Genomic DNA, 57,671 nt, shown 5'->3' on the forward strand with positions numbered 1-57,671 from the left:
GCCCCTCCCCGTCCCACCTCCCCGAAATGATCACGTTCAGCAGGATCTCCCGTGCATCACCAGGCTTGTAAGCATGGTGCGACACGAAATTTCGTGCTGAACGTGATCATTCCCAAGCGGGGGGGGTGAAGGGCTAGGCGACGTGGACGTCCACCTCGGTGATGCCGAGCTGGGCGACGACGGGGCGGTCGACCGGCTGCGCGCCCGGTGCGAGCGTCCGCAGCGTCCACGAGCCCGGTGCGGCGAAGAACCGGAACTGGCCCGTCGCGCTGGTCGGCACCTCGGCGGTGAACTCGCCGGTGGCGTCGAGCAGCCGGACGTAGGCACCGGCGAGCGGCGCGTCGTCACGGTGCACGATGCCCTGGATCACGGTCTGCTTGGAGACGTCGACGCCGTCGAGCGACACGCCGCCGGTGGTTGCTCCGCACATCGGGCTCAGACCGTCCCGGGCTCGTCGCCGGTGGCCACCGGCACGCCGACCAGCGAGCCGTACTCGGTCCACGAGCCGTCGTAATTCTTCACGTTCTGCACGCCGAGGATCTCGCGCAGCACGAACCAGGTATGCGAGGAGCGCTCACCGATGCGGCAATAGGCGATGGTGTCCTTGCCGAAGTCGACGCCGACCTCGCCGTAGAGCTGGCGCAGCTCGTCGTCGGAACGGAACGTGCCGTCGTCATTGGCCGCTTTGCTCCACGGGACGTTCGCCGCGGTCGGGATGTGCCCGGCGACCTGCGAGACCTCCTGCGGCAGGTGGGCCGGTGCGAGCAGCCGGCCGGCGTACTCGTCGGGTGAGCGGACGTCCACCAGGTTCTGCGCGCCGATGGCGGCGATGACCTCGTCGCGGAAGGCGCGGATGGAGTTGTCCGGGTCCTTCGCACTGTAGGTGGTTGCCTGCCGCGTCGGGACGGCGTCGACGAGCTGGCGGCTCTCCAGCTCCCAGATCTTGCGCCCACCGTCGAGCAGGCGGACGTCCTCGTGGCCGTAGACCTTGAAGTACCAGTAGGCGTAGGCGGCGAACCAGTTGTTGTTGCCGCCGTAGAGGACGACCGTGTCGTCGTTCGAGATGCCCAGGCCGCTCAGGAGGGCTTCGAACTGCCCCTTGTCGACGAAGTCACGACGCACCGGGTCACGCAGGTCGCTGGACCAGTTGACCTTCACAGCGCCGCGGATGTGGTTCTTGTCGTAAGCGGCGGTGTCCTCGTCGACCTCGACGAGCACCACCTTCGGGTTGTCGAGGTTCTGCTCGACCCAATCGGCCGAGACGAGGCTGGACTCGCGGCTCATGGCGCGACCTCCGTGGGGTTGGGTTGGGATGGGAACAGACGCCGGTAGGCGAGGTAGATCTCACAGCCGAGGCAAAAGCCGAAGGCGGCGTTCAGGAACGCCGCGGCCAGGGCGGCCCCGGCGGCGACGTAGGCGAGGGCGGTCAGCCCGGAGGCGAACCCGATGACGCCGACGACGGCGAACGCCAGGCCCACGGCCTGGGCGAACCGCGGTGGCACGGCGTCTTCCAGCTCACGTGGCGGCCCGAGCCGGGGCCGGACCACACGGGCGTAGAACAGTCCGTACGGCGAGCGTGCCGGCCCGGCGAACGCGCCGGCCGCGAATACGGCGCCTTGCACCGCTAGCAGCCAGCCGCTGCCGGTGACCAGGACGATCGCGAGGACGAACGTGGTGACGGCGGCGGCGAAGCGCTGGCCGCGCGGGTCGATGCTGCTCAGCATGGTCCTCCTGACGTGGACGAGGCGGGGGGATGTGCGTCAGGAACGGAGTGTCTGAATGGGCGCCGCGGGAACGCGGGCGCGCGCCGTTCCTCGTCAGGACATGCGACAGAGCATCGACGCGGCGCGACCGAAGTCGATGGCGCGGCGCTTCCAGAGCTCTGTGCGGAACATACGGACGAGCGTAGGGCCAACCTGGGCCGACGTCACTCCGTGGATCGAATCGTGAGACGGTCCGTCTCACGCTGCGACCATTTGGCCCGATTCTAGGTCGGCAGCGCCGCCCGGACATCGGCGAGCCGCGGCGCTCCGCTGGCCCGCCGCACCACCCGGCCGTGCGCGTCGAGGATCAGCGTGGTCGGGGTCCGCAGGATGTTGAGCCGGCGAACCAGGTCGAGGTGGTGCTCGGCGTCGATCTCCACGTGCACCACGCCGTCGGTGTCACGAGCGACGTGGGCCAACGTGGCCCGCGCGGCCCGGCACGGCTGACAGAACGCCGTGGAGAACTGCACGAGGGTGGCACGCGACCCCAGGTCGGTACCGAGCTCGGCCGGCCCGAGACGCTCGTCGTTCACCGTCGCCTCCACCACCCGCCCGTCGCGTCGCTGCCACCACAGCCCGAACAATGAGGCCGCGACGAGCACGCCGACAACGATCAACACCTCGGTCACGTCCTGCTCAACGCCCCGCCCGGCGCCCGCGATTCCCGCGGCGCCCGGCCGTGGTCAGCTGACGAAGATGCGGCCGAGCACGTAAGCGGCCGGCGCGGCCGCGACGAACGGCACGCTGATCCGCAGCGGGAGGAAGACACCCGCACCGCGGCGCGGTCCATCGCCGGCCGGGCCGTCCACCGGCGGGTCGTCGCCCAGCCCGTCGTCGCCGGCGCGGTGGGCACCGCTCGCGTGGACCCCACTGGAATGCGCTCCGGCCGCATGCACTCCGGCCGCGTGCGACCCAGCCGCATGTGCCGCGGCGGGGTGCAGCCCCGCGCCCCGGTCCGCCGCGCCCGCCGGTGGTTCGGGCTCGTCGAGGTCGATCTGCCCCGGCTCCGCGGTGAACTCCTCGGCCAGCCGGTCGACCGCGGCGAAGGCGACCGCCGCCATCAGCCCGGCGAACGTCGCGACGACGACGGCGCTCACCGCCGGTACCGCCTCGTCGACCCAGCCCGTCGTGAGCACCAGCGCACCGGTGACGACCGCGGCGAGCAGCACACCGAGCAGCCGGCGCACCGCGCGCGAGATGGGCACCGTCTCCGTCACCCCGACGACGCCGACACCGAGCAGCGCGAGGCCGACCGCGTACGGGCCGTCCGGCGACTCGCGCAGGGCCAGCCAGCACACCGGGAGCACCGCGAGCACGCAGGCGCTGACGGAGTAGGCCAGCGAGGCGGTGAGCCGCGCCCGGCCGTCCTGGCCGAAGAGCTGGACGACGACCGACGCCAGCAGCGTCGGGCCGAGGACGGCGGCGATGGGGGTCAGGTCGGAGGTCTCCTCACCGTACGTCCAGGCCAGCGCAGCGCCGCCGGCGGCGAGCGAGACGGCGGCGGACCAGCGGGCGGCGCGGACTCGCGCGGCCGACACCGCGCCCAGGGTGAAGATCAGGACGACGAGCGCGATGCCGCCGGCCAGCAGGGTGCGCCCCGATGCCGACGCCAGGCCGAGCACGCCCGCGAGGGCAGCGACGGCCAGCGAGGCTTGGACGGAGGGCACATCTGAATGCTCGCAGACGCTCACGGCACACCAGGGCCGAAATGACAACAACTCGACAACAGTCCGGCCGCCCCCTGGGAACGGCGTGATCTCGATCTCGCCCACCGGACGCAGGGCCCGCGCCCTACGGTATATGGCACATCGTTTTACGTGACCGGGCACATCGCGCAGGTCGTTCGAAAGGATCTACGGGACATGACGAACATTCGCGCCCGCGTCGCGGCTATCCTGGCCGTCGCCGCGGTCGCCCTGGCTGGATGCGGCGACGACTCGGAGCCGTCCGCCGACGAGACCAGCACCGAGGCGCCCAGTGAGGCACCGTCGGACGAACCATCCACCCCTGAAGAGACGACGCCGCAGTTCAGCTGCCCGCCAGAGCTGAGCGACACACTGCCCGAGAGCCTGGACCCGGACGCCTGCTGGTCGCATCCGGACCTGGAACGCCCGGCACTGATCGACGGCACGGTGTTCGCCCTCGAGCCGGATGCCTCCGACCCCACGACGGCACGCCACATCCTCGCGCTGGACGCCGAGACCGGCGAGCGGCTGTGGAAGTCCGAGGTGCTGCCCGGCGCGGTGTCGGCGCTGCGGGCCACCGAGGTCGACGGCGCGCCGGGCGTAGCCGTCCTGGTCACCGAGAACGACGCCGGCGACGCGCTGACCGAGGCGTCGACGGCGTGGGGTTACCTGGCCTGGCCGGCCGACGCGGGCGGCGGCGACGGGGGCGACGCCGGCAGCGAGGACCCAGCGTTCCAGCCCGAGGTGCACATCACCGTGCCGCAGGGCGAGAACCCGCACACCGACGTCTACTGGACCGACCAGGGCGTGCTGGCCGGCGACCAGTTCCTCGCGACGGACGCCACCGAGTTCACCCCGGTGAACCGTGACCCGGAGCCGATGGTCGTGGGCCAGTACGACCTGGACGAGTACTTCGCGGGCGTCTCCGGTGACCTGGTGCTCTCCTACGTCCGCGGCATCGCCTACACCGACGACGGCTCGGAGAACGGCGACACCTACTTCGGCTGGCTGGCCCGCACGTTCGACGGCGCCGAGGCCTGGAACACCGTCGCCTCGACGCCGAACGAGGAGGACCTCCTGTTCGCCGAGGGGCCGACCCAGATGACGATGGTGGTCGGCCCGTACCTGCTGACCATCACCGCGACGGACGAGAACGCCACCGCGTTCGAGGTCGCCTGGCTGGACGCCGCCACACACGAGCCGGCCACGCCGTCGGCCGCCGACCTTGCCGGCGTGCAGCCGATCGCGGCCGACTCCGGCATCATGGCCAGCACCGGCGCGCTGCTCTCGCCTGACGGCGGCCACCTGTTCGTGGCGTGGTCGACGCTGGCCGTCATCGTGGACGTCGAAGGCGGCACGGTCACCCGGGTCCCGACGGACTTCGAGATCCACGCGACCACGGCCGACGACTCGACGGTCTACGGCAGCACCCAGAACGGCACGCTGACCGTCGACCTCGCCAGCGCGGAGGCGACGGCGATCGAGCCGCCGCACGAGAGCTTCGACCTCGTCGACAGCGAGTTCGGCGTGGCCCTCCTGGAAGGGGGCGTCGGCGAGACGTCCTACCTGGTCGGCGGCCGCCGTACCGACGCCGGCTGAGCATCAAGGCTCGGCGATGTCACGGGGAGTTCTCGTTCAAGGCTCTGCGACCCGATCCGCCGGTCGAGTCGGGCTATAAGGCCAGGGCTCGGGCCGGCCGGTGGTCGGGTCGTGGTGGTCGCCGTCGCCTGACGGGGCGAGTCCGGGCACACCGCAGACCCCGCAGCCGTCGTCTCGGCCCACCGTCGCTCGTTACGGCGTTCGGCCACTGAGAACGGTGGTCGTCGGCGGTCTGCTGCCGCTCTGGTGGCACCACTTCGGCCTTGATCATGGTTCTCGCGTCGCCTCACCTGGCGTGGCCGGTCGTTGGTGGTCAATGCGGCGACCTACAGGTGAGAAAGACCCACCGATCGGGTCGACGAACCACATTCGACTCGACGACGTGCGGTCAGTGACCGCCGCCCGCGAACGGCGGGAGCAGCTCGACCGCCGACCCCTCGTGGAGGACGACGGTGGCGGGGTCGCGCGACCCGGCCGGGGTCCCGTCGACGACGACGGAGCAGATGTCGAGGACGGCGCCGAAGCGCGGGCTGCCTGCGTGCGCGGCCCGGACCGCCGCCAACGCCTGGGCGAGCGTGTCCGCCTCCACCACCTGCGACGAGGTGCCCGCGGCCGCCCGCAACGCCGCCCAGTACCGCAACCGCACCTGCGCCACGGCGAACCTCACACCTCGACGACGGCGGCCTGGCGGGTCTGCTGGTCCAGCCACGCGCCGATGCGCGACACCAGAGACTCCGTGGCGCCGGCCTCGGCGTGGCCGAACCCGCGCTCCAGCCAGAGGTCGCCCGCTCCGGCGGCGCTGTGCACCTGCCACGCGTGGTGCAGCGGGAAGTAGTCGTCCTCGTCGCCGTGGACCACGAGCAGCGGGACGTCGAGCTCGGCGGCGGCCGCCCGCGGGTCGATGGGGTCCGGCGTGGACCAGCCGGCCGGCGAGACCCGGGTGCGGCGGGTCAGCCGCAGCAGCCCCCGTCCGGCGCGGGTCAGGATGAGCCGGTGCAGGGTGCGCATGGCGGCGGTGCCGCGGTAGTGCCACTCACCGGGAACGCTGACCGCGGCGACGGCGCCTACACCGCGGTGCAGTGCGGCGTGGCGGATGGCGACCGCGGACCCGAGCGAGAATCCGAGCGTGGCGACCCGCCGGTAGCCCAGCGCGTGCGCCCAGTCGACCGCGGCGTCCATGTCGAGCACCTCGCGCCACCCCAGCGTGGAGTGGCCGCGGGAGCGGCCGTGCCCGCGCAGGTCGAGCAGGACGACGCCGGCGTGCTCGCTCAGCCAGGCCGCGATGCGCCTCATCTGCGGGCTGCGCGAGCTCTGCGTGAACCCGTGCGCGACGACGACGGCGAGGTCGCCCGGGTACCCGTCGCGGCGGCGGAGATGGTGCGCGTGCAAGATCGTTCCGTCGGCGGCGAGCAGCCGGCGGGCCACCGACGGGCGTGCGTAGTCAGCACCCGGACGCGGGTCGTCGGGGGTGCGGCGGCGGGAACGGCCCAGCATGTCCGCTATTCTTCCCTACGAGGGACCTGGGCGACGAAGCCGGCAGGTCCCTTGCGCGTTCGTGGGACCCTTGAGCCACCGGGAGGTCGCACCATGGCAACCATCGTCCTGCTGACCAACTCGCTGCAGCCGTCGGTCGAGGTGCTGCCGGCCCTTGGCTTCCTCCTGCACGACGTCCGGGTGCTTCCAGCCGAGGCCTCCGCGCTGGTGGACGCGCCCACCGGTGACGTCGTCGCCGTGGACGCGCGCCGCGACCTGTCGCAGGCCCGCGGCCTGACTCGGCTCATCCGCACCACCGGCATCGACGTGCCGCTGATGGCAGTGGTCACCGAGGGCGGGCTGGCCGCCGTCACCGCCGAGTGGGGCGTCGACGACGTCCTGCTCGACTCCGCCGGGCCGGCCGAGGTCGAGGCGCGGCTGCGGCTGGCGCAGGGCCGGCTGGCCGCGGCCGGCGACGACGCGCCTGACGAGATCCGTTCCGGCGACCTCGTCATCGACGAGGCCACGTACACCGCCAAGGTGGCCCGGCGCACGCTCGACCTGACGTACAAGGAGTTCGAGCTCCTCAAGTTCCTCGCTCAGCATCCCGGTCGCGTCTTCACCCGCGCTCAGCTCCTTCAAGAAGTGTGGGGCTACGACTACTTCGGTGGTACCCGAACGGTCGACGTCCATGTCCGGCGCCTGCGGGCCAAGCTCGGCGCCGACCACGAGGCGCTGATCGGCACCGTCCGCAACGTCGGCTACCGGTTCGTCCCGCCGCAGCAGGGCCGCGGCGGACGCTCGACCGCCGGCGTCGCCCTGCCGGAGCCGGAGAACACCGACGACGACACCGCGGAGCGCGTCCGCGCGACTCTCCTGCGTGACTGACTGGTGGAGGGAGGGCAAGACCGCTGACCACAGGGGGCCGAAGGCCTCCTCGAGCTGCCGGTACGAGACGCAGGTCACGGTGACCGTGCATGGGGCTTGCCTGAACTCATCAATTGGTCGTCGCCGCCGCACCGCCGGCCGGTCCTTCCCGCTAAGGTCGCGTGAACGCGAACGACGGGGAAGGGACGTGGCGCAATGGCTGAATACGTGCAGGTGGGTGCGGTCCGGACGTGGTACGACGTCCACGGCGACGGCGACCCGTTCGTGCTCCTGCACGGCGGCATGGTCGACGCCCGGTGGTTCGAGCCCAACCTTGGCGCGCTGGCCGAGCGGTTCCGGGTCTACACGCCGGACCTGCGGTCCCATGGTCATACACCCGATGTCGAGGGCCCCATCACGTTCCACCTGATGGCCGACGACACCATCGGCTTCATCGAGCGGGTCGTCGGCGGACCCACCGATCTCGGCGGGCACAGCGTCGGCGCGTTCGTGTCGCTGCTGGTGGCCATGCGGCGCCCGGACCTGGTCAAGCGCCTGGTGCTGATGAGCTGCGGGTTCAGCAAGGAGGGCGAGACCGTCCCGGACGCGCCGTGGGACGTCGACATGATCGTGCAGTACCTCGGCCCGGCCTACGCGGAGGTGTCGCCGGACGGCGCGGAGCACTTCCGGGTGGTGGCTACCAAGATCGGCGAGCTGGCGGCCAAGGAGCCGCACCTGACCCCGGCCGAGCTGGCGAGGGTCGCGCACCGGACACTGCTCATGGTCGCCGACGACGACATCGTCACGCTGCCGCACCTGGTCCAGATGTACGGCGCGATGCCGAACGCGGAGCTGGCCGTCGTGCCGGGAACGTCCCACTTCATGACGCAGGAGAAGCCGGAGCTGGTCAACGCCCTCCTGCTCGACTTCCTCGGCCGGGACCCGGTGCCGACGGTGGCGCCGATCAGGCGGGCCCAACCGGACGGTGAGGACTGACGGCGTGGAGCTCGTCCGCACCGGCACGTTCGACGCGGCGGCGGTCGACGGTCTCGCCGCGCTGGCCGACCGCGCCCGGGCCGCCGACGGCGTCGCGCCGTTCGCCGACGACCTGTGGCCCGCGGTACCCGGCGGCACGACGACGGTGGCCCTGACGGCGTCGTCGGGCGGTTCGCTCGTAGGAGCGGCGTACGCGGCCCAGCAGGGAGACCGGCTGGCCGCCGAGCTCGTCGTCGATCCTGACCGCCGTGGGCGTGGCATCGGCGGGCGGCTGCTGGCCGAGCTGCTCGGTGCCGCACCGGGCGAGCTGTGGATCTGGTCGCACGGCGACCACCCCGCGGCCGCCGCGCTGGCCCGCCGGCACGGCTTGGAGCGCGCCCGCGAGCTGCTCCAGCTGCGCCGCGCGGTGGGCCCGCGGGCCGAGCCGCTACCGGACCGGCCGCTGCCCGACGGCGTCCGGCTGCGGCCGTTCGTGGTCGGCCAGGACGAGGCGGCCTGGCTCGCCGTCAACAACGCCGCGTTCGCGTGGCACCCGGAGCAGGGCGGGCAGACGCTGGACGACATCCGAGCCGCGGAGGCCGAGCCAGGCTTCGACCCGGCCGGCTTCCTGATGGCCGTCGACGATGCCGGCGAGCTGCTCGGCTTCCACTGGACGAAGGTCCACGAGCACGACCCGAACCCCGGCGTCCACGGCAGCACCGGCGAGCCCATCGGCGAGGTGTATGTGCTGGGCGTCGCGCCAGCGGCCCACGGCCGGGGCTTCGGTACCGCTCTCACCGTCGCCGGTCTGCGCTACCTGGCCGACGTCGCCGGCGTGCACACCGTGACGCTCTACGTCGAAGGCGACAACACGCCCGCCGTCGGCCTCTACGAGCGCCTCGGCTTTCACCGCCACGCCGTCGACGTCGCCTACCACCGCGCGGAGCTCACTCGCGTAGGCCGATCGCGTCGACGGGGCGCAGCCTCATCGCCGCCCGCGCCAGCAGGCCGATGGCCGGGAACCCCAGCACCGCGGTGACGAGGGCGATGCCGAGGAGCCCGGTGAGCGAGATCGACGGCAGCGGCCGTCGACGGTCTGCCGGCCGGCCGCGGCCGCCGCACCGGAGCGGCCAGCAGTCCGGCGGCCGAACCCAGCACCCGCGGGCCGAGCAGTGCCACGCCGATCGACAGCAGGAGCGACCCACCCGCCGCGGCGGCCACGCCCACCGAGGCGGGCATCAGCAGCGCCGGTCGCCTGGCCGCCACCCAGCCCGTCAGGCGCGCCGTGACCAGGCACAGCACGATCGCCGCGAGCCCCGGCAACGGACTCATGGCGGCCCGGAAGTCGGCCGGCAGCAGCCCGGACCCAGCGAACGCCCGGCCCAGCCCGATGGCCGCCAGGTACCCGGGCACCGCGCCGAGTACCGCGGCTGTGGTGGCCAGCAGCATGACCTCGGCACCGACCAGCCGCCGGACCTGCCCTCGCTTCGCCGACCGCTCGCAGCAGCGCGAACTCGCGCCGTCGCTGCTGGATCGACAGCGCATCCGGTCCGCACACTAACTCCGCAACTCCGCGCGAGCGCGAGGTGCTGGCGCTGATGGCCGAGGGCCTCGCCAACCCCGACACCGCCGGGCGGCTCGTGGTCACGGAGACCGCGGTCAGCAAGCACATCCGCAGTATCTTCGCCAAGCTCGGCCTCGCGCCGGGCGACGCCGGGCACCGCCGCGTCCTCGCGGTGCTGGCCTACCTGAACTCATGACGGCCGCGCCACGGTCGATGGCTGGACACCCACGTGCTTCTGTGGGCGGCACGCGACGACGAGCGCGTCGCCACGGCTGCGAGAATTTCTGATCGACGAGGAGAACGAACTGATCTTCAGCATCGTCTCCATCTGGGAGATCGTCGTCAAGACCGCCCCCCGACGGGCGGACTTCAACGTGGACGCCTTCAACGTGGACGCCGGTCACCCCTCGATCAGGCCCTCCTGCGTTACGGCGACCCGGTCGCGGCAGCGACGTAGGCGGAGTCGGTCATGGCCCGAGCTACCCTCCGTTAACCCGGACGTGTCAGCATTTGTCTCATGGCCGAGCCGATCAAGCCGGAGGAGCGGTACCTCGACCGGGAGTTGTCCTGGCTCGCCTTCAACACCAGGGTGCTGGAGCTGGCCGAGGATCCCGACATCCCGTTGCTTGAACGCGCGCGCTTCCTCGCGATCTTCTCCAGCAACCTCGACGAGTTCTACATGATCCGGGTGGCCGGCCTGAAACGCCGTATCGCCGCCGGTGTGGCCATCCCGTCGGCCAGCGGGATGATGCCGCGCGAGGTGCTGGAACGCACTCTCGACCGCACCCGCGAGCTGATGGCCCGGCAGACCAAGTGCTTTCGCAGCGACGTGCTGCCCTCGCTGGTCAAAGAGGGCATCGACATCGCCCGCTGGGACGACCTCGACGACGCCGACCACGCTCGGCTGCGCCGACTGTTCAGCGAGCGGATCTTCCCGGTGCTGACACCGCTGGCGGTCGACCCGGCGCACCCGTTCCCGTACATCTCGGGGCTGTCGCTCAACCTGGCCGTCGTCGTGCGGAACCCGCGCAACGACACCGAGCACTTCGCCCGGGTCAAGGTGCCGCCCAACTTCCCCCGCTTCCTGCCGGTGGCCGGGCAGCGGTTCGTGCCGCTCGAGGACGTCATCGCCGCGCACCTGTCGCAGCTGTTCCCGGGCATGGCGGTGCTGCAGCACCACACGTTCCGCGTCACCCGCAACGAGGACGTCGAGGTCGAGGAGGACGACGCCGAGAACCTGCTCACCGCCATGGAGCGGGAGCTGATGCGGCGGCGGTTCGGACCGGCGGTGCGGCTGGAGGTCGAGGAGACGGTCGACCCGCACGTGCTCGACCTGCTCCAGCGCGAGCTCGGCGTCAACGACGGCGAGACGTTCGCGCTGCCCGGCCCGCTGGACCTCACCGGCCTGCACGACATCGCCGACCTCGACCGCGCCGAGCTCCGCTACCGGCCTTTCCTGCCGGCCACCCACCGCGACCTCCGCGACGTCGAGTCGGCCTCGCCGGCGGACATGTTTGCCGCCATCTCCAAGAGCGACGTGCTGGTACACCACCCGTACGACTCGTTCTCCACGAGCGTGCAGCGCTTCATCGAGCAGGCGGCCGCCGACCCGAGGGTGCTGGGCATCAAGCAGACCCTCTACCGGACCAGCGGCGACTCCCCCATCGTCGACGCCCTGATCGACGCTGCCGAGGCCGGCAAGCAGGTGCTCGCCGTCGTCGAGATCAAGGCACGCTTCGACGAGCAGGCCAACATCACCTGGGCGCGCAAGCTCGAGCAGGCCGGCGTGCACGTCGTCTACGGGCTGGTCGGTCTCAAGACGCACTGCAAGCTCTGCCTGGTGGTGCGCGACGAGGCCGGCGACACCATCCGCCGGTACAGCCACATCGGCACCGGCAACTACCACCCGCGCACCGCCCGGCTGTACGAGGACCTCGGCCTGCTCACCGCCGACCCCGAAGTGGCGGAGGACCTCAACCACCTGTTCAACACCCTGTCCGGCTACTCGCTGGAGTCGGCGTACCAGCGGCTGCTGGTGGCGCCGCACTCGCTGCGCACCGGCATCGTCGAGCGCATCCAGCGTGAGATCGAGCACCACCGTGCCGGCCGGCCGGCACGCGTGCGGTTCAAGCTCAACAGCCTGGTCGACGAGACCATCATCGACGCGCTGTACGAGGCGTCGGCGGCCGGCGTCCCGGTCGACATCTGGGTGCGCGGCATCTGCAGCATCCGCGCCGGCGTCCCCGGTCTGTCCGAGAACATCCGCGTCCGCAGCATCCTGGGCCGCTTCCTCGAGCATTCACGCATCTTCGCCTTCGAGAACGGCGGCGACGTCGAGCACTGGATCGGCTCGGCCGACCTCATGCACCGCAACCTCGACCGCCGGGTCGAGGCGCTGGTGAGGCTGCGCCGGGCAGAGCACCTGCAGGAGATCGACGGCCAGTTCGACCTCGCCTTCGACCCCGGTACGGCGTCCTGGCACCTCCTGCCCGACGGCACCTGGCAGCGCTCCCACCTCAACGCGGACGGCGAGCCGTTGGCCGACCTCCAAAAGGTCCTCATCGGACGCAAGCAGCGGCGGAAGGCCACCACGTGAGCGGTGCGGAGCGAGCCGCCCGGCCACACACCGTCCGTGAGGTCGAGCAGAAGTTCCGTGTGCACGGCCTGTTCCGCATCCCCGACGTGTCCGAGCTGGCAGGAGTCTCCGCGGTCGACGACCTCGGCGTCATCGAGATGGAGTCGGCCTACTACGACACGCCCGACCTGAGGCTGGCCCGGGAGGGCATCACCCTGCGCCGGCGCGTCGCCCGCGGCAACGGCGACGACGAAGGGTGGCACCTGAAGCTGCCCGTGGACGCCGACCGGCCCGGAGCTCGTGACGAGATCCGGCTTCCGCTCGACGCCCCGGGTGACCCGCCCGCCGAGCTGGCCGCCATCGTCAGGGTCATCGTCAGGGACGCTCGACTGAAGCTGGTGTCCACGCTGCGCACCACCCGCGCGCGGCAGGTGATCAGGTCCGCCGACGGCGACGTTGCCGAGCTGGTCGACGACACCGTCCACGTCGTAGGCGCCGACGGCACGGTCGCGGCCCGCTTCCGCGAACTGGAGCTGGAGGAGCTGGGGGGCGGCCCCGTCGTCCACACCGTCGCCGAGGCGCTCACCGGCGCTGGCGCCGTCGGCGGGGAGTTCGTCGCCAAGGCCGTGCGAGCGCTGGGCCCGAACGCCGCCGCGCCGCCGGAGGTGCCCGCGCCGGACGCGCCGCGGCCGAAGGATCCGGCCCTGGACACGCTTGTCGCGTACCTCGCCACGCACGTGCGGGCGCTGCGCGCCGCGGACATGGCGTTCCGCCGCGATCCCGACGACGCCGAGGCGGTCCACCAGCTGAGGGTGGCGGCGCGGCGGCTGCGCAGCGGGCTGCGGACGTTCCGCAAGCTGCTCGACAAGCCGTGGGCCGAGCAGCTGCGCTCGGAGCTGGCGTGGTTCGCCCGCAGCCTCGGCGCCCTGCGCGAAGGCGACGTGCTGCGCGAACGCCTGGAACGGCACAGCGACGACCTGCCGCCGGACCTCCCCGCGAGCGAGGTCCGGCTGGTGCTGGTCGAGGTGCTGGGCGGCAAGGTCGCCGGCGCCCGGGCGCACGTCGGCGAGCTGCTCGATTCCGAGCGGTACCTGACCCTGCACGACCACCTGGTGCGAGCCGCCACCCGGCCGCTGGTCCGGGCCGACGCCGAACGCCCGGCCCGCGACATCCTGCCACCGCTGGTCGACCTGGCTTGGAAGCGCCTGGACGACGCCTGCGCTGATCTCACCGACGATGCTCCGGACGAGCTGTGGCACGCCGCACGGCTGGCGGCCAAGCGGGCCCGGTACGCGGCGGAGTCGGTCGCGCCGACGCTGGGCAGCGACGCGAAGGCGTTCGCCAAGCAGCTGAAGAAAGTCACGGACATCCTCGGTGAGCACCAGGACGCCGCCCAGGCGGCCGCGACCGCCCGCGAGCTGGCCAACTCCGACCAGGCGTCCTCCGACGCCGCCTTCGCCCTCGGTGTACTGGCCTCGCTGGAGCGGGCGCATGTGCACGCCGCCCGGGCACGGTTCGCGCAGGTGTGGCCGCAGGTGCGCCGCGCCAAGTGGCGCCGGTGGCTCGCCTCGTGAGCCCTCGCCGCGGCCCGGTCATCGCGGCCGGAGCGGTGGTGTGGCGAGCGACCAGCCGGGGTGACCTCGAGATCTGCCTCGTCCACCGGCCCAGGTACGACGACTGGTCGCTGCCCAAGGGCAAGCTCGACCGCGGTGAGCACCCGATGGTCGCCGCCGTGCGGGAGGTGTGGGAGGAGACCGGCCACCAGGTCCGGCTCGGCCGGAAGCTGCCGACGCAGCGCTACGAGGTCGCCGGCCGGCCCAAGGTCGTCCACTACTGGCTGGCCGAGGCCGACGACACCGCCGGCCCGCGCGAACCGGACGACGAGGTCGACGCCGTCGCCTTCCGGCCGGCGGAGGATGCGCTCGAACGCCTGACCTACGAGCGCGACGCCGAGCTCGTCCGGGCGGCACTCGACGGACCGGTCCGGACGACCCCACTGGTGCTCCTGCGGCACGCCGCCGCGCTCTCGCGAGAGTCCTGGCCCGGCCCGGACATCGAGCGGCGGCTTTCGACACCCGGGATCCGCCAGGCCGAGGCGCTGATCGCGGTACTCGCCGCGCTGAGCCCGCGGCGGGTGCTCTCCAGCGACTCGGTGCGGTGCGTCGACACGGTGCGTCCGTTCGCCGAGCGGTTCCGGCTCATGCTGGAGCTCGACCCGTCGCTGTCCGAGGAGGGCCTGCGCGCGGGCCCCAACCCGCACCGGGCCGGCGACGTGGTCCGCTCGCTGCTGTCCGACGGACCGGCCGTGGTGTGCTCGCATCGCCCGGTGCTGCCGCTGCTCTTCGAGGCCGCCGGCACCGATCCGGGACCGACGCTGGAGCCCGGCGAGTTCGCCGTGCTGCACCACCACGAAGGTCGCGTCGTCAGCGTCGACCGGCAGTCCGCCGGCGTCGCGTGATCGACCCGTGACCGCTCTCAGCGGCGGCTCGTGACCTCATCGCAACCGGACACTCGGCCCGTTCACGTGACGGCCATCACAACGTCAGCGTCATGTCGCCTTCTCTGCGCAATCCGTTCATTCCTCGTTCACTCGGGGCGGGCCACGGTGTCACCTCGGAAACCTACGTTTCTAGCGATACGCAAGGACGAATAGGTCCAGGAAGGACACCAGACGTGAACCTCAGCATTGCGCGCCGCCGGCTGGCGCCGGTCGCCGTGGTCGGTGCGGCCGCACTCGTGCTGGCCGCTTGCGGTTCGGATCCCGACACCGACAACGGCGACGACGCCGACAGCACTGAGACCGAGGGTTCGGGTGGCGACGGCGGCAGCGGTGAGACCGAGAGCGATCTCTCCGGCTCGCTCAACGGCGCCGGCGCGAGCTCGCAGGAGTCGGCCATGCAGGCATGGATCGCCGGCTTCCAGGGGGAGAACCCCGACGTCACCGTCAACTACGCGCCGGATGGCTCCGGCGCCGGTCGCGAGCAGTTCACCTCCGGCGCGGTCGCGTTCGCCGGTTCCGACGCCGCCCTCGACGAGGAGGAGCTGGCCGCCGCCGAGACGGCGTGCGGCGCCCCGGCCGTCGACCTGCCGCTGTTCATCGACCCGATCGCCATCGCCTACAACCTCCCGGGCGTCGACAACCTCCAGCTCGGCCCGGAGACGCTGGCCAACATCTTCAACGGCACCATCACCACCTGGAACGACCCGGCCATCGCCGCGGACAACCCGGAGGCGACGCTGCCGGACACGGCCATCACGCCGGTGCACCGCTCCGACGAGTCCGGCACCACCGAGAACTTCGTCGAGTACCTGGCCGCGGCCGCGCCGTCGGTCTGGACCCACGAGATCAGCGGTGACTGGCCGGCCGGTCTCCCCGGTGAGGCCGGCGCCCAGACGCCGGGCGTACTCCAGGCTGTCGACGCCGCCGAGGGCACCATCGGCTACGCCAGCGCCGCCGCCGTCGGCGACCGCACCACCGCCGCCATCGGGGTCGGCGAGGAGTTCGTCGAGTACTCCGCCGAGGCCGCCGCCGCCGTCGTCGACGCCTCGCCGCGGGCCGAGGGCCGCGCCGAGAACGACATCGCCATCGAGCTGGCTCGCGACACCACCGAGTCCGGTGCCTACCCGATCGTGCTGATCTCCTACACGATCGTCTGCACCGCGTACGCGGACGCGAACACCGGCGACCTGGTGAAGGGCTTCGTCGGCTACATGGCCAGCGACGAGGGCCAGCAGGCCGCCGCCGACGCCGCCGGCTCGGCGCCGATCTCGCCGGACCTGCAGGCCGAGGTCCAAGCCGTCGTCGAGTCCATCGAGGTCGGCTGAGACCCTGTCCGTGCCCGAACGGAGCCTGACGCGCCGGGCGGTCCGTCCCCAGCCGGGGCGGACCGCCCGGCGCGGCGGTGCTTCCGGATGACCCGAGAGTCCTTCCCGACCCGGAGCTGAACCACGTGACCACCACCGCGAACCCGCCGCCACGGCAGGCGACTCCCGCGCCACGCGCGAAGGCCCGCCCCGGCGACCGGATCTTCAGCTGGTCCACCCGCACCGCCGGCGTGCTGATCCTCGTCGTGCTCGCCGGCGTCGCGGCGTTCCTGATCGTCGAGGCGCTGCCGACGTTCCAGGCCGACCCGGCCGAGATCGACGGCGGCGAGGGCTTCTTCTCCTACGTCTGGCCGCTGGTCTTCGGCACCCTGGCCGCGGCCGTCATCGCGCTGATCATCGCCACTCCGCTGGCGCTGGGCATCGCGCTGTTCATCTCGCACTACGCACCCCGTCGGATGGCGCAGGGCCTCGGCTACGTCGTCGACCTGCTGGCCGCGATCCCCAGCGTCGTCTACGGGCTCTGGGGCATCCAGTGGTTGGCGCCGCGGGTCCAGGGCGCCTGGGCGTGGCTGGCCGACAACCTCGGCTTCATCCCGATCTTCACCGGCCCGGCCTCGGCAACCGGCCGGACCATGCTCACCGCGGGCGTCGTTCTTGCGGTGATGATCCTGCCGATCATCACCGCCATCTCGCGCGAGGTGTTCCTGCAGACGCCGACGCTGCACGAGGAGGCCGCGCTGGCGCTGGGCGCCACCAGGTGGGAGATGATCCGCATGGCGGTGATCCCGTTCGGCCGCCCGGGCATCATCAGCGGCATCATGCTGGGCCTGGGCCGGGCGCTCGGTGAGACCATGGCCGTCGCCATGGTGCTTTCGACCGGCGGCTTCACCTGGTCCATGGTCACCAGCGGCAACAACACCATCGCCGCCGAGATCGCGCTGGACTTCCCCGAGTCGTCCGGGCTCAAGACGAACACGCTCATCGCCGCCGGTCTGGTGCTGTTCGCTATCACGCTGGCGGTCAACATGTTCGCGCGCTGGGTCGTGTCGCGGCGCAAGGAATTCTCGGGGGCCAACTGATGACCGTCGACACCCGGATCCCCGCCGTCAGCTCGCTGGCGCAGAACCAGCTTCCCCGCGCGACCACACCGGTCCTGCTGGTCCTCTCGCTCGCCGCGGGGGCGGGCCTGTCCGCCGCCCTCGGCTTCTCCTGGGCGTGGTTCGCCGTGTTCTTCATCGTCCTGTTCGCCGTGGTCAACACCACGGTGTCCGGCGTCGTGGAGGGCCGCCGCAAGGCCACGGACAAGCTGGTCACCACGCTCGTCTACACCGCATTCGGGCTGGCGCTGATCCCGCTGATCTCGGTCTCGTGGTCGGTCGTCGACAACGGCCTGGAGCGCTTCGGCGCCGACTTCCTCACCACGTCGATGCGCAACGTCACCGGCCTGAACGACCAGCAGGCCGTCGACGGCGAGGCGGAGTTCATCGGCGGCGCCTACCACGCGCTACTGGGCACCTTCCTCATCACCGGCCTGGCCACCCTAATCTCGGTGCCCATCGGCCTGCTGACCTCGATCTACCTGGTGGAGTACGGCCGCGGCCGGCTGGCCCGGGCCATCACGTTCTTCGTCGACGTCATGACCGGCATCCCCTCCATCGTGGCCGGCCTGTTCGCCGCCGCGCTGTTCGCGGTGCTGTTCGGCGTCGGCACTCGCAACGGCTTCGCCGGCGCCGTCGCGCTGTCGGTGCTGATGATCCCCGTCGTGGTGCGATCCAGCGAGGAGATGCTGCGCATCGTGCCCAACGAGCTGCGCGAGGCCGCGTACGCGCTGGGCGTGCCCAAATGGCGCACCATCGTCAGGGTGGTCGTGCCGACCGCGATCTCCGGCATCGCCAGCGGCGTCACCCTCGCCATCGCTCGCGTCGTCGGCGAGACCGCGCCCCTGATCGTCACCGCCGGCTTCACGTCGTCGATCAACAGCAACCCGTTCTCCGAGTGGATGATGTCGCTGCCCGCCTACGTCTACAGCCAGGCGATGCGGCCGCTGTCCGGCTCGGTACCGGAGCCGAGCTTCGACCGGGCCTGGGCGGCTGCGCTCACACTCGTACTGATCGTGATGCTGCTCAACCTCATCGCGCGGCTGATCGCCCGCCTGTTCTCCCCGAAGACCGGACGCTAGAGCAAGGGAATCCCGAAATGTCCAAGCGCATCGACGTCGGCGACCTCAACGTCTACTACGGCAGCTTCCTGGCGGTCGAGGGAGTGTCGATGGCGATCGAGGCCCGCTCCGTCACCGCCTTCATCGGGCCGTCCGGCTGCGGCAAGTCGACGTTCATCCGAACCCTGAACCGGATGCACGAGGTCATCCCGGGCGCCCGGGTCGAGGGCAAGGTCATGCTCGACGGCGAGGACCTCTACGCCGCGAACGTCGATCCGGTCACCGTCCGCCGCCAGGTCGGCATGGTGTTCCAGCGGCCCAACCCCTTCCCCACCATGTCTATCCGCGACAACGTGCTGGCCGGCATGAAGCTCAACAGCAAGCGGATGCGCAAGGCCGAGGCCGACGACGTCGTCGAGCAGTCGCTGAAGGGCGCCAACCTCTGGAACGAGGTGAAGGACCGCCTCGACAAGCCCGGCTCCGGCCTCTCCGGCGGCCAGCAGCAGCGCCTGTGCATCGCCCGCGCGATCGCCGTCCAGCCGGAGGTGCTGCTCATGGACGAGCCGTGCTCGGCGCTGGACCCGATCTCGACGCTGGCCATCGAGGACCTCATCGGCGAGCTGAAGCAGAACTACACGATCGTCATCGTGACCCACAACATGCAGCAGGCCGCCCGGGTCAGCGACCGCACTGCGTTCTTCAACATCGCCGGCACCGGCAAGCCGGGCAAGCTCATCGAGATGGACGACACCACGAAGATCTTCACCAACCCGAGCGTGAAGGCCACCGAGGACTACGTCTCCGGCCGCTTCGGCTGACACATCTCCCCTGCGCCGTCGGGAATGATCACGTTCAGCAGGATCACCCGCGCCTCACCATGATCGCGAGCATGGTGCGACACGAGATAACGTGCTGAACGTGATCATCTGGGAGTCCCTCAGAGGGAGCTCAGGCCGGGGAGGATGTGCAGCACCCGGTAGCAGCCGGCGGCGACGAGCCCGGCCATCGGGATGGTGAGCACCCAGGCGGTGACGATGTTGCCGGCCACGCCCCAGCGCACCGCCGACAGCCGCCGGGTCGCGCCGACGCCCATGACGGCGGAGGTGATGGTGTGCGTCGTGGAGATCGGCGCGTGAAAGGCGAAGGCCGTCGTGTACAGGACGCTGGCGGCGACGGACTCCGCGGCGAAGCCCATCGGCGGGTCGAGGTGGACGATGCGCCGGCCCAGGGTGCGCATGATGCGCCAGCCGCCGGCGTACGTGCCGAGGGCAAGTGCCGAGGCGGCCACGACGATGACCCACCACTGGACGTCGAAGCCGCTCTGGTAGCCGCCGACCACCAGGGCGAGGGTGATGACGCCCATCGTCTTCTGCGCGTCCTGCAGGCCGTGGCCGAGCGCCATGGCCGCGGCGCTGAAGGTCTGCGCCATCCGGAAGCCACGGTTGACCCGGCCGGGATGCGCCCGCCGGAAGATCCATTGGATGGCGGTCATGACGAGGAACGCCAGGGCGAACCCGACCAGTGGCGAGGCCACCATCGGGATGACCACCTTCTCGACGATGCCGTCCCACTTCACGACGTTCATCGACGCCAGCGCTGCGCCGACCAGGCCACCGATCAGGGCGTGCGATGACGACGACGGCAGCCCGAGCCACCAGGTGATGAGGTTCCATGTGATGGCGCCGAGCAACGCCGCGAGCACCACGAGCAGCCCGTTGTCACCCGCGGGGGCCTCGATGATCCCGGCACCGACGGTCTGCGCGACACCGGTGCCGAGAAACGCGCCGATCAGGTTCATGCTGGCGGCCATGATGAGCGCGGCCCGCGGGGTCAGCGCCCGGGTGGAGACGGAGGTGGCGATGGCGTTCGCGGCGTCGTGGAAACCGTTGGTGTAGTCGAAGGAGAGCGCGACGACGATGACGGTGACGATGAGCGCGAGCTCCACAGGCTCACGACTCCTTGATGGCTATCTGCTCGACGATGTTGGCGACGGTCTCGAAGCCGTCGACCGCCGACTCCATGGTGTCGACCACGTCCTTGAGCTTGTGCACCGTCAGCGCGTCATACTCGCCGGAGAAGATGCGCGCCAGCAGCCGCCGGTAGTCCTGGTCGGCCTGGTTCTCCAGCCGGTTCACCTCGATCCAGTAGTCGCTGAGCTCGCTGGCGGTGCGCAGCCGGGGCATGGCCTCGGCGGTCAGGTCGGCGGCCCGGTCGAGGACGTCGGCGAGGTCACCCACCCCGGACGGGAGGTCACCGACCCGGTACAGGACCATCAGGTCCAGTGCGGCCTCGACGTCGTCGAGCACGTCGTCGAGCCCGCCGGCCAGCCGGTAGATGTCCTCGCGGTCGAACGGCGTGACGAACGTGGAGTTCACCCGGCGGATGATCTCGTGGGTGTGTTCGTCACCCTGGTGCTCGACCTCCTTGAGCCGGACGGCGATGGCGGGCCGGTCGGCGTCGGAGGCCAGCGCTTCGGAGAGCAACTGGACGCCGTCTCGCACGTTGCGCGCCGAGGCGGCGAACAGGTCGAAGAAGGCGTTGTCTCGCGGAGATAGGCGCACGAAACTCCTCTGCCGGACGTGAACGAACGGTCGAATGCTAGACGGTGAACATTGCGTGACGCCCGACACCCACCAGGTCGAACATGTGGATCATTAGCTGAACCACCCCTCGGCGAACCCTGGCGGGCCGTCCGCCGGCCACCACACCGTGCCGAGGGACTCCCATGTCAGTATCACGCCGCAGACGGCGAGCGCGAGCACTCCGAGGACGGCCCACGCGGTGCGCGGCGCGCGGTCCATCGGGGCGAAGACCGCCGTCAGCCCGTGCCGTGAGCGGACCGTACCCGGCCCCCACCACACCAGGAGCGCGCCGACGACGCCACCGACCAGGTAGGGCGTGCGCAGCCCGCCGACATCACCCAAACCGAGCAGGCCGCCGACGGCGACCGCGCCGGCCGCCGCGACCAGCACCTGGCCGACACACGGGGCGACAGAGGCGAGCAGGTCCCACGGCAGGGCCAGCGCGGCGACGAACGGGTCGCCGCGGTGCTGCCCGCGCAGCTCGCGCCGCTCGAACAGACGCCTTCGGATGCGCCACGTGACCCGGCCGAGCAACAGGACACCGAGGGCGACGACGGCGCCGGCGTACGGCGCCCAGGCGGCGACAAGTGCCAGCACCAGCCCCGCCAACGCCAGCGCGGTCCGGGACCGCCACACGCCGGGGTCGCGGTGCGGTGCGGGCGCCGGTGGCTGCGGTGGCGCCGGCGCGGGGCGCGGGGACGGCGTCGGTGCCGACGAAGGAGCCGGCGGGAACGCCGTCGCCGTCGCGGCATCGCGCAGGTCGGCCGGGGTCACCACCGCGGTCTCGTCGGTGGTGGCGAGCGAGGGATCGACGAGCGGCGCGGCGGCGCCGACCGGCGGCATGTCGGTGGTGTCCGCGGCGTCCGGTCCGGCGAGCATCCGCAGCGCGGTGTCGACGCCGGGCCGCCGGGCCGGGTCGACCTGCAGCGCCGCGCCGAGCACCGCGGCCAGGCCGGGCTCGACACCGTGGAGGTCGTGCTCACCGCGGCGGATCCGGTCGAGGACCGCGATGTCCGGGCCGTACCCGTAAGGTGGCCGCCCGGTGGCGGCGTAAGTGACGGTGGCCGCCCAGCCGTGGACGTCGGTGGCGGGTGTGGGGTCCTGGCCGATGACGGTCTCCGGCGCCAGGTAGCCGGGGGTGCCGGAGATGAACCCGGTGGCGGTGAGCCGGGTGTCGTCGGCGGCGTGCGCGATCCCGAAGTCGATGAGCACCGGGCCGTCGGCCGTCACCAGGACGTTGCCCGGCTTGACGTCGCGGTGGACCACCCCTGCGGCGTGCACCGAAGCCAGCGCCTCCAGCAGCCCGACGGCGACCTGCTGCAGGTCAGCGCCGCTCAACGGCTCATGCTCGGCCACCATCCGGGTGAGTGGGACGCCGTCGACGTAACGCGTCACGACGTAGGGCGGGTCGGCGGCGACGTCGGCGTCGAGCACCTCGGCCACCCGCGATCCGCGCACCCGCACCAGCGTGGAGACCTCGCGCTCGAAGCGCCGCCGGCCGTCGGTGCCGCCCACGAGCCACGGCCGCAGCGTCTTGACCGCGACCGGCCGGCCGTCGGGAGCCGTCCCGAGGTACACCACGCCCATGCCGCCTTCGCCGATCTGACGGCGGATCCGGTAGGGGCCGATCTGGGTGAGTTCGGTCGGCCTTGCGTTCACAGGTAGACGGTAACCGACGACGTGGATTCACACCTGTTTCGAGGCGCGCCGACGCATAGCCCCACGTCGTGGCCGTTCGTCTGCTTTGCTATGTACATCGGTATCGATCATGGTGGTTCGGCCGTGCCGGTCCCGGTGCGGTCATGGAAGGACGACCCGATGGGGAGCCAGGGCCAGGCGACGGCTCAGCAGGACGACGCGGTCGGCACGACGGCGCGGGTGCCGCGCCCGCGCCGGCCCGGGTTGCCACCGTCCACACAGGTCTCCGACGCGCTGGGGCGGGCGATCAACCGGTCCAGCCGCCTCGACACGCTCACCCAGGAGCTGCGCGACGCGGGCGGCCGGGGTCGCACGTCGTCCTGGCTGGCCGAACGGCTCGGCGTATCCGCCCGTACCATCAAGCGCGACGTCATGGCGCTGCAGCAGGCCGGCGTCCCGATCCGGGCCACCAGCGGGCCGCAGGGCGGCTACGTCATCGACCCGACCGGGCAGCGGCCGCTCACCCTCACCGCCGACGAAGCGCTGGCCGCCGTTGTGGGGCTGCAGGCCGTGCCCGACCAGCCGTTCGCGTCGGCCCGGTCCAGCGCCGTCGCCAAGATCCTGCGTTCGGTGGCGCCAGAGCGGCGGGCCGAGGTGGCGCAGCTGGCCGACCGGGTCTGGATCCGTCCCGGTGAGCCGCCGGCCCACGAGGACGGCTCCGTCCGGCAGATCCTCACCGACGCCCTGCGCGATCGCCGGGTGGTGCTGATCGACTACGAGCCGGCGGACTCGCCGGACACCGTCACCGAGCAGGTCGAGCCCCTGGGCTTCGCGCACTCGCGCGGGCTGTGGTTCGCGCTGGCGTGGTCCCGCGACCACGACGCCGGCCGGTGGTTCCAGCTCGACCACATCCGGGCGGCGCAGTCCACCCACGAGAAGTTCGACCCGCGGGACGTCCGCGAGGTCTTCTCGACACCGTCCTGACGGTCACGTCATCCCGTCCCCTGGTCACGGGGCGGGGCGAACGGCCACTCCTCGAACGCGCGGCAGCGGCCGTCGTCGCCGAACCGGGCGATCCAGAGGTCGCGCCACTCCTCGGTGAGCGGATCGCCGTAGCGGACCTCGGCCCGCACGACCGCGACGTCGTCGTCGACGGCGACGATCTCGGTGTGGAGCTCGAACTCCTCGTCCGGGCCGTCCCGCTCGGCCTCCCACATCCGCTCGACGGCGGGCAGGCCCATCACCGGCCGGCGGTACGGGCCCTGCAGGTAACTCACGGCGTCGGTGAAGATCTCACCGAGCGCCGTCACGCCCGGGCTGCGCCACGCCCGCTCGTAGGCCTCGATCCACTCCGCGACCTGTGCCCTGTCCATCGGCCCAGACTGCCACGGGCAGCCCGTCGTCACGCGACGCCGGTCGGGACCTCTCCCGCGGTGAGCTCGGCGACGGTGCGGATGGTGGCGAAGCGGCCGGCCAGGGCATACTCCGTGCGAGCCAGGATCTCCGCGACCGGAAGCGTGCGCGGGTCGGCGAGAATCTCCTCGTTGCTCCGGCCGGCCGGCGCGTCGCGGTGCTCGATCGGGTTGGTGGCGGTGGCGTCGATGACGAACGTGACGGTGTAGCCGAGGTCGCTGGCCAGCCGGGCCGTGGTCTCGCAGCACTGCTCGGTCCGGATGCCGCAGACCACCACCTCGCCGATGCCGCGTTCGGTCAGGAGCTGCTGCAGGTTGGTGGTGGTGAACGCGTTGTGCGAGGTCTTGGTGAGCACGGGCTCGCCGGATCGCGGCTCCAATCCCGGCAGCAGCCGGACGTGCCCGAGGGCGGGGTCGAAGACGGTGCCGCTGCCGGGCTCGGTGTGCAGGACCCACACCACCTGGTCTCCGGTCGCCCTCGCCGCGTCGACCAGCCGGCCGACCTTGCCCGCGATCTCGGGATCGGAGATCAGCTGCCAGCTGTCGCGCTGGCGGAACGACTCCTGGACGTCGATGACGACGAGTGCTCGGTACATGCCGTCGATGGTCGCTTCCGCGGCCCCGGGCTGACCAGCGGGAATCGTGCCGTGCTGCCGACACATCCGGTCATCCGTAGGATTCAGGACGTGCCCCCCACTCCCTCGACGCCCCAGGCTGCCCCCGACGTGGCCGCCGAGGCGGCGCGTCGTCGCACGTTCGCCGTCATCAGCCACCCCGACGCGGGCAAGTCCACCCTCACCGAGGCGCTGGCACTGCACGCCCGGGTCATCGGCGAGGCCGGCGCCGTCCACGGCAAGTCCGGGCGGCGGGCCGTCATCTCCGACTGGATGGAGATGGAGCAGGCCCGCGGCATCTCCGTCACGTCGGCGGCGCTGCAGTTCGAGTACGCCGGGCACGTCGTCAACCTCCTCGACACCCCGGGCCACGCCGACTTCTCCGAGGACACCTACCGCGTGCTGGCCGCGGTCGACTGCGCGGTCATGCTCCTCGACGCCGCGAAGGGCCTGGAGCCGCAGACGCTCAAGCTGTTCGACGTCTGCCGGCACCGAGGGGTGCCGGTGGTGACGTTCATCAACAAGTGGGACCGGCCCGGCATGCACCCGCTCGACCTCGTCGACGAGCTCGAGCAGCGCATCGGGCTGCGCGCCACCCCGGTCAACTGGCCGGTCGGCGAGGCCGGCGTCTTCCACGGCTTGCTGGACCGCAACGACGAGACGCTGACGACGTTCGAGCGGGCGCCCGGCGGCGCCCGCATCGCCGTGGAGGCGACGCTGGCGGCGGCGGAGGCGAAGGAACGGCACCCCGACGAGTGGGACACCGCCCTGGACGAGGTCGCGCTGCTCGACGACGTCGATACCGAGTCGTTCCTGGCCGGCCAGACCACCCCGCTGCTGTTCGGCGCCGGCGTCGTCAACGTCGGCGTCCGCCAGCTCCTCGACACCCTCGTGTCGCTGGCCCCGGCACCGGAGGCCCGCCCGGACGCCGACGGCAGACCGCGGCCGGTCGACGCGCCGTTCTCCGGGCTGGTCTTCAAGGTCCAGGCCGGTATGGACAAGGCCCACCGCGACCGGCTCGCGTTCGTCCGCGTGTGCTCCGGGCGCTTCGAGCGCGGCGCCGTCGTCACCCACGCCGCCACCGGCAGGCCGTTCGCCACCAAGTACGCACGCACCATGCTCGGCCGCGAGCGCGAGACCATCGACATCGCCTACCCGGGCGACATCGTCGGCCTGGTCAACGCCAACGCCCTCACGGTCGGCGACACCCTGTACGCCGACGGCGCGCCGGTCAGCTTCCCGCCCATGCCGTCCTTCGCGCCCGAGCACTTCGTCACCGCCCGAACCACCGACACCGGCAAGGCCAAGCAGTTCCGCCGCGGGATCGAGCAGCTCGCCGAGGAGGGCGTGGTGCAGATCCTGCAGTCGGCCCGGCGCGGCGACGGCGCCCCGATCCTCGCCGCGGTCGGCCCGCTGCAGTTCGAGGTCGCGACCACCCGGCTGAGCCAGGAGTTCGGCGTGCCGGTGGCCCTGGACAACCTGCCGTATGGGCTGGCCCGGCGCACCGACCCCGACGCCGTCGCCGTCCTCGACGCCGAGGCCGGGGTCGAGGTGGCCGAGCGCCGCGACGGCGCACTGCTGGCGCTGTTCCCGGACACGTGGCGGCTCGCGTCGGTCCGACGTCGTCACCCGGACATCCGGTTGGCACCTTTGGTCGCCGGGGCCGACTGAACCGCCGGCCGCTAGGGTTTCCGGCATGACTGCCCGACCCCTGCACGAGCTGGTCGACCCGGGCTGGGCCCGGGCGCTGGAACCGGTGGCTCCACGAATCGCGGCGATGGGCGACTTCCTCCGTGCCGAGCTGGCCGCCGGGCGCACCTACCTGCCGCCGGGGCCGAACGTGCTGCGCGCGTTCGCCCAGCCCTTCGACGACGTCCGCGTGCTCATCGTGGGCCAGGACCCCTACCCGACCCCGGGCCACGCGGTGGGCCTGAGCTTCTCGGTGGCGCCCGACGTGCGGCCGCTGCCCCCGAGCCTGGTCAACATCTTCCAGGAGTACATGGCCGACCTCGGCCATCCTGCCCCGAGCAACGGCGACCTCTCGCGGTGGGCCGAGCACGGAGTTCTCCTGCTCAACCGCGCTCTCACGGTGGCGCCGCGAAATCCGGGAGCGCACCGAGGAAAGGGATGGGAAGAAGTCACCGAGCAGGCGATCCGTGCGCTCGTGACACGCGGAACACCATTCGTGGCCATCCTCTGGGGACGCGATGCGAGAAATCTTCGGCCACTACTTGGTAACGTTCCATGCATTGAATCGGCCCACCCGAGCCCCATGTCCGCACGCAACGGATTCTTCGGATCAAGGCCGTTCAGTAGGGCGAATGAGCTTCTGCAGGGCCTCGGAACACCCCCCGTGGACTGGAAGCTTCCCTGATACGGAACGTTCACAAAGTGGGACACACACTTGTGCGACTAGCGTTCGATCATCGTATGCTTCCCGGCGCGGGCCCAAGGTGGTACTGTTTCCGCGGTTGCAGTAACAGTTCCTCGCACGTCCTTGAACGCCCGTGGGATGTTATCGCGGGCGTTTTTCGCTTCTCTGTGCCCAGCACTGTGGTAGCGGGAGACGGCGGCAGCAACCCGGAGGTCGCACGGTGCGGCCTCCGTCACCGTCCCGTAGGAGGACACGGCACATGGCACAGGGAACCGTCAAGTGGTTCAACGCTGAGAAGGGCTTCGGCTTCATCGCACAGGACAACGGCGAGCCGGATGTCTTCGTGCACTACTCGGCGATTCAGTCCGACGGCTACCGCACGCTGGACGAGAATCAGCGGGTGGAGTTCGAGATCACCCAGGGCCCCAAGGGCCCGCAGGCTGACGCGGTTCGTCCGGTCTGATCAACCTGTCATCCCGCTGCTCCCGCGCCGATAGGTGCGGGGGCAGCGGTGTCTCCGGGACCGGTCAGCCCGCCTCGGCCGGCTGCCACTCCCGGTCGCCGAAATCCGGCCGCACCCGCTGATAGAACCCCGAGAGCAGCGGTGACGAGATCATCAGATCCGCGCTGGTGACGTTGCAGGCAACCCCGATGTTCCACACGGCCGCCAGGCGCAGCAGCGCACGCACGTCGGGGTCGTGCGGCTGCGGCTCCAGCGGGTCCCAGAAGAAAACCAGCACGTCGATGACACCTTCGGCGATCTTGGCGCCGATCTGCTGGTCACCGCCGACCGGCCCGGAGAGGAACCGGGTGACCGGCAGGCCGAGCTCGTAGGCGAGCATGGTCCCCGTGGTGCCGGTCGCGTACAACTGGTGCCGAGCCAGCGTGCCGCGGTTGAACGCGGCCCACTGGAGCAGCTCGACCTTCTTGTTGTCATGGGCCACGAGGGCGATGTGACGGCGCGGGCTCACCCACCCAGTCTCGGCCGGGCGGGTGACGCGGTGGTTACATTCGCCGGCACGGCAGGTCACCTCCCGGTGCCGAGGCCGATGCTTCGCATCCACCGCAGCAGCGCCGCGCGCCGCTCGTCGTCGCCGATGATCGGGCAGGTGACGCAGTAGTCGGCGCCCTCCCGGTAGACGAAGCAGCAGCCGCCGCGGACCAGCCAGCTCGCGGCGAGGTCGTCGTCTACGACGCGGAACCGCCGCGGCCGGGCGGTCAGCTCGGGCGCGCGCTCCGCCAGTGCGTCGACGATGGCTCCGGCGCCGAGCCAGGCGCCATCGAGCGCGGCGCCGAGGCCCGGTCCGCTGTCGGTGCCGCGCGGCAGACCGGCGCTGAGCATGATCTGGTGAACGGAGTCCGACACCGCCGCCCACAGCACGCGCTGGCCGACCCGGGTCAGCTGGTGCACCTGGTCGAAGACCGGCTTGAGGATCGCCACCGCCGGCTCGGCCAGCCGTCGTTCGAAGCCATCGGTCGCCGGCAGGACGACGACCTGGCGCAGCGCCAGCCGTTCGCAGAAGCCCTGGGCACCGAAGCCGAACCACACCCCGTCCGGGTCGAGGTCGACGACCAGCCCTGCGCCGTACGCACCGGCGGCCGACGGCCCGACCAGCGTATACGCGAGCCCTTGCGCCAACGCGACCGTGTCACCGATGACACTGCCCGCCGGGCTGGCGCCGCGCGCCGCCGCCAGCAGGGACGACAGCACAGACCGGTCCGCGAGCTCGCCCGCACCCACCCATCGCACGCCGCGAGCGCCGGGCGCGGACTCGGGCACCGGAACCCCGGGCACCACTCGGCAGGCGGCCTCGAACTCCATGACGCGCATTCTCTCTCTCCCGCGACGAGAGGCTGGTACTGACCACTCGGGTGGCCGTGGATCCGCCTCGCCGGCGGCGTTTCGGCAGTTCATCCGGGCACTCTCCGGGGCGGCCAGGCAGCCGCCGGAGGAGATAGACGGACCTTTCTGTCCCAAGGCACTTGATAACGAGAACGTAACGTGCTTCCGTAGATCCAACGTGGTCAAGCAACCGCCACAGCCCTTCGATTCTGGAGAGGTGTCGGCATGCAGACCCAGGTTTTCTCGTCCACTGACGAACGTACGCAACACCACCGCCAGAACACTGACCGGCCTGACCGCAACGAAATCACGAACGACCTGCTCAGGAAGGCCGCGCAGACCAAGGGTGCCGAGCGCCAGCGGCTGATCGACGAGGTCGTCGTCTTGCATCTTCGCCTGGCGGAGTCCATCGCCCGGCGCTACACCAACCGCGGTATCGAGCGCGACGACCTCGTCCAGGTCGCCAACCTCGGGCTGGTCAACGCCGCCCAGCGGTTCGATCCCGACCTCGGCAAGGACTTCGTCTCGTTCGCCGTGCCCACCATCACCGGTGAGGTCAAGCGGTACTTCCGCGACCACGGTTGGACGGTCCGGCCGCCGCGCCGGGTCCAGGAGCTGCACGCGGCCATCTCGGCGGCGTCGGCGGAGATGTCGCAGGCGCTGGGCACGGCCCCCAGTCCGACCGACCTCGCAGAGCACCTCGGCGTGGAGGTGGAGGACGTGCTCGAGGCCAGCGCATCGCACGAGTGCTTCACGGTTGCCTCGATCGACTACCGCGGCAACGACGGCGACGAGACGCCGTTGGCGGACTCGCTCGGCGAGGTGGAGAACGGCTTCGCCCGCGCGGAGGCTGTGGTCGCCCTGGCGCCGCTCTGTCGTGAGCTGCGCCCTCGCGACCGCCGCATTCTCTACCTGCGCTTCTTCCGCGGCTGGACCCAGCAGGAGATCGCGCAGGAGCTGGGCGTCACCCAGATGCAGGTGTCGCGGCTGCTGGCGCGCATCCTCACGCAGCTGCGGTCCGGCCTGGGCGTGCCCGAGCCGACGGCGGTCACCCGCCGCTCGACGGGAACCCAGCGCTCGGCGGAGTCTCAGCGCTCGGCGGGGTCTCAGCGCTCGGCGGGGTCTCAGCGGTCGGCAGCCTGACCCCGAGCAGACCGAGCAGGCGGTCGACGGCCGCGCTGCGCCGCTCCACGGCGGGCAGCGCGGCCGACACCGTCCACGACGGTACGGCGTCGGCGATCGTCAGCACGTCGAGCTCCACGGCGGCCTGCTTGCGCCGGACGTGCTCAGGCACCAGAGCGACACCGAGGCCGTGCCGGACCAGGTCGAGCAGTGTGTGGACGTCGTTGACCTCCATCATCACCTGGCGCTCGATACCGGCCGCCGCGAACGCGCGGTCGGCGACCTGACGGGCTCCCCAGTCCTCCTGGAAGTCGACGAACGCACAGCCGCGCAGTTCGTCGAGCTTGATGGTGCCGCTGCCGGCGAGCCGGTGGTCGGGCCGGCAGAGAACGACGACCGCCTCCGCGCCCAGTGGGATCAGCTCGATGTCCTCCGGCGCCGGACCGACGACCGGAACGAAGGCGACGTCCAGCCGTGCGGTGCGGACGTCGTCGAGCAGGCGGGCCGAGCCGCCCTGGTCCAGCAGCACGTCCACGCCGGCGTGCGCGGCCCGGAACCGGGCGAGCAGGCCGGGCACGTCGACGGCGCCGAGGCACTGCTCGGTGCCGACCCGCAGGGTCCCCCGTAGCAGTCCGTTCACCGCGGCGACGGCTTCGCGGGCCGCCTCGACGCTGGCCACGGCTCGGCGTGACTCGGCCAGCAGCGCCCGGCCGGACTCGGTGAGGCTGACCTGCCGGGTGCTGCGGTGGAAGAGCGCCACGCCCAGCTCGCGTTCCAGCGCGCGGATGGACGCGGACAACCCGGACTGGCTGATCAGCAGGCGCTGGGCGGCCCGGGTGAAATGGCCTTCCTCGGCGACCGCGATGAAGTGCTCCAAATGCCGCAGTTCCACGATCCAGAATTGTAGCTTCTCAATCCGTTCGATCTTTCCTGTTGGACATGCCAGCAGGGCGCGCCGAGACTGAAACCGTTCCCCGACAATCGCACGGAGGTTCCATTCATGCAGTACCGCCGCATCGGCGACGTCCAGGTGAGCGCCATCGGGCTGGGCGGCATGCCCATGTCGATCGAGGGCCGGCCGGACGAGACCCGCTCGGTCGCCACCATTCACGCGGCACTCGATGCCGGTATCACACTCATCGACACCGCCGACGCCTACCAAGTGCACGCCGACGAGGTCGGACACAACGAGCTGCTGATCGCCCGGGCCCTGGCCAGCTACGGCGGCGACACGTCCGACGTCATCGTCGCGACAAAGGGCGGGCACCTGCGACCCGGCGACGGATCGTGGCAGCGCGACGGCTCCCCCGAGCACCTCCGGCAGGCCTGCGAGGCATCGCTGAAGCGGCTGGGCGTTGACGCCATCGGCCTGTACCAGTTCCACCGGCCCGATCCGACCGTGCCTTACGAGGACTCCGTCGGCGCCCTACGCGACCTGCTCGACGAAGGCAAGATCCGGATGGCCGGCATCTCCAACGCCAACCCGGAACAGATCCGGCTGGCTGACTCCGTCCTGGGTGGCCGGCTGGTGTCGGTGCAGAACCAGTACTCGCCGCGGTTCCGCAGCAGCGAGCCGGAGCTGGTCCTCTGCGACGAGCTCGATATCGCGTTCCTGCCCTGGAGCCCGCTTGGCGGCATCTCCAGCGCCGCCGAGCTGGGTTCGAGGCACCAGGTGTTCGGCCGCATCGCGGCCGCGCACGGTGTCAGCCCGCAGCAGGTCTGCCTGTCCTGGATGCTGGCCAAGAGCGAGCGCGTCGTGCCGATCCCCGGCTCCAGCCGCCCGGAGACCATCCGCGACTCCGCGGAAGCGGTGAACCTGGTGCTCGACGAGGCCGAGCTGGCCGAGCTGGGCTGACGCCGTCGCTGACCCTCAGGGCCGGCGCCGTCAGCTGACGGCGTCGGCCCAGCGGCTGCTCAGCGAGGCCTGCCGAGCCGCCATGGACGCCTCGAGGGCGTCGCCGATCTCGTCGTAGAACCGCGGTGTCGAGCCACTGGCTGCCTCCTGGACCTGCGATCGGACGCCGATCTCGCGGGTCACGATGCAGACTCCGCCGCCACGTGCCTGAATACGGTGGTGCAGGTCGACCAGCGCGGACACCGCCGACGGGTGCACCGCGGACGCCTTGCCCAGGTCGAGGACCACGTGCTGGCTGTCGGCGGCCGCCGCCGCGCCGTGAATCTCGTTCACCCGGCTGGCGTCGACATCGCCGGGAACGGTGAGGATCGTGCAGCCGCCGAAATCGCGGCACTGCACGGTGACGTCGTTGCTCACGGACGCTTCACCACCATCTGTCTGCGTAGGCGAGGGACTCCGCCTTCCCTGCCCGTGCCCTTGCGATCGGACCGGGGGCGCGACGCTGTCGCACCGGTCCGCTTCCATCCGACGCCTACCATTACTGAGCGTCGCATCTTGTGTCAAGACCGTTCGGGATCATGATGCGGACGTCACTGTGGCACGTCGCGCCGCCGGAATCAAGATCCTTTGCGCAAGACGGGCCGGAGGGTGCACAGCGCGGCGGCACGGTGCGCCGGAGCGCTGGAAAACTCATCGCGATCGCGTGCAACCGGCGTGGGCGCCTGTGCGTCATGGAAGTGACGAGGGCGCCGAGCAGCGACGGCGCCCTGGTCACGGGGGTGCCCGCGCCGCAAGGCGCAGCGGGTGGCCGGGCCCACGCAGCGACGTGGGCCCGGAGCCCCTCTCAGCTGGTCTCTTCGCTCACCCACGACAGATAGGCGGCGCTGCCGCCGGCCACCTGCACCACCACGATCTCCGGCACGTCGTAGCCGTGCATCGCCGCCAGGTACTCGATCAGCGCATCGGCCCGGCCGGCCACGGTCTTGATCTCGAGCCGCCACTCCGGCTCGGTGCGCACCACACCCTCCCACCGGTAGACACTGGTGATCGGGATGATCTGAGCGCACGCGCCGAGCCGGCCCGCGACGACACCGGCGGCCAGCTCGCGCGCGGCCGCCTCGCTGTCCGTGGTCGTGATGACGACGACGTGCTCTGCATCCACGCCAGCCAGGCTAGTGCCGCGACCGGAATCGTTGCGTCGTTCGACGGTTGTCGGCGCGACCGCGGCCCTGTCGACAACTTGGTATGGTGCCCAGGTCGCACCGCTCGGAGGGTACGGGAGCGCGCGAGGGGAGAGGACCAGGCGACGATGCAGGCGTCAGAGGTCCCGCGTGCGGTGGCTGCGGCCAGGTCGATCGCCTCGTCACTCGACCTTGCAGCCGACGACGCGATCGTTCTCCATGACTCGAACAAGCTCACTCTGCGCCTGCTGCCCTGTGACGTCCTGGCCCGGGTAGCACCTGTAGCGCATCAGGTCGCGCACTTCGAAGTCGAGCTTGCTCAAGGCCTCGCCGAGTCCGGGAGCCCGGTGGCTGCTCTCGAGCGTCGAGTGGAGCCACGCGTGTACGAGCGTGATGGCTTCGTCGTCACGCTGTGGACCTACTACGAACCCGCGACGCCTCGAGAGGTCTCACCAGCCGACTACGCCGATGCTCTCGAGCGGCTGCATGCCGGTATGCGCAAGCTCGATGTCCCTGCGCCGCACTTCACGGACCGAGTCGAGCAGGCCCAACGACTCGTGGCAAGCCGCGACCACACGCCGGCGCTCGCCGATGCGGACCGGGAGCTCCTCGGCAACACGTTACGAAGCCTGAGACGAGTGATCGGCGAGCGTGGCGGCGCCGAGCAGCTACTGCACGGCGAGCCGCACCCAGGCAACCTGCTGACCACGAAGAACGGGCTGCTGTTCATCGACCTCGAGACGTGTTGCCGTGGCCCGGTCGAATTCGACCTCGCCCATGCGCCCGAAGAAGTCGCCGAGCACTATCCGCGCGTCGATCAAGATTTGCTCCGCGAGTGCCGGATCCTCGTGCTGGCGGTGGTCACGACGTGGCGCTGGGATCGAGGCGACCAACTCCCAAACGGACGCCAGCTCGGTACGGAGTGGCTCGGCCAGATCCGCGCAGCGCTCGATCGCGGCGGGCTGGATACTCGCGGTTGACCCGGGCCTTCGAGGTCGCCGGCCGTGCTGAACGGCTACCTGCCCGGACGCAGCGGCCGGGTCGGACCGCCTTCACCGTCGGCCAGCCCGGTCAGCAGCTCGGTCAGGGCCTCCCGACCGGTGAACGCCGGGCGCCAGCCCAGTTCGCGCCGGGCCCGCCCACTGTCCAAGGTCGGCAGGCTGAGCAGCAGTGACAGCAGCTGCTCATCGGCGGGCACCAGGCGCAGCCGCCACCCGGCGCCGACGACGGCACGGGCGACCCCGGGTGGGACGGTGACGGTGCGGGCCTGGAAGACCTCGCCGAGCCCCGCGGCGTCGATCACATCGTCGGTAGCGAGGTTGAACGCACCGGACGCCGTCGCGCGCACGGCCAGCCGGACGGCCGCCCCGACGTCGTCGGCGTGGACGGCCTGGAAGCGGAGGCCGGCCGGAACCGCGAGCAGCGGCAGCCGGCCTGGCCGCACCAGCCTGCGCGGCAGCAGCGGGCCGGCGAAGATCCTGCCCTGTGAGCTGGCCGAGGCCCGCTGGAACGCGAAGGAGGGACGCAGCCGCACCACCCGGATGTCAGAATGGCGCAGCTCGAAGGCGTCGAGGAAGCGTTCCAGGTAGGCCTTCTCGCGCCCGTAAGCGACCGTGGGGATGCTGTGCGTGGGCCAGGTCTCGTCCACTCGCCGGCCGGCACCGGGCGAGTACGCGCCCACCGACGACACGTAGACCAGCGTGCGAGCGCCGGCGGCGGCCGCCGCCTCGAACGTCGCGATCCCACCGCGGACGTTCACGTCCCAGGTGGCCAGCGGGTCGTGGGTCGGCTGGAAGGCCCAGGCGAGGTGGACGACGGCGTCGGCGCCCGACAGGTGCTCGGCCAGGCGGGGCGAGCGGACGTCGGCTTCGACGAACTCGGTGCGCGGGGGCCGCCAGGCGGGCCGGCGCCGCGCGATCCCGGTGACCTCGACGTCGTTGTCGCTGGTCAGCGCGGTCACCGCGCTGGTGCCGAGGTTGCCCGTGGCGCCGGTCACCACGATGTGCATGGAACCTCCTACGCGGCTGTCTCGATGCCGAAAACCCGCTCGACGGCGCGCACCCGCAGTGCCTCCACGAGCGAGGCCTGCCGCACCGCCCGGTCGATAAGCTCGTCCACCCGGGAGGGGTCCGGGCGGCCGTGCTCGGCGCCGATCGTGCGCAGCGTCCGCCAGCCGTTGGCCTGCCCCTCGATCCCCAGCCGCAGCATCTCCAGCTCGACGATCGTGCTCAGCGGCGAACGGGTCAGCAGGTGACCGTTGAACTTCAGTCGGCCGGCCAGCTCGGCGGCGGCCGCCGTGTAGAGCTTGTAGCGGCGCACCGGTACCCCGAGCTCGCCCATGAACTGGGTCAACGCGGTGCGGTCCCGCGCGAGGTCGTCGGCCAGGTCCGACAGCTGCTCCCCCGCGGCCGCCCCTTCCAGGCGGCGAGCCAGCCGTCGCCCCAGCTGGGCGGTCGCCGCGGCACCGGCCAGATGGTCGTTGAGGTAGATGCCGAGCAGGCCGGGCTCGGGCCCGATGGTGTGGTTGCTGGCAGGGGTGGGCACCGCGTCTCCTTCCGCCTGGGTTGCCGTACGCATTCGACGGTCAGCTGCTCTTCGGTGGGCGGTCACGCGGGCGGTTCTCGTCCGGCTGAGCGTCCGGGTTCATCCCGCCGGCGCCCCCTCGGCCGGTCGGCGACTCCGGCTCGGGCACGCCCTCGGGGCCGCCGGGCATCTCGTCGGCGAAGGTCGTCGAGGAGTGTTCGTCGGCGAAGTCGGCGTCCTCATGGTCGTGACGGTTCATCGTGCACCTCCGGAGTACGGTTCTGATGCCCCGTACCCAGGGTGCGCGAGCGTCACGCGGCGCGGCCGCGGACGGGCGACGAGAAGAAGGGGGTTGCGACCCCGGCCTCCGCAGCGAACCGGGGCCGCAACCCGTGCCCGACGTCACCGTGGATTCGTACGTCGGGCGTCTTGGGGCCCTACCGTTTCGGACCGGTAGGGCGGTTCTCCTGACCGGAGCCCTGCTGGCCCTCGGCGTGGTCTGATGAGCCGGAGTCGTCGGGGTTGCCCGGCTCGTCGGGCTTGCCGGGCGGCTCCTCGGGCTTGTCGGGCTTGCCGGGGTCGTCGGGTTTACCCGGCGGGCCCTCCGGCTTGCCCGGCGGGCTCTCCGGCTTGCCCGGCGGAGTCGCAGGCTTGCCGGGAGGCTCCGGCTCCTCGGGAATTCCCGGGTCCTCCGGTTTGCCTGGTGGTGTTTCCGGCTTGCCCGTTTGGTCAGGCCGGTCGTTGGAGGTACCGGACGAGGTTTCCCGGCCGGTGTCGTCCCCTCGGGTCGGCGACTCGTCGACGACATCGACGAGATCGGGCTCGGCGTCGCGTTCGAAGCTGATGGGCGTGACCGACTCGATCAACGTCTGCATCCGGGCCTGGGCGCCTTCGGGCATCGCGCCGGCGGCCGTCGCCGCCGTCAGCCCGGTGAACAGTACCGCCGCGCCGGCGACGGCGCGGGCCCGCGGGCTGGACGCGGCGAGCCAGGTGCGCAGCCGGCGGGCGGGGCGCTGTGGCGCCGGGGCGGGTTCGACGCCGTCGAAGTCGCCGCTGGCGATCCGGACGGCGAGTGCCCGCGAAGGCTGGACCGGCCGGCTCGAGGCAGCACGTATCCCCCGAACCAGGCCGGCCAGCGGCTCCAGCTCGGGCGCGACCGCGCGGCCCGCGATCAGGGCCTCGATGGTCGCGTCGTCGAGCACGTGGAGTGGAAGCATCTCGTCTACGTAATCGCCGGCGGGCGCCGGAGGGGTACGGCCTCTAGCGGAGTTTTTTCCGCAGCGCGTCGAAACCGCGGCGCTGCAGCGCCTTCACCGCGCCCGGCGACTTGCCGACCACCTCGGCGACCTGCTCGACGGTGAGGTCGGCGACGACGCGGAGGACCACCACCTCACGCTGGTCGTCCGACAGCGTCGCACACAGCTCGAGCACCCGCCGCAGGCCGAGTGCGTCGATCGCGTCCGCCTCGGCGTCGCCGCCCGGACGGTCGAGCACCTTCGGATCGTCCGTCGGCGTGGCTGGGCGCCGGGCCGTACGTCGTCGTTCGTCGATCAGCCGCCGGTGGGCGATGGTGAAGACCCACGACCGGAACTGGGCCTCAGTGCCTTCGAACCCGGCCAGGCCAGCGAAGATGCCCAGGAACACCTCGCTGGTCAGGTCGTCCGGTTCGGCCGAGCCCTGGAGCCGCAGGTAGCCGGCGACGGTGGGGGCGAGTGAGGAGTAGAGCCGCTCGAACGCCCACGGCGCGCCGGAGCGCGCCGCGGCGAGTATGCCGTCGAAGTCGTCGCCGATGACCGCTCGCCTCCCGCCCCACCTCGCCTCGCCGTGGTGAACTCGTAGGCCAGAAGGTTACGGGCAGCTCAGGGGATTCCGGAACGTGCCCGGACAATGGTTCCGTGGACAGTGAGATCATCCAGCTGCGCACCGGGACCGACCTGGTGACGGACGTGACCGCCGAGGTGCACCGATTCTGCCGGGGCCGCGGCGACGGCCTCTGCCACCTGTTCGTGCCGCATGCCACGGCCGGACTGGCACTGATCGAGACCGGTTCCGGCACCGAACCCGACCTCGCCGAGGCCGTCGACCGCCTGCTGCCGCGACAGGACATCTACCGCCACCGGCACGGCAGCACCGGCCACGGCCGCGACCACGTGCTGCCCGCGTTCGTGTCGCCATCGCTGGTGCTGCCGGTGCTCGACGGCCAGCCGGCGCTCGGCACCTGGCAGAGCGTGGTGGTCGTCGACTCCAATGTCGACAACCCCGAGCGCCGGCTGCGCCTGTCGTTCGTCGCGGCCTGACCCCGCGTCACCCCTGACTCAGGAGAGCGCGTAGGCGCGGTCGATCGTCTGGGTGGTGCGGTTGCCCTCGTCGTCCCAGGCCTCGACGCGCAGGCTGGCGAACCCGCTGGTGTCGGCGAGCTTCGGGTGGTTGGTCCGTACCATGAACTCGCCGTCGCGCGGTCGCGGGATGACCCGCGCGGGCTCCCACGTGGCGCCGTCGTCGTACGAGACGTCCACGGTCATCCCGGTCACCTCCGCCGATCCGGAGTACCCGACCGCACGGTCGGTGCTCACGGTGAACCCGAACCCGCGGTCTGCCGGCGCCCGGTTGAACAGGTCCAGCGGCACCTCGTAGCCGAGCATGATCACCGGTAGCGCCGCGCACACGTTGGCGCCGGGCAGGATCTCGCCGCACCCGTCGATCTCCAGCTCGGTCGGCGCCGACGACACGAACGTCCAGGCCGTGTGCGTGGTCGCGGCCAGCTGGTGCTCCGGGCCGACCTCGGCCTGTCCGACCTGCTCGATCCGGTAGGTGGCCGGCGCTTCGACCAGGAACGCCGCCGGGTCGTCGATCGGCTCGCCGTCGCGGTACAGCGTCGTCGTGGTCCAGGTGCGGCCGCTGCCGTAGTGGCTCGGGTCGGAGTCGCCGCGGGTCCACGGCGCGAAGGCCCAGATGTTCTCGGTCCGGCACATGACGCACGGCAGCTCGGTGTAGCCCTTCGGATGACCGGGCGCCTCGTGCCAGCTCACCGGGTAGGTCCTCCCCGGCTGATAGGCCTGGACCGTGCCGCGGAGGTTCACCGAGTTGAACCCCCACACCGAGTGCACCTGCTGGCGCTGGCGCATCTGCGGCCCGGCACTGACGTAGTCGGTGCGCCGCACCGGTTGGATGAGCTGGTCGAAGTACCGGAAGGACCCGCCCTCCCACGCGGCGTAGACCTCCATGACCTCGCTGCCGCGCAGCCCCTCCAGCTCCGCGTGGTACGAGTTGTCGACGGCGGCCAGCTCGGAGCGCCGGGTGGTGTGGGTGAGCTCATCGGGGATCCGTCCGGTGTCCTCGGCCCACAGCTGGTAGGTGAAGCTCGCCTCGACGACCCCGGTGAGCGTGATCTCGACCGGGCCGGCGGCCAGGCCCTCGCGCAGCCGCTCCCCCTCGTCCAGGGGCGCCGCCAGCACCGGCAGCGTGTTGTCGCTGCCGACGGCGACCTGCAGCGCACCCGGCCGTTCGCGCGTCACCAGCAGGGCGATCGCGCCGTGAGCCGCGGCCCGCTGCGCGAAGTCCTCCGCCCACGACGGGTCGCCCGCCACCAATGCGACGGCGCCTTCGACGTCGGCGGCGGCGAACTCGGCTTCCGTCCCGGCTCCCACGTCGACCAGTGGCGCGGTCCGTTCTCCGTCGAACCGCCCGGTGTAGCGCGGCGTCACCGTCGCAACCGGCTGCGAGCCCACGGTCGCGCGGATGATCGGCTCGCGCAGCGTGGTGACCGCGGTCATGCTGAAGTCACCGACCGCCGGCTCGGCCGAGGGGATCGCGCCCTGCCTGGTCGTCACGTCGGATCGGTCGGCCAGAGCGGTCAGCACGGTCGTCGTGCCGTCGGCCAGGGTCCGGTAGAGCGTCGGTGTGATCTGGGTTGGTTCGTTCGGCCGCGGGTCGTCGGCGACCTCGAATTCGAAGTCGACCGCCTCACGGGCGTCCACCTCGACCCGGCTGTCGCCGGCGACGTCGACTCCGGGCAGGAGGAACAGGTCGTTGCTGTACGGGGTGAGCTGGCCGCCGGGGTCGTCGGTCACGATGCGTCCGTAGACGCTGTAATCGCCGGCGGGCACCTGGAAGACCACCTCGCCGCTGTCGGACACCGCCTGCTGGCTGTAGTAGAGGGCCGGGTTGGTCTCGTTGACCACGACGACGGAGGTCTGGGCCGGGACCGCGCCGCCGCGCGCGGTGGCGGAGACGGTGAGCTCGTGCGTCTCGGGCTCGACGTCGAAGGCGACCGCGGTGATCGCGACGGCGGTGCCCGGCCCGGTGGCGACCAGGTGTCCGGTGAAGCGGCCGCCCGAGTTGCCGCTCGGGTCCAGGGTGACGTCCACGCTGGCGCTGCCGCCGGCTGGGACGGTCACCGCCGGCGCCGAGAGCGTCAGGCCGGCCGCCGCGGTGCCGTCGACGTTCGTCACGTCCAGGTCCAGCTCCAACGCCAGGTCGGTGTCGCCGGTGTTGGTGTAGGTCACGGGGACGGTGCGCGGTTCGACGCCGTCGCGCGGGAACGGGTGCATGCCCAGCTCCACCTTGCCGGTCGCCGTCACCGGCGACGAGGTGGCTGCCGCCGCGTCGACCCGGCCGCTGCCCTGCGCGTACAGGTCGTGGCCCAGATCCACCGACGTGCTCATGAGCGCGTCCTTGAGCTGCGTCGCGGTCCAGTCCGGATGGCGCTGCGCGACCATCGCGGCGACGCCGGCCACGTGCGGGCTGGCCATGGAGGTGCCGCCGTTGGCTAGGTAGTACTCGCCGACCGGGACGCCCCCGTCGGTGCCGGCGGAGCGGGCGGCCACGATCGCCGCGCCGGGCGCGCTGATCTCCGGCTTGATGGCGCCGTCGCCCACCCGCGGGCCGCGGCTGGAGAAGTCGCCCATCCGGTCCTCGCTGTCGACGGCACCGACGGCAAGTGCCGCGTCGGCGGCCGCCGGCGACGTCACCCGCAGGGCGCTCGGGCCGTAGTTGCCGGCGGCCACGACGAACAGCGCACCGGACTCCGTGCTGAGCTGGTTCAGCGCCTGGCTCTGCGGGTCCTGGCCGTTGCTCGGGAACGAGCCGAGGCTGAGGTTGACGATGTCGGCGCCCTGCTCGACGGCCCATTCCATGCCGTCGATCACCTCGGAACCGTAGCTGTAGCCCTCGTTGTCCAGGACCTTCCCGATGAGCAGCTCCGCGCCCGGCGCGACGCCGCTGTACCGCCCGTCGGACGCGGCGCCGGTGCCGGCGACGGTGGAGGCCACGTGGGTGCCGTGGCCGTGCCCGTCGTGGACGGTCTCGCCCGCGATGAAGCTGCGCGACCTGACCACCTGCCCGGCCAGGTCCGGGTGGTTGGTGTCGTAGCCGGTGTCGAGGACGGCGACCCGGACGCCGGAGCCGTCGTAGCCGCTCTCCCACGCTTGCGGCACCCCGATCTGGGGCCGGCTGTCGTCCAGGCTGGCCTCCACTCGCGCGTCCAGCCACACCTTCTCGATGGCGCTGGAGCTGAGTGTGCGCGCACCGGTGACGTGCTCCCAGAAGTCGCCGGTCGACGCCTTGTCGACGTCCACGGCGGTGGCGTCGATGCTGGTGAGCTGCGTGACGTCGGAGCTGGCCGGCAGCGCGGCGGCGCGCTGGGCGAGCCGGGCGCCGTCGGCGTAGGTGACGATCAACGGGATGCTGTCGATCTCGGCGTCGGTGTAGCCGTTCTCGGCCAGGTACCGCACGTCGAACAGCCGCTCGTCCAGCACGCCGGCGGAGATCAGCGGCTGCGCCTGGTCGGGCACCACGAGCACGGCACCGTCCGGGCCGATCGTCATCTCCATGCTGCTGGTGCCGCTGTCCGGTGCCGGCTCGACGCTGACGTTCGGGCGGGCACCGCCGGTGTCGGTGTAGACGACCGTGTCTCCGGTGATCAGCGTGATCTCCACCGGCGCGCCGGCCGCGGCGTCGGCGACGTCGACGAGCCCGGCGGCGGCGTCCGGCCGGGTCGCCGGTGCTGCTGCCGGCGTTGCCGCAGCGGCTGCGCCGGCGGTCAGGGCGACAGTGGCGACGCTGGCGATGACACCTCTCACGACGTCCTCCTGTTCGTGCGCAAGTGCGCAGTGGCGGTGATCTCGGCCGGCGGGTAGGGACCGGCCTCGATCTCCAGCTCCAGGCGGTACCGCCGGTCGACGGTGCCGGTGATGGTGTTCAGGTCGCGGGTGAGTCTGCGCTGGTCCCAGGCGAGACCACCACCGTGGACCTGGCGGCCGGACGCGTCGTACATCCGCAGCACCACCTCGGCCGGCGGGCCCACCCGGACCGTTGCCGGCAGGTCCTCGAGCACCGCGTGCCGCGGCACCGCGGGCGACGCCGGCCGGGCGGGGTCGAGCTCGCCGAGCGTCATGACGGAGAACGGGATGCCGTGCGCGTCGGTGACCGACCAGCCGGTGGTGAACTGGGTGCCGGTGTCCATGGCCGCGGTCAGGGACGCCGCGCCCGGACCGCCGAAGCGGTGGGTCGCGTCGGCGTCCACGTCCACGCCGGCCACGACGTCGGAGACGCCGAGCCAGGAGCGCTCGAACCCGGCCACCTGGTGCACGTGGCGCAGGTCGTAGCCACCCCGGGTGACCACGACCGGACCGGGCGCGAACGCGAACCCGTGTGGTCCGGTGGTCTCCGGTCGCAGGTAGGTGAGCGCCTGGTGGCCGGTGGCGGCCTGGTCCAGGCGGAGGTCCAGCACCGCGGTCCCCTGCTCGGCGCTCATCTCGACCTCGGTGTCGTCGTCGACGGTGACCGGCTGGGTCAGCAGGTAGCCGGTGGGGTCGGCGGTCGTACCGGGGCGGTGCACGACGACGGTGTACGACCCCGAGGCCGTGGTCGTCTCGAACGACACGCCGCCGTCGGCGCCGGTCGTGGCCACGCGCGCCAGCCGGTCGCCGTCGACGAGCGACACCGCCGCGCCGGCCAACCCGGTCTCCAGCTCCACCTCGGGTGGCCGCACGCGCACCGAGCCGGCCACCTCGTGCGGCCCGGCGCCGGCCCGCACGTCGTGGCCGCCCAGCGCGCTCGGCGTCGTGGTCCAGGTGAGCGTGGTCGTCTCGCCGGGTCCCGGCGCGGCGGTCCGCACCGGCTGCTCCGCGCCCGCGACGGTGAGCGGCACGTCGAGGTCGCCGGCCGCGGCGCCGAGGTTCGTGACCTGGACGGCGACGGTGACCGGCTCGCCCGGGCGGGCGGTGCCCGGCGTCACCTCGAGGTCGTGCACGGCGAAGCGCGCCGCCGGCCCCGCCTCGGGCGACCGGTCGACGACGAAGACATCCGCGAGGCGGTTCGTGTCACCGTCCACCAGGTTCGGTGCCTCGCTGTAGACCGCGACCCGCTGGCCGTCGGCGTTGATCGCCGAGTAGATCGACGTCCCGTCCGCCTGGCCGCCGTCGGCGCGCAGCGACACACGATCCGTGCGATCCAGCTCCAAGTCGCGGACGAAGACGTCGTGCGCGCCGTTGGTGTCGCCGGGCACCAGGCCGGTCGAGCCGCTGGCGAAGGCGACGTGCCGGCCGTCACCGCTGACCCGTGGCCGGGTCGACGACGCGTCGCCGCCGAGCGAGGCCAGCTCGATGCTGCCGGCCGTCCGGTCGCGCACGAACACGTCGTAGTCGCGGTTCGTGTCGCCCGGGACGAGCGTGCTGGCCAGGCTCGTGAACGCCACCACGCGCCCGTCGCCGCTGATGGCGACCTCGGCGGAGGAGTGCTCGCCCTGGGTGCCGTCCGCGGCCACGGAGACCAGCTCGGTGGTGCCGGCGACCAGGTCGCGGACGAACACGTCGCCGCGCTCGTTGGTGTCCTCGCCGGCGAGGTTCGTGGCGGCGGACTCGAACGCGACGTGCTGCCCGTCCGCACTGATCACGCCGTCGGTCGAGGCTCCGTTGCCCTGCTCGCCGGTCGCCGACAGCGAGATTAGCCGCGTCGTACCCGTCGAGCGGTCGCGCACGAACACGTCGCCGGTGCCGTTGACGTCGCCCTCGACGAGATGTGCGGCGTAGCTGGAGAACGTGACGTACCGGCCGTCGCCGCTGATGGACGCCGCCGAGGACCAGCCCGGACCGGTAGCGCCACCGGGCCCGACGGACACCCGCTCGGTGGTGCCGGTCACCCGGTCGTGGACGAACACGTCCATGGTGAACGGGGTGTCGCCGTCGGCCAGGGTGGTCGCGAGGCTCTCGAACGCGACATAGCGGCCGTCGGCGCTGATGGCCGGGGCCACCGAGTCGCTGTTGCCCTCGGCGCCGCCGGCGCCGAGGGAGACCCGCTCGACCTCGCCGGTGGAGGTGTCGCGGACGAACACGTCGGCGCGTCGGTTCGTGTCACCGGGCACCAGGTTGCCGGCGTAGCTGTCGAACGCGACGTACCTGCCGTCGGCGCTGATCGACACGTTGCTCGACGTACCGTCGGCCGGTTCGCCGTCCGGCCCGGCCGACACCAGCTCGACCGAGGCCGGCTCGCTCAGGGCAAGCTCGACGGCGGTGTCCCGGCCGGCCGCCACCTCGACCATGAGCGGCGCCGACGGCGGCAGGCCCGGCGCGTGCGCACGCAGCCGGTACGACCCGGCTGCCAGCCGGCCGAGGTCGAATTCCCCGCTGGCGTCGGTGCTGGTCTCGGCTGTGGTCCCGGGCGTCGTGCCGGCCGCGGGCAGCACCTCGACGGCGGCGCCGGGCACGCCGGCGCCGGTGGGCCCGAACGCGACGCGGCCGGTCACCGAACCGGCCGGTTCCGGCGCGAGCTCGACGTCGGCGGTGGCGACGGCGTGTGCCGGCACGGTGACGTCGAGCGTGGCGGCACGGTAGGTGCCGGCGGCAACCTCGACGGTGCGCGAGCCGGCCGGTGCCAGCAGGTGAAACGCGCCCGTGTCGTCGGCGCGGGTGACCCGGCCGCCGACCGCGACGGTCGCGCCGGCCACCGGGGCACCGGTGGCGGCGTCGGTCACGATGCCGGCGATCCCGGTCCCGCCGGTGACGGCGAGCACCGCCCGGTGCGCGTCGATCCGCCCGGCGCCGAACCGCGCGTTGGGCCGCTGCGCGCCGTGGCGCTCGTCGAAGTACGCGGTGTCGGTCAAGGCCGCGACCGCCTCGTCGACGGTGAGGCCGGGCGCGGCGGCGAACAGCAGCGCGGCGGCGCCGGCGACATGCGGCGTGGCCATCGACGTGCCCGAGACGACGCCGTAGCCGCCGCCGGGCAGTGACGAGTACACGTCTGCGCCCGGCGCGGACAGGTCGGGCTTGACGTAAGAGTCCGGCCAGTCCGCCGGCGCGTCGGCCCAGTCGGACCGGCGCACCGGACCGCCGCAGGAGAAGGCGGTGACGGTGTCGGTGCGGTCGGTGGCGCCGACGCCCACCGCCTCCAGGACGTTGCCGGGGCTGGCCGTCTGGCCGGGTTCGCAGTCGTTGCCGATGGCCACAGCTGGGAAGACCCCGGCCGCGCGGACCGCCTGGACCGGCGCGATCAGCTCCTGGAGGTAGCCGCGGGAGCCCAGCGACATGCTGAGGACGTCCGCCGGCTCGCCGGCTGGTTCGCCGGCCTGGTCGAACGGGTCGATGGCCCACTGCATCGCGGACACCACCTGGGCCCACGTGCCGTCGCCGCCGCCGTAGAACGGCGCGTGCATCATGAGCGCGCCGGGCGCGACACCGATGGCCACACCGGACGTGTCGCCGCCGTGGATGGTGCCGGCCACATGCGTGCCGTGGCCGTTCTCCTCGTCGCCGTCGTACGGCGTCGAGCGGAGGATGCCACCGAACCGGTCGAACTCCATCCAGCCGCCGGGGTGCGCGGGGTCCGCCGGGTCGTCGGTCGCCATCCGCCCGGCGAGGTCGGGGTGGCCGATGTCGACGCCGCTGTCGATGGTCGCCACCCGGACTCCGGACCCGTCGATGCCCAGCTCGTCGTGGACCCGGTCGGCGCCGATCCGGTCGACACCCCAGGTGGCGTCGCCCACGGCGAGTGCGGCGTCCACCGCCGTGGTCGCGGTCGCGGTCGTCGCGGCCGGTTCCAGCGGCGTCACCGCGAAGTTCGGCACCACCCGGTCCACGCCGGACAATTCGGCCAGCGCCTCGAAGGCCCCCTGCGACCCGGCCTCGGGCAGCTCGACCACCAGCGCGTTGGTGAGCCACAAGGCGGCACGGACGGTGCCGCCGGCGCGCTCCACCGCCTCCCGGACCGCGGGCTGGCTCCGCGCAGCCACATCCTTCAGCTCGGCGACGACGGCGTCGCGGTCGCCCTCGATCGCGGTCAGGTCGGCGGTTCCGGCCAGCACGACGACGACGCCCGCGCCGGACGGATCGGACAGCTCGGCTGACGCGCTCAGCGGCAGGGGCACCAGCAGCGACACCACCAGCGCGGCCACCGCCGTGGCTGCGGCCGCGGTCGCTGCCCGCCGCGTCATGGCCGCACCCGGGCCCGGGCCGTGGCCACCAGCTCGCCCGGCGGGTAACCGCCGGTCTCGGCGGTCAGCGTGACCCGGTAGGTGCCGGCGGGTACCGGGTCGGCGTACGAGGTCAGGTCGCGGGTGAGCGTCCCTTCGCCCCAGCCCACCCCGCCGCCGTGCAGTTGCGCGCCGGATGGGCCGAACAGTCGGATGACCACCTCGGTCTCCCGTGCGCCGGCGCCGGTGAGCAGGCCAGTGACGTCCTCGAGGACGGTGGCGCCGGCCGGCGCCCGCCGCGGCCCGGGCTCGCCCATCGACACGAACACCAGACCGTGCGCGTCGGTGACCGACCAGTCGATCGTCAGCTGGGTGCCGGCCACGGTGGCGGTGGCCGCGGCCACTGCCGGGCCGCCGAACGACACCGTCGACGTGGCTCCGGCCGTCGCGGCGGGCAGCGGCGCGACCGCGGAGACTGCCCACGAGTCGTGCTCGAAGGCGCGCACCGTGTGCACGTGCTGGACGTCGTACCGGCCGGGCGTCACCAGCACCGTCCCGGCCGGGAACGGGAAGCCGAGGGCCCCGGTCAGCTCGTGTCGCAGGTAGCTGACCGCGGTGTGCCCGCCGCCGATGCTGTCCAGCCGCAGGTCGACGGCGGCCAGGCCGGCGACGTCGGGCCGCAGGTCCAGGGCCTCGTCGCCGGTCACCGTCACCGGCTCGACCAGCAGGTGCTCGGCATCGCGCACGACCACGACGTGGTCTCCTGCCACCGGCGGCTCGAACGTCAGGCGGCCGGCGGCGTCGGTGCCGCCGAGGGGCATCAGCCACTCGCCGGACGGGTCGACCAGCTCGACGGTCGCGCCGGGCAGCGTCGTCAGCTCCACCCGTGGCGGCCGGACCCGGAACGTCGCGGCCTCCTCGCCGACGCGGACAGGGTACACGCGGGCCTCGTCGCGGCGCAGCGGCCAGCTGACCGTGCGGGTCTCACCGGGCTCCAGCGTGACCTCGGCGGTGGCCGCGACGGCGCCGTGCACCACCAGCTCGGCGGTGTGCGTCACCGGCGACCCGCCGACGTTCGTCACGTCCGCGCTGACGACAACCTCGCCGCCGGCCGTGGTGACGGCCTCGTCGACGCGCAGGTTCCACTCGACCACCCGCGGCAGCGCCGGATCGGGCACCGGGCCGGCCCAGGCCAGTGCGTTGGTGAACACCGTGCCGGCGTCGTCGGTCCAGGTGCCGGGATGGTTGGAGGTCGTCGTCCCGTGCGCGGACAGCAGCACGTGCCGGTTGGTGGGTCGCTGCTGCACGGCGACGGCGTCGCCGACGGTCCCGGTGTCGGTCCGCCCGATCGTGCCGATGACCTCCCGGTCGTCGCCGGCGTACCCCTCGAACCAGGCGTGGAACCGGTTCAGGCTCAGCTCGTCGATGAGGATGCGGTCGCCGACCTCCCAGCCGGCGAAGATCGGGTGGTCGGCGAGCACCTCGTAGTACAGGTCGCCCTCGACCGCGATGCCGCCGTCCTCGTACCTGGCGGCCGGGTTGCCCAGGTAGTCCACCAGGAGGCTGATGCCGAACGGGTCCCAATGCCAGGTGTCCAGGAACACGATGCCGGTTCCGCTCGCGTCCGCGGCGTCGAGCAGCGCGGTGAGCTCACCCTCCGTCACTCCGGCCGCGTAGCTCACCACGACCGTGCCGAAACCGCTCAGGTCGCCGCCGGCCCGCTCCCACGTGATCGGCACCGCCTCGATGTCCTGCCCGGCCAGGAACCCGCGCAGGTGGCCGATGTCGTCGCCGAGCGTCGCCACCGTGGGCAGCGGCGCCCGCAGCTCGACGTCGAGGGCCGCGGTGGCTCCGGCGGCGACGGTGACCGGCAGCGGGTCGGGGTCGGGCAGCGTCGCCGAGTGTGCCGTCACCGCCCAGTCACCGGCGGGAACCCCGTCGAACCGATAGCGGCCGTCGGACCCGGTGACCGCGGTGAGCGGTGTACCGGCGAGCGCGACGTCGACGCCCGGCACCGGGCTGCCCGTGTCGGCGTAGGTGACCGTGCCGGCGACCGATCCGGACGGCGACGGGGTCAGCGCCGCGTCGGCGGTGGTGACGGCGTCAGCCCGGACCACCGCGGTCCGGGCGGCATCGCCGTAGCCGAACCCGCCGGCCGTCAGCTCGTACGTCCCCGGCTCCAGCAGCAGGGTGTACCGGCCGGCTTCGTCGGTGCGAGTGGTGCGCCCGGAGTCGTCGCCGGTGACGATGACGGTGGCGCCCTCGACCGGCCCACCGGTGACGGCGTCGGTGACCGTCCCGGTGAGCCCGGATGACAGCGCCACCTCGGAGACGGCGCGCAGGGCGTCCACCCTGCCCTGCCCGTACCGCTCGTTGGGTCGCTCGTAGCCGTGGCGGGCGTCGAAGATCGCGGTCTGGGCCAGCACGCGCTGGACGTCGTCGACCACCAGCCCGGGCCGCGCCGAGAGCATCAGCGCGACCGTCCCGGCGACGTGCGGGGTCGCCGCCGAGGTGCCGGACAGGTGGCCGTAGCCGCCGCCGGGCAGGGTGGAGTAGACGTCGGTGCCCGGCGCGGTCAGGTCCGGCTTCACGTAGGAGTCCGGCCAGGTCGCCGGGGCGTTGGGCCAGTTGCTCCGGTCGACCACACCGCCGCACGACGACGGGTCGACCGCGTCGGTGCCGTCGGTCGTTCCGACCGCGACCGCCTCGTAGACGTTGGCCGGGTTGCTGGTCAGGCCGGGCGGGCAGCCGTCGCCGATCGAGAAGACGGGGACGATGCCGGCGGCCCGGATGGCGCGGGTGGGCGCGATCATCGCCGGGTGGAAGCCGACCTGGCTGAGCGACATGTTCACGACGTCCGCCGGCTCGCCGGCCGGCTCGCCATGGACGTCGACGGGGTCGATCGCCCACTGCATGCCGGCCATCAGCTGGTACAGCGTGCCGGTGCCGCCGGGCAGGATCAGCCCGTGCATGAGCTGAGCGCCCGGTGCCACGCCGACGGCGACGCCGGACTCGTCGCCGCCGTGGATGGTGCCGGAGACGTGGGTGCCGTGGCCCGTGGTGTCGTGCGGCGCGGAGCGGACCCGCTGGCCGTAGCTGTCGAACTCCATCCAGCCGCCGGGGTGTGTCTCGTCGGACGGTTCGGCTTGGTCATCGACGGCCATCCGGCCGGCGAGGTCGGGGTGCCCGATGTCCACGCCGGTGTCGAGGGTGGCCACCCGCACCCCGGACCCGTCCACTTCCAGCTCGTCCCACACCCGGTGCGCGCCGATGCGGTCGACGCCCCAGGTGCGGTCGACGACGGCGTCCGGCGTGCGCTGCGTGCCCGCCGCGGTCGTCGTCGCCTCGGCGGCGCGGACCTCGGCGTTGGGCGCGATCCAGGCCACGTCCGGCGCCCGGGCCAGCGCGCTCACCTGGGCCGCCGCCTCGGCCGCCGGCAGCCGCACCAGAACCGAGTTGTCGATCCAGAGGCTGTTCAGCACGGTGGCGCCGGCGAACGTGCCGCCCTCGGCCAGCCGGGCCTCGAACGCCGTGCGGCTGCCGGCGGCGGCCGCCTGCAGCCCGGCCACCACGGCCTCCTGGTCACCGGCCAGGACGTCGAGGTCCGGCGCGGCGGCGAACGCGACGACGACGTCGAGCGGCTCGCCGGTGCGCGCGGCCTCCTCGGCCTGGGCGAGCAGGTCCGGCGCGATCAGGGCGGTGGCGCCGCCAGGCGCGGCACCGGCCGGGGGCTCGGCCGGTGCCGCGCTGCCGGGAAGGGCGGCGAAGACCCACGCCAGCCCAGCCATCGCGGCCATCCCGGCCCGTCGCCGGGCGCTCATGGCCGGTTCGGGAGCGGCCGGACCCGGACCGACTCGTCGGCGGTCAGGTCACCCGGACGGTAGCCGCCGGTGTCGACGTCCAGGGACACCTCGTAGCGGCCGTGCCGCACGTCGGCGGTCATCGCGTCGACGTCCAGCGACACGGTCGCCTCGTCCCAGTCCAGCCCGGTGCCGAAGATCTGCTCTCCGAGTGGAGCATTGACCCGGAGCACGGCGTCGGCCTCGTACGGCGCCTCGCCGGCCACCAGGTCCGGCAGCTGGTCCAGCACCACGGCGTCGGGCAGCCCGTCCCACGGGCGCAGCTCGGTCTCTGCCATCAGCGCGAACGGATGACCGTGCGCGTCGGTCACCGCCCAGGTCGCGGTCCACTGGGTGCGCTCGTCCTGGACGACGTCGAGGACGGCCTCGGCCGGACCGCCGTACTCGTGGGCATGCCGTCGTGGTTCGGTGAGGTCGAGCGCCTCGACCGCGGAGACGCTCCACCAGTCCCGCTCGAAGCCGGTCACGGCGTGCACATGCCGCAGGTCGTACCCGCCGGCGGTGGCGACAACGGTGCCCGGTGCGACGGCGAAGCCCAGCGTGCCGGTCAGCTCGTGCCGCAGGTACGTCGCGGCCTGGTGCCAGTCGCCGACCCGGTCCAGGGTCAGGTCCAGGACGGCGTCCGCTGCGGCGTCCGGGCGCACCGCGAGCGTGGTGTCCGTTGCCACCCGCACCGGTTCGAGCAGCAGGTACTCGTAGGGGTGGTCCGCGGTGGCCGGCCGCCGCACCACGACCGTGTACTCCGCGTCCGGCGCGGTGGTCTCGAACGTCAGGGTGCCGGCCGCGTCGGTGCTGCCGACGTCGACCAGCTCGTCGCCGGCGAGCAGCTCGACCGTGGCGCCGGCGAGCGGCCCGGCCGCGGAGCCGGCGCCCGACACCGTCGTCGCAGAGAGCTCGACTCGCGGCGCCCGGACCCGGAACCGGCCGGTCAGCGAGCCCACGAAGAGGTCGTAGCCGCCCAGCTCCGACCGGGTCACCGGCCACGACACAGTGCGGGTCTCCCCCGGCGCCAGCTCGACGTCGGTGCTGGCCTCGACCCGCCAGCCGACCCGCAGCTCCACCGGCTCGCCGCCACTCGCGGCGCCGACGTTGGTGACGGCAACGGAGACCGTCACGGGCTCGCCGGCCAGCACCTCCTCGTGGTCGACCCGCAGGTCCCAGGTGACGTATCGCGGTGCGGGCTCGCCGCCCGGCGCCGGCACCTCGACGTCGGTGGTCGTCACAGTGTCCGCGGTGACGGTGACGTCGACGGCGAGTGGCTCCGGCGCGAGGTCGGTGGTGACCTCGAGCCGGTAGGACCCGGCCGGGACCGCCGGGATCTCGTACCGGCCGTCGGCGCCGGTGGTGGAGGCAGGTTCGATCGGGACCCCGGCCAGCCGCGCCGTCGCGCCCGGCACGCCGTGGCCGCTGCCCTGATAGGTGATCGTGCCGGCGATGGTCCCCGACGGCGCCTGGTCCAGCGCGAGGTCGACGGTGCCCACCTCGCCGGCCGCGACGGTGACCTCGGCTGTCGTGGAGGCGTAGCCGAAACGGCTCACTTCCAGCCGGTAGGTTCCCGGCACCAGCGGCAGCCGCCAGCCGCCGTCCGTGCCGGTGGTCCGCGCGCGCCCGCTGACCGGCTCGAGCACCTGTGCGCCGGCCAGCGGCTCGCCGGTCGCGGCGTTTGTGACCGTGCCGGCGACGCCGGAGTCCAGCGCGACGGTCAGCGTCGCCTCGTACGCGTCGATGCGGCCCCAGCCGAACCGAGGGTTCGGCCGCTCAGAGCCATGCCGGTCGTCGAAGAAGCTGGTGTCGATCAGCGCCTGCCGGGCGGCCTCGACGTCGACGCCCTGCGCGGCCTCGGCCATCAGCGCGACGGTGCCGGCGACGTGCGGCGCCGCCATCGACGTGCCGGTCAGGTACTGGTAGCCGCCGCCGGGCGCGGCCGACCAGACGTCGGTGCCGGGTGCGGAGACGTCCGGTACGACGTAGCTGTCCGGCCACTCCGCCGGCGGGTCCGCCCAGTCGCCGGCGCTCACGACGTTGCCGCAGGAGCCGTCGTTGACGTCGTCGTCGACGGTGGTGTTGCCGACGCCGACGGCCTCGAACACGTTGCCCGGGCTGCCCGAGCCGACGCCGCAGGAGCCGAACTGCCGGTTGCCGATCGCGAACGCGGGGAAGGCGCCGGCGGCGATGATCGCCCGAGTCGGCTCGATCATCTCTTGGACGTACTGGTTGACGCCAAGCGACATGTTGACCACGTCGGCTGGCTCGCCGGCCGGGTCGCCGTTGACGTCGACGGGGTCGATCGCCCACTGCATGCCGGCAACGACCTGCATGAACGTACCCTCGCCGCCGGGCAGCACCAAACCGTGCATCATCTGGGCGCCCGGTGCGACGCCGACGGCCACGCCGGACGTCGCGCCGCCGTGGATGGTGCCGGCGACGTGCGTGCCGTGGACGGCCGAGTCGTGCGGGGTGCTGGAGACCAGGCCGCCGTCGCTGCCGAACTCCATCCAGCCACCGGGGTGGCTGGCGTCGTCCGGGTCGGTGGTGATCATCTTGCCGGCAAGGTCCGGGTGGGAGATGTCGACGCCGGTGTCCAGGGTCGCTATGCGCACGCCGCCGCCGTCGACACCCAGCTCCGCCCAGGCGCGGTCGGCGCCGATGCGTTCGATGCCCCACGTGACTTCGCCGTCGGCGGCTGCCGCGGGGGTGGCGGGGTCGGCGGCCGCCTCGGCCTCCGGCGCGGTCAGGGTGAAGTTCGGGACGATCCGTGCCACCCCCGGCAGCTCGGCCAAGGCGGCCAGACCCGACTCCGCGGCGGCGCCGGGCAGCGAGACGAGGACCGAGTTGTTGATCCACAGCGCCGGACCCAGCCGCGCGCCGACGAGCCGGGAGTCGCGGGCCCGCAGTGCGGCGGCCACCGTCGCCCGGGCCGTCTCCGAGGCCGCCTTCAGCTCGCCAATTACGGCCTCCCGGTCCGCCGCACCGGGCACCGACGGCGGCGTGACCGCCGGCTGCATGATCAGCACGGCTTCGACGGCGTCACCGTCCGCCGCCGCGGCGGTCAGCTCCGCGGCGACCGGCGCCGGCACCCCGTCGTCGGCCGCTCCCGAGGCACCCGCTGAGGTGCTGGCTGGGCCCAGCGGCCACGCCAGCAACCCCAGTGCGGCCACCAGCACCGGCATTCGTCGTCGCATGGCACCCCTCGGCTCGTGGATGGCCATGACGCTACGAATGCCGTGATCGTGAACTCAACGGTCACGAGCGGCGATTCTCCGCCAATGTCACAGAGACGACAGGACGCGGGTCAGACCCAGCCGTGGCGGGAGGCCTCCCACGCCAGCTGCATGCGGGTGCGCACGTGCGCGCGGTTCATCAGCGCCTGCACCTTCCGCTGGACGGTGCGCATGCTCGTGCCGCGGTGCACGGCGATCGCCTCGTCGGTGAGCCCGGCCAGCAGCAGCGTGAGGAGCTGGCGGTCGTCGGCGGAGAGGAACGGGTCACGCGGTTGCGCGGTGTGCTCGTTGTCGACGTGCAGCGGAACGGCGGCGGCCCACACGAAGTCGAACAGCGCGAGCAGGGCGTCCAGCACGGCACCCTCGCGGATCAGAACGGCGACCGGGGTGGTGTCGTGCTGCGCCATCGGCAGCATGGCGACCGACCTGTCGATCACCACCATCTTGACCGGCAGCTTGGTGTGCACCCGGACCTGGTCGCCGGGGCGCAGGCCCTCGCGGACGGCCCGCAGGCTGCCAGGGCTCTCCAGCGCCTCGGTCTCGAAGATGGTGCGGCCGCGCACCGACGGGCCGGCCTGGACCCGTTCCTCGGTCCGTACCGCGATGATCGGCGGCTTGACGAGATTGAGCACCTCGGTGCGGGCCGTCCCGAACAGGTTCATCGCGGTCTGCCGCAGCGCCTCCTGGCCGCGGACGATCTCGAAGACCCCGGACGCCTCCATGGCCAGGGCATTGGCACGGTGCTGCGCGGCCAGCCGGTCCAGCGTGTCCTGGGCCGCGCGCAGCTCGCGCAGCCGGTCGGCGATCATCGCCTCGACGACACCTGGGGATGCGGCCACGAACCGGGCCGGGGCGTCCATGGTCCGGCTGGCCAGCCCGCGCCCCACCAACGCCGCCAGGGCGTCGTCGGCGGCAGGCGGCGTGAGCCCGGTGGTGGCGGCGATCTCCGCGGCGGTGGCGGAGACGGCGGACACCAGCTGCCCGTACACGCGGTCCTCGTCGGGGGACGCACCCAGTACCGTGAGCATCAACCACCGACGCTGGACATGGGGTGCCGCCCTCCGAATCGAGTCGTCCGATTACCGGAAACCTTAGCGTCCCGCCGCACCGTCAGCTGGCCCACTCCAGCAGCGGCTGGCGCCGCTCGGGATCGCGCAGCTCGGCGATCGACTGCTTCTCCAGCTGCCGCACCCGCTCCTTGGTGAGGCCGACCCGCTCGGCGACCTCCTGGAGCGTGCGCTCCCGCCCGTCGTGCAGGCCGAAGCGCAGTGTGACGATCAGTGCCTCGCGCGGCGGCAGCGTGTCCACCAGCGCGCGCACCTCCTCGCCCAAAGCCTTGAACTCCGCGACGTCCGGGGCCTGCAGCACATGTGTGTCCTCGATGAGGTCACCGATGCTCGTGCTGCCGTCGTCGCCGATCGGGGTGTCGAGGCTGACCACGTCGCGCGAGACGCGGCGCAGCTCCTCCACCCGCTCGACGGCGAGGTCAGCCTCGTCGGCCACCTCGGCGGCGGACGGTTCCCGGCCCAGCGACACGCTGAGCTTGCGCTCGATGCGGCCGAGCTTGGAGATCGTCTCCACGACGTGCGCCGGCAGTCGGATCGCCCGCGCCTTGTCGGCCCGGGCCCGCTCGATGGCCTGCCGGATCCACCACATCGCGTACGTGGAGAACTTGAAGCCCTTCGCGTAGTCGAACTTCTCCACCGCGCGGATCAGACCCAGGTTGCCCTCCTGGACCACGTCCAGGAACGACAGCCCCGTGTTGCGGTAGTACTTGCGCGAGGCCGACACCACCAGCCGCAGGTTGGCGCGGATCATGTGGTCCTTGGCCCGCTCGCCGTCGCGGACCACCGCCGCCAGCTCCTCGCGCGGCCGGTCCGGCTCGCTGCCGGACTCCTCGGCCTGCCGCAGGAGCTCGTCCGCGTAGACACCCGCCTCGATGCGCCGGGCCAGCTCGACCTCCTCCGCCGCGGTCAGCAGCGGAGTGGCGCTGATCTGCTTCAGGTACTGCCCGACGAGGTCGTAGTCCTCGTCGAGCTGACGCGGCTCGCTGCGCATCGCGACCGTGCCGTTGGCGTGTCCGTTGGTCATGGTCATCGGAATCTCTCAACCACCTCGTCGTCCGTAGAGCCCCACCAGCGTTCCGCGGTCCAGCATCGCCGCGTCGGCCGCACGGTAGACGTCCTCGACGGACGGATCGTCCACGAGGTCAACCGGCTCGAACAGGGCGTAGAGGCGGAAGTAGTAGTGGTGGGGCGGGTCCCCCGGGGGAGGCGCCGGGCCAACCCAGCCGATCTCCCCGAAGCCGTTGGGCCATTCGCGGCCCGCTGCCGGCTTCCGATGTTCTGCAACGCCGGCGGTATGCGGATCTATTCCGGTGACGAGCCAGTGCAGGAAGGAGCCGCCGGGAGCGTCCGGATCCTCGCAGAGCAAAAGCAACTCCACGGCGTCCGGCGGGACACCCAACCACTCCAGGGCTGGCGAGACGTTGCCGCCCTGCCGGCTGTGCCGGTCCGGGATGAACCCGTGGTCCTCGAAGTCGGAACTGCGCAGCGCTGTGCGGTGCATGACAGACGACCTCCTTGTCTTGCACCTACCCCTGCCGCCACGATTGACACCATGAGTCCGGACCGGGAGGAGCTGCGGGAGTACCGGCGGAAGCGCTCCTTCGACAAGACCCCGGAACCGCTCGGGCGGAGCTCCCGGGACGGGTCGGGCAACCGGTTCGTCGTACAGGAGCACCACGCCCGCCGGCTCCACTGGGACCTGCGGCTGGAGCACGACGGCGCGCTCGCGTCGTGGGCGCTGCCGCGGGGGTTCCCTGAGACGCCCGACGAGAACCGGCTCGCCGTGCACACCGAGGACCACCCGCTGGAGTACCTCACGTTCGAGGGCGAGATCCCCTCCGGCGAGTACGGCGCCGGCTCCATGACCATCTGGGACCACGGCACGTACGAGGCGGAGAAGTTCCGCGACGACAAGGTGGTCTTCCAACTCGACGGCGAGCGTGTGAGCGGCCGGTTCGCGCTGTTCCGGACCAAGGGCGACGACTGGATGATCCATCGCATGGACCCGCCCGCGCCCGACGGCGACCCCATGCCGAGGTCCGTCAAGCCGATGGCGGCGACGCTGTCGACGCTTCCGCCGGACCAGGAGAACTGGGCTTTCGAGATCAAGTGGGACGGCGTGCGCGCCATCGCCTACGGCGAGCCGGGACGGCTGCGGCTGTTCGGCCGCAACCTGCGCGAGTTCACGAAGCAGTACCCGGAGATCCGGCCGATGATGAACGACGTCGGCGCCCGGCGGGTCGTGCTCGACGGCGAGCTGGTCGCCTTCGACGACCAGGGCCGCCCCAGCTTCCAGCGGCTCCAGCCCCGCATCCACCTCACCGCCGACGCCGACATCCGCCGCCAGCAGCGAGCCATCCCCGTCGTCTACGTGATCTTCGACCTGCTCTACCTGGACGGCCGGTCGCTGCTGCGGCTGCCCTACGAGGAGCGCCGCCAGGAGCTGGCCGGGCTGGGCCTGGGCGGACCCAACTGGCAGGTCCCCGACTACCAGCGCGGCGACGGCGACGCGCTGCTCGATGCAACCCGCCGGCAGGGCCTGGAGGGCGTCGTCGCCAAGCGGCTGGCCAGCAGGTACCAGGCGGGCAAACGCAGCCGCGACTGGCTCAAGATCAAGAACGTGCTGGAGCAGGAAGTCGTGGTTGGCGGCTGGGTTTCCGGGCAGGGCCGGCTCAGCGGCCGGTTCGGCGCGCTGGTGGTCGGGTACCACGAGGACGGCGAGCTGAGGTACGCCGGCAAGGTGGGCACCGGCTTCGACGATGCGATGCGCGACCTGCTGCAGGACAAGCTGGACGCGCTGCGCACCGAGAAGAGCCCATTCACCGGCCGCCAGCCGCAGAAGGACACCGTCTTCGTCCGGCCCGAGCTGGTGGCCAGGGTGGAGTTCGCCCACTGGACCGACGAGGGTACGATGCGCCATCCCTCGTTCGAGGGCCTGACGGAGGACAAGCCGGCACGCGACGTCGTCCGCGAGCTGCCCGCACCGCCACCACCCGCCGACCCGGAGGAATGACCCCGTCGGCCCCGGGTACGGGCGAACCGTCGCACACTGTGATCGCGACGGAACGGGAGGCATCACGCCATGAGCCCGGAACTCATCATCGTCCTCATCGTGCTGGTCGTCCTCATCGCCATCGGCGCGTGGATTCTCGCGCGGCGCAAGCGCGGCGAGAGCGCGCGGCGGAAAGCCGCCGAGGAGGAACGCGAGCGCGCGTTGATCGCCGAGCGAGAGGCCGAGCGACGCCAGGCCGAAGCAGACCAGCTGGCCGCAACGGCGCGCCGGGAGCGCGTCGAGGCCGCGGAGAAGGACGCTCGGGCCGAGCGGCTGCGGGCCGCGGCGGATCAGGACGCGGTGGACGCGGCCGAGCAGCGCCGCACCGCCGACGCCCTGCGCCCTGACGACACTGCGCCAGACGCCGACGAAGACAGTCAGCAAAAGAAGGGCCTGTACGACAAGCCCGGCTGGTGACCGGCGCAGCGAGCCGTCAAG

At 72.2% G+C, this 57,671-nt stretch carries 53 protein-coding genes (1 of these 53 running past the window's edge); 23 read left to right on the forward strand and 30 right to left on the reverse strand.

What is annotated here, in order from left to right:
• Positions 1-133: 133 nt before the first annotated feature.
• The 5 genes from E1269_RS22990 to E1269_RS23010 form a co-directional block, all read right to left on the reverse strand.
• Positions 134-430, reverse strand: a complete 297-nt coding sequence (locus E1269_RS22990) for a DUF1416 domain-containing protein (RefSeq protein ID WP_131898935.1) — start codon at positions 428-430, stop codon at positions 134-136.
• Positions 431-435: 5 nt separating this feature from the next.
• Positions 436-1,284, reverse strand: coding sequence for a sulfurtransferase (locus tag E1269_RS22995; protein ID WP_131898937.1), 849 nt, complete (start codon positions 1,282-1,284; stop codon positions 436-438).
• Positions 1,281-1,724: a DUF4395 domain-containing protein gene (locus tag E1269_RS23000; RefSeq protein WP_131898939.1), complete on the reverse strand. Its 444-nt coding sequence runs from the start codon at positions 1,722-1,724 to the stop codon at positions 1,281-1,283. The genes E1269_RS22995 and E1269_RS23000 overlap by 4 nt, the downstream gene beginning before the upstream one ends.
• A gap of 263 nt (positions 1,725-1,987) precedes the next feature.
• Positions 1,988-2,392 carry a thioredoxin family protein gene (locus tag E1269_RS23005; protein ID WP_131898942.1) on the reverse strand — a complete coding sequence of 135 codons (405 nt, stop codon included), beginning with the start codon at positions 2,390-2,392 and terminating at the stop codon, positions 1,988-1,990.
• 54 nt (positions 2,393-2,446) lie between these two features.
• Entirely contained in the window at positions 2,447-3,430 is a 984-nt protein-coding gene (locus E1269_RS23010; protein WP_131898944.1) for a hypothetical protein, read from the reverse strand.
• Positions 3,431-3,625: 195 nt separating this feature from the next.
• Here E1269_RS23010 and E1269_RS23015 point away from each other — a divergent pair, with 195 nt between their 5' ends.
• Positions 3,626-5,047 (forward strand): hypothetical protein, encoded by a 1,422-nt coding sequence (locus tag E1269_RS23015; RefSeq protein ID WP_131898946.1) that lies wholly within the window; start codon positions 3,626-3,628, stop codon positions 5,045-5,047.
• A gap of 388 nt (positions 5,048-5,435) precedes the next feature.
• Here the strand turns inward: E1269_RS23015 and E1269_RS23020 are convergent, their stop codons facing one another.
• Entirely contained in the window at positions 5,436-5,702 is a 267-nt protein-coding gene (locus tag E1269_RS23020) for a MoaD/ThiS family protein (protein ID WP_131898948.1), read from the reverse strand.
• Positions 5,703-5,710: 8 nt separating this feature from the next.
• A complete protein-coding gene (locus E1269_RS23025; RefSeq protein WP_131898950.1) occupies positions 5,711-6,541 on the reverse strand; it encodes an alpha/beta hydrolase in 831 nt (276 codons plus the stop codon).
• Between the two features lie 93 nt (positions 6,542-6,634).
• Here E1269_RS23025 and E1269_RS23030 point away from each other — a divergent pair, with 93 nt between their 5' ends.
• The 12 genes from E1269_RS23030 to pstB all read left to right on the forward strand — a co-directional run bounded on the left by E1269_RS23030 (position 6,635) and on the right by pstB (position 19,302).
• Positions 6,635-7,408, forward strand: coding sequence for a response regulator transcription factor (locus tag E1269_RS23030; protein WP_131898952.1), 774 nt, complete (start codon positions 6,635-6,637; stop codon positions 7,406-7,408).
• Between the two features lie 195 nt (positions 7,409-7,603).
• Positions 7,604-8,383, forward strand: a complete 780-nt coding sequence (locus E1269_RS23035) for an alpha/beta fold hydrolase (RefSeq protein WP_131898954.1) — start codon at positions 7,604-7,606, stop codon at positions 8,381-8,383.
• Positions 8,384-8,387: 4 nt separating this feature from the next.
• Entirely contained in the window at positions 8,388-9,401 is a 1,014-nt protein-coding gene (gene mshD / locus E1269_RS23040; RefSeq protein WP_131898956.1) for a mycothiol synthase, read from the forward strand.
• A gap of 246 nt (positions 9,402-9,647) precedes the next feature.
• Positions 9,648-9,923, forward strand: a complete 276-nt coding sequence (locus E1269_RS23045) for a hypothetical protein (protein WP_131898958.1) — start codon at positions 9,648-9,650, stop codon at positions 9,921-9,923.
• Positions 9,895-10,122 (forward strand): response regulator transcription factor, encoded by a 228-nt coding sequence (locus E1269_RS23050; protein WP_275264625.1) that lies wholly within the window; start codon positions 9,895-9,897, stop codon positions 10,120-10,122. The genes E1269_RS23045 and E1269_RS23050 overlap by 29 nt, the downstream gene beginning before the upstream one ends.
• Before the next feature lie 321 nt (positions 10,123-10,443).
• On the forward strand, positions 10,444-12,522 hold the full coding sequence (locus E1269_RS23055; protein ID WP_131898962.1) for an RNA degradosome polyphosphate kinase: 2,079 nt from the start codon (positions 10,444-10,446) through the stop codon (positions 12,520-12,522).
• Positions 12,519-14,075 (forward strand): CYTH and CHAD domain-containing protein, encoded by a 1,557-nt coding sequence (locus tag E1269_RS23060; RefSeq protein ID WP_131898964.1) that lies wholly within the window; start codon positions 12,519-12,521, stop codon positions 14,073-14,075. Before E1269_RS23055 ends, E1269_RS23060 begins: the two co-directional genes overlap by 4 nt.
• Positions 14,072-14,959, forward strand: coding sequence for an NUDIX hydrolase (locus E1269_RS23065; RefSeq protein ID WP_203433995.1), 888 nt, complete (start codon positions 14,072-14,074; stop codon positions 14,957-14,959). The genes E1269_RS23060 and E1269_RS23065 overlap by 4 nt, the downstream gene beginning before the upstream one ends.
• A gap of 215 nt (positions 14,960-15,174) precedes the next feature.
• A complete protein-coding gene (gene pstS / locus E1269_RS23070; protein ID WP_203433996.1) occupies positions 15,175-16,326 on the forward strand; it encodes a phosphate ABC transporter substrate-binding protein PstS in 1,152 nt (383 codons plus the stop codon).
• A gap of 125 nt (positions 16,327-16,451) precedes the next feature.
• Positions 16,452-17,405, forward strand: a complete 954-nt coding sequence (gene pstC / locus E1269_RS23075; protein ID WP_131898970.1) for a phosphate ABC transporter permease subunit PstC — start codon at positions 16,452-16,454, stop codon at positions 17,403-17,405.
• A complete protein-coding gene (pstA, locus tag E1269_RS23080; protein WP_131898972.1) occupies positions 17,405-18,505 on the forward strand; it encodes a phosphate ABC transporter permease PstA in 1,101 nt (366 codons plus the stop codon). Before pstC ends, pstA begins: the two co-directional genes overlap by 1 nt.
• 17 nt (positions 18,506-18,522) lie before the next feature.
• Complete coding sequence (pstB, locus tag E1269_RS23085; protein ID WP_131898974.1) at positions 18,523-19,302, forward strand: phosphate ABC transporter ATP-binding protein PstB; 780 nt, start codon at positions 18,523-18,525, stop codon at positions 19,300-19,302.
• 119 nt (positions 19,303-19,421) lie between these two features.
• Here pstB and E1269_RS23090 read toward each other — a convergent pair whose 3' ends face one another.
• From E1269_RS23090 to E1269_RS23100, 3 genes are all read right to left on the reverse strand, one after another.
• The gene (locus tag E1269_RS23090) at positions 19,422-20,429 is read right to left on the reverse strand and encodes an inorganic phosphate transporter (RefSeq protein WP_131898976.1); all 1,008 of its coding nucleotides are present in this window, start codon (positions 20,427-20,429) and stop codon (positions 19,422-19,424) included.
• Positions 20,430-20,433: 4 nt separating this feature from the next.
• Positions 20,434-21,045: a DUF47 domain-containing protein gene (locus E1269_RS23095; RefSeq protein ID WP_131898978.1), complete on the reverse strand. Its 612-nt coding sequence runs from the start codon at positions 21,043-21,045 to the stop codon at positions 20,434-20,436.
• Positions 21,046-21,138: 93 nt separating this feature from the next.
• Positions 21,139-22,725 (reverse strand): serine/threonine-protein kinase, encoded by a 1,587-nt coding sequence (locus tag E1269_RS23100; RefSeq protein ID WP_131898980.1) that lies wholly within the window; start codon positions 22,723-22,725, stop codon positions 21,139-21,141.
• Positions 22,726-22,884: 159 nt separating this feature from the next.
• Here E1269_RS23100 and E1269_RS23105 point away from each other — a divergent pair, with 159 nt between their 5' ends.
• Positions 22,885-23,688 carry a helix-turn-helix transcriptional regulator gene (locus E1269_RS23105; protein WP_162606586.1) on the forward strand — a complete coding sequence of 268 codons (804 nt, stop codon included), beginning with the start codon at positions 22,885-22,887 and terminating at the stop codon, positions 23,686-23,688.
• A gap of 8 nt (positions 23,689-23,696) precedes the next feature.
• Here E1269_RS23105 and E1269_RS32470 read toward each other — a convergent pair whose 3' ends face one another.
• Entirely contained in the window at positions 23,697-24,077 is a 381-nt protein-coding gene (locus E1269_RS32470) for a nuclear transport factor 2 family protein (protein ID WP_162606587.1), read from the reverse strand.
• 29 nt (positions 24,078-24,106) lie between these two features.
• Complete coding sequence (locus E1269_RS23115) at positions 24,107-24,712, reverse strand: cysteine hydrolase family protein (protein WP_131898984.1); 606 nt, start codon at positions 24,710-24,712, stop codon at positions 24,107-24,109.
• A 90-nt stretch (positions 24,713-24,802) separates the two neighbouring features.
• Between E1269_RS23115 and E1269_RS23120 the strand changes: the two genes are divergently transcribed.
• From E1269_RS23120 to E1269_RS23130, 3 genes are all read left to right on the forward strand, one after another.
• Positions 24,803-26,401 (forward strand): peptide chain release factor 3, encoded by a 1,599-nt coding sequence (locus E1269_RS23120; RefSeq protein WP_131898986.1) that lies wholly within the window; start codon positions 24,803-24,805, stop codon positions 26,399-26,401.
• 25 nt (positions 26,402-26,426) lie between these two features.
• Positions 26,427-27,104, forward strand: a complete 678-nt coding sequence (locus E1269_RS23125; protein WP_131898988.1) for a uracil-DNA glycosylase — start codon at positions 26,427-26,429, stop codon at positions 27,102-27,104.
• 259 nt (positions 27,105-27,363) lie between these two features.
• A complete protein-coding gene (locus E1269_RS23130; RefSeq protein ID WP_069109710.1) occupies positions 27,364-27,567 on the forward strand; it encodes a cold-shock protein in 204 nt (67 codons plus the stop codon).
• Between the two features lie 64 nt (positions 27,568-27,631).
• Here the strand turns inward: E1269_RS23130 and E1269_RS23135 are convergent, their stop codons facing one another.
• The gene (locus E1269_RS23135) at positions 27,632-28,075 is read right to left on the reverse strand and encodes a methylglyoxal synthase (protein ID WP_131898990.1); all 444 of its coding nucleotides are present in this window, start codon (positions 28,073-28,075) and stop codon (positions 27,632-27,634) included.
• Between the two features lie 56 nt (positions 28,076-28,131).
• The gene (locus tag E1269_RS23140) at positions 28,132-28,926 is read right to left on the reverse strand and encodes a (2Fe-2S)-binding protein (protein ID WP_131898992.1); all 795 of its coding nucleotides are present in this window, start codon (positions 28,924-28,926) and stop codon (positions 28,132-28,134) included.
• A 246-nt stretch (positions 28,927-29,172) separates the two neighbouring features.
• On the opposite strand from E1269_RS23140, the gene E1269_RS23145 reads away from it, so the two are divergent.
• A complete protein-coding gene (locus E1269_RS23145) occupies positions 29,173-30,090 on the forward strand; it encodes a SigB/SigF/SigG family RNA polymerase sigma factor (RefSeq protein ID WP_131898994.1) in 918 nt (305 codons plus the stop codon).
• On the opposite strand, the gene E1269_RS23150 is transcribed toward E1269_RS23145, so the two are convergent.
• Entirely contained in the window at positions 29,996-30,961 is a 966-nt protein-coding gene (locus E1269_RS23150) for a LysR family transcriptional regulator (RefSeq protein ID WP_131898996.1), read from the reverse strand. The genes E1269_RS23145 and E1269_RS23150 overlap by 95 nt on opposite strands.
• Positions 30,962-31,069: 108 nt before the next feature.
• Here E1269_RS23150 and E1269_RS23155 point away from each other — a divergent pair, with 108 nt between their 5' ends.
• On the forward strand, positions 31,070-31,924 hold the full coding sequence (locus E1269_RS23155; protein WP_131898998.1) for an aldo/keto reductase: 855 nt from the start codon (positions 31,070-31,072) through the stop codon (positions 31,922-31,924).
• A 30-nt stretch (positions 31,925-31,954) separates the two neighbouring features.
• Here E1269_RS23155 and E1269_RS23160 read toward each other — a convergent pair whose 3' ends face one another.
• Together E1269_RS23160 and cutA are read right to left on the reverse strand one after the other, a co-directional pair.
• The gene (locus tag E1269_RS23160; protein ID WP_162606588.1) at positions 31,955-32,341 is read right to left on the reverse strand and encodes an STAS domain-containing protein; all 387 of its coding nucleotides are present in this window, start codon (positions 32,339-32,341) and stop codon (positions 31,955-31,957) included.
• A 427-nt stretch (positions 32,342-32,768) separates the two neighbouring features.
• The gene (cutA, locus tag E1269_RS23165; protein WP_131899002.1) at positions 32,769-33,086 is read right to left on the reverse strand and encodes a divalent-cation tolerance protein CutA; all 318 of its coding nucleotides are present in this window, start codon (positions 33,084-33,086) and stop codon (positions 32,769-32,771) included.
• A 147-nt stretch (positions 33,087-33,233) separates the two neighbouring features.
• Here cutA and E1269_RS23170 point away from each other — a divergent pair, with 147 nt between their 5' ends.
• Positions 33,234-34,085, forward strand: a complete 852-nt coding sequence (locus tag E1269_RS23170) for a phosphotransferase (RefSeq protein WP_131899004.1) — start codon at positions 33,234-33,236, stop codon at positions 34,083-34,085.
• A gap of 35 nt (positions 34,086-34,120) precedes the next feature.
• Here the strand turns inward: E1269_RS23170 and E1269_RS23175 are convergent, their stop codons facing one another.
• The 5 genes from E1269_RS23175 to E1269_RS23195 form a co-directional block, all read right to left on the reverse strand.
• Positions 34,121-35,113 (reverse strand): NAD-dependent epimerase/dehydratase family protein, encoded by a 993-nt coding sequence (locus tag E1269_RS23175; RefSeq protein WP_131899006.1) that lies wholly within the window; start codon positions 35,111-35,113, stop codon positions 34,121-34,123.
• Positions 35,114-35,121: 8 nt separating this feature from the next.
• Entirely contained in the window at positions 35,122-35,649 is a 528-nt protein-coding gene (locus E1269_RS23180; RefSeq protein ID WP_131899008.1) for a hypothetical protein, read from the reverse strand.
• A 40-nt stretch (positions 35,650-35,689) separates the two neighbouring features.
• A complete protein-coding gene (locus tag E1269_RS23185; protein ID WP_131899010.1) occupies positions 35,690-35,887 on the reverse strand; it encodes a hypothetical protein in 198 nt (65 codons plus the stop codon).
• A 178-nt stretch (positions 35,888-36,065) separates the two neighbouring features.
• Complete coding sequence (locus E1269_RS23190; RefSeq protein WP_131899012.1) at positions 36,066-36,845, reverse strand: hypothetical protein; 780 nt, start codon at positions 36,843-36,845, stop codon at positions 36,066-36,068.
• 43 nt (positions 36,846-36,888) lie between these two features.
• Entirely contained in the window at positions 36,889-37,419 is a 531-nt protein-coding gene (locus tag E1269_RS23195; protein ID WP_131899014.1) for an RNA polymerase sigma factor, read from the reverse strand.
• Between the two features lie 116 nt (positions 37,420-37,535).
• On the opposite strand from E1269_RS23195, the gene E1269_RS23200 reads away from it, so the two are divergent.
• The gene (locus E1269_RS23200) at positions 37,536-37,925 is read left to right on the forward strand and encodes a YjbQ family protein (RefSeq protein WP_420810663.1); all 390 of its coding nucleotides are present in this window, start codon (positions 37,536-37,538) and stop codon (positions 37,923-37,925) included.
• An 18-nt stretch (positions 37,926-37,943) separates the two neighbouring features.
• Here E1269_RS23200 and E1269_RS23205 read toward each other — a convergent pair whose 3' ends face one another.
• From E1269_RS23205 to E1269_RS23235, 7 genes are all read right to left on the reverse strand, one after another.
• Positions 37,944-41,708, reverse strand: coding sequence for a S8 family serine peptidase (locus E1269_RS23205; RefSeq protein ID WP_131899018.1), 3,765 nt, complete (start codon positions 41,706-41,708; stop codon positions 37,944-37,946).
• A complete protein-coding gene (locus E1269_RS23210) occupies positions 41,705-46,054 on the reverse strand; it encodes a S8 family serine peptidase (protein WP_131899020.1) in 4,350 nt (1,449 codons plus the stop codon). The genes E1269_RS23205 and E1269_RS23210 overlap by 4 nt, the downstream gene beginning before the upstream one ends.
• The gene (locus tag E1269_RS23215; RefSeq protein WP_131899022.1) at positions 46,051-49,854 is read right to left on the reverse strand and encodes a S8 family serine peptidase; all 3,804 of its coding nucleotides are present in this window, start codon (positions 49,852-49,854) and stop codon (positions 46,051-46,053) included. The genes E1269_RS23210 and E1269_RS23215 overlap by 4 nt, the downstream gene beginning before the upstream one ends.
• On the reverse strand, positions 49,851-53,075 hold the full coding sequence (locus E1269_RS23220; RefSeq protein WP_131899024.1) for a S8 family serine peptidase: 3,225 nt from the start codon (positions 53,073-53,075) through the stop codon (positions 49,851-49,853). Before E1269_RS23220 ends, E1269_RS23215 begins: the two co-directional genes overlap by 4 nt.
• A 110-nt stretch (positions 53,076-53,185) precedes the next feature.
• Positions 53,186-54,142: a TrmB family transcriptional regulator gene (locus E1269_RS23225; protein ID WP_131899026.1), complete on the reverse strand. Its 957-nt coding sequence runs from the start codon at positions 54,140-54,142 to the stop codon at positions 53,186-53,188.
• 82 nt (positions 54,143-54,224) lie between these two features.
• On the reverse strand, positions 54,225-55,205 hold the full coding sequence (locus E1269_RS23230) for a sigma-70 family RNA polymerase sigma factor (protein WP_131899042.1): 981 nt from the start codon (positions 55,203-55,205) through the stop codon (positions 54,225-54,227).
• 15 nt (positions 55,206-55,220) lie between these two features.
• Positions 55,221-55,682, reverse strand: coding sequence for a YbhB/YbcL family Raf kinase inhibitor-like protein (locus E1269_RS23235; protein ID WP_131899028.1), 462 nt, complete (start codon positions 55,680-55,682; stop codon positions 55,221-55,223).
• 51 nt (positions 55,683-55,733) lie between these two features.
• Here E1269_RS23235 and ligD point away from each other — a divergent pair, with 51 nt between their 5' ends.
• Both ligD and E1269_RS23245 read left to right on the forward strand, forming a co-directional pair.
• The gene (ligD, locus tag E1269_RS23240) at positions 55,734-57,194 is read left to right on the forward strand and encodes a non-homologous end-joining DNA ligase (RefSeq protein WP_131899030.1); all 1,461 of its coding nucleotides are present in this window, start codon (positions 55,734-55,736) and stop codon (positions 57,192-57,194) included.
• Positions 57,195-57,263: 69 nt separating this feature from the next.
• Positions 57,264-57,650 carry a hypothetical protein gene (locus E1269_RS23245; protein ID WP_131899032.1) on the forward strand — a complete coding sequence of 129 codons (387 nt, stop codon included), beginning with the start codon at positions 57,264-57,266 and terminating at the stop codon, positions 57,648-57,650.
• A gap of 16 nt (positions 57,651-57,666) precedes the next feature.
• Here E1269_RS23245 and E1269_RS23250 read toward each other — a convergent pair whose 3' ends face one another.
• Positions 57,667-57,671: the final stretch of a GAF and ANTAR domain-containing protein gene (locus tag E1269_RS23250; RefSeq protein WP_131899034.1), read on the reverse strand. The gene runs 679 nt beyond the window's last position; the window shows 5 of its 684 coding nt (coding positions 680-684); its start codon lies off the right edge, out of view — the gene reads right to left on this strand; it ends in the stop codon at positions 57,667-57,669.

The sequence above is a fragment of the Jiangella asiatica genome, from assembly GCF_004349065.1.
GTDB lineage: Bacteria > Actinomycetota > Actinomycetes > Jiangellales > Jiangellaceae > Jiangella > Jiangella asiatica.

Bases quoted from the DNA above. Each gene is read 5' to 3' on its own strand.
- E1269_RS22990 (WP_131898935.1), bottom strand. From the start codon at position 430: ATGTGCGGAGCAACCACCGGCGGCGTGTCGCTCGACGGCGTCGACGTC.
- E1269_RS22995 (WP_131898937.1), bottom strand. From the start codon at position 1,284: ATGAGCCGCGAGTCCAGCCTCGTCTCGGCCGATTGGGTCGAGCAGAAC.
- E1269_RS23000 (WP_131898939.1), bottom strand. From the start codon at position 1,724: ATGCTGAGCAGCATCGACCCGCGCGGCCAGCGCTTCGCCGCCGCCGTC.
- E1269_RS23015 (WP_131898946.1), top strand. From the start codon at position 3,626: ATGACGAACATTCGCGCCCGCGTCGCGGCTATCCTGGCCGTCGCCGCG.
- E1269_RS23025 (WP_131898950.1), bottom strand. From the start codon at position 6,541: ATGCTGGGCCGTTCCCGCCGCCGCACCCCCGACGACCCGCGTCCGGGT.
- E1269_RS23030 (WP_131898952.1), top strand. From the start codon at position 6,635: ATGGCAACCATCGTCCTGCTGACCAACTCGCTGCAGCCGTCGGTCGAG.
- E1269_RS23035 (WP_131898954.1), top strand. From the start codon at position 7,604: ATGGCTGAATACGTGCAGGTGGGTGCGGTCCGGACGTGGTACGACGTC.
- E1269_RS23055 (WP_131898962.1), top strand. From the start codon at position 10,444: ATGGCCGAGCCGATCAAGCCGGAGGAGCGGTACCTCGACCGGGAGTTG.
- pstA (WP_131898972.1), top strand. From the start codon at position 17,405: ATGACCGTCGACACCCGGATCCCCGCCGTCAGCTCGCTGGCGCAGAAC.
- pstB (WP_131898974.1), top strand. From the start codon at position 18,523: ATGTCCAAGCGCATCGACGTCGGCGACCTCAACGTCTACTACGGCAGC.
- E1269_RS23105 (WP_162606586.1), top strand. From the start codon at position 22,885: ATGGGGAGCCAGGGCCAGGCGACGGCTCAGCAGGACGACGCGGTCGGC.
- E1269_RS32470 (WP_162606587.1), bottom strand. From the start codon at position 24,077: ATGGACAGGGCACAGGTCGCGGAGTGGATCGAGGCCTACGAGCGGGCG.
- E1269_RS23115 (WP_131898984.1), bottom strand. From the start codon at position 24,712: ATGTACCGAGCACTCGTCGTCATCGACGTCCAGGAGTCGTTCCGCCAG.
- E1269_RS23125 (WP_131898988.1), top strand. From the start codon at position 26,427: ATGACTGCCCGACCCCTGCACGAGCTGGTCGACCCGGGCTGGGCCCGG.
- E1269_RS23130 (WP_069109710.1), top strand. From the start codon at position 27,364: ATGGCACAGGGAACCGTCAAGTGGTTCAACGCTGAGAAGGGCTTCGGC.
- E1269_RS23140 (WP_131898992.1), bottom strand. From the start codon at position 28,926: ATGGAGTTCGAGGCCGCCTGCCGAGTGGTGCCCGGGGTTCCGGTGCCC.
- E1269_RS23145 (WP_131898994.1), top strand. From the start codon at position 29,173: ATGCAGACCCAGGTTTTCTCGTCCACTGACGAACGTACGCAACACCAC.
- E1269_RS23155 (WP_131898998.1), top strand. From the start codon at position 31,070: ATGCAGTACCGCCGCATCGGCGACGTCCAGGTGAGCGCCATCGGGCTG.
- E1269_RS23170 (WP_131899004.1), top strand. From the start codon at position 33,234: ATGCAGGCGTCAGAGGTCCCGCGTGCGGTGGCTGCGGCCAGGTCGATC.
- E1269_RS23175 (WP_131899006.1), bottom strand. From the start codon at position 35,113: ATGCACATCGTGGTGACCGGCGCCACGGGCAACCTCGGCACCAGCGCG.
- E1269_RS23185 (WP_131899010.1), bottom strand. From the start codon at position 35,887: ATGAACCGTCACGACCATGAGGACGCCGACTTCGCCGACGAACACTCC.
- E1269_RS23190 (WP_131899012.1), bottom strand. From the start codon at position 36,845: ATGCTTCCACTCCACGTGCTCGACGACGCGACCATCGAGGCCCTGATC.
- E1269_RS23210 (WP_131899020.1), bottom strand. From the start codon at position 46,054: ATGACGCGGCGGGCAGCGACCGCGGCCGCAGCCACGGCGGTGGCCGCG.
- E1269_RS23215 (WP_131899022.1), bottom strand. From the start codon at position 49,854: ATGAGCGCCCGGCGACGGGCCGGGATGGCCGCGATGGCTGGGCTGGCG.
- E1269_RS23220 (WP_131899024.1), bottom strand. From the start codon at position 53,075: ATGCGACGACGAATGCCGGTGCTGGTGGCCGCACTGGGGTTGCTGGCG.
- E1269_RS23225 (WP_131899026.1), bottom strand. From the start codon at position 54,142: ATGCTCACGGTACTGGGTGCGTCCCCCGACGAGGACCGCGTGTACGGG.
- E1269_RS23230 (WP_131899042.1), bottom strand. From the start codon at position 55,205: ATGACCAACGGACACGCCAACGGCACGGTCGCGATGCGCAGCGAGCCG.
- E1269_RS23235 (WP_131899028.1), bottom strand. From the start codon at position 55,682: ATGCACCGCACAGCGCTGCGCAGTTCCGACTTCGAGGACCACGGGTTC.
- ligD (WP_131899030.1), top strand. From the start codon at position 55,734: ATGAGTCCGGACCGGGAGGAGCTGCGGGAGTACCGGCGGAAGCGCTCC.
- E1269_RS23245 (WP_131899032.1), top strand. From the start codon at position 57,264: ATGAGCCCGGAACTCATCATCGTCCTCATCGTGCTGGTCGTCCTCATC.